Here is a 57,671-nt window from a genome sequence, read left to right on the forward strand (position 1 = left end):
GTCGAATCGGCGATCAGATCTCTGGACACCAGAGAGTACTTCATGCCGATGTGGCCCATAGCCAGGCCGTCACAGACGGCAATCGCCGGAAAGACCACAGGGGTGCCGCCGGCCTCCGCGACTCCCAGCTTGACGGCGTCGGAAATCTTGTCCAGATCAATATGACCGGGAACGATTTCATTATAGCCGCTGACAATTCCGATCAGCGGTTTTCTGATCTCCTCCGGAGTGAAACCGAGGGCATTTAAAAGAGAGCGAGCCGGAGCCTGCTGCTTGCCTGCTTTCATATTATCGCTGATCATAACAATCTCCTTTTGTTCACACCAGTCTCTGGCAGATCAAATCTCCCATCTCACAAGTAGAAACCTGCCGGATTCCCCGGGTCTCTCTCTGAGGCATAATATCAGCTGTGCGGTATCCCTCTTCCAGAGTTCCTGCCACAGCCGCTCCAATGGCGTCCGCGGCCCGATCCTGGTCCAAAGAGAATCGAAGCATCATCGCCGCGGATAAAATCGTGGCAATCGGATTGGCAATCCCCTGGCCGGCAATATCGGGGGCAGACCCGCCGGAGGGCTCATAGAGACCGAACTTGGTCTCATTCAGACTGGCGGACGCCAACATCCCAATTGATCCCGTCAGCATAGAGGCCTCATCGGAGAGGATATCGCCGAACATATTCTCCGTCAGAATTACATCGAACTGCCCCGGATCCTTCACCAGCTGCATAGCCGCGTTATCCACCAGCATATGCTCATAAGCTACCTGAGGGTAATCCCCGGCCACTTCCTCTACAATCTTCCTCCAGAGTCTGGAGGAATCGAGCACATTGGCCTTGTCGACAGATGTGAGCTTCTTCCTGCGCCGGGAAGCCACGTCAAAAGCCTTTCTGGCGATGCGGCGGATCTCATCCTCATTGTAGGTCAGGGTGTCTGTCGCCGTGATCCGTCCGTCAATTTCCTCTGTCTTTCTCGCTCCGAAATAGAGACCCCCGGTCAGCTCACGGACAATGATCATATCAAAGCCGTCTCCGACAATCTCGTCGCGCAGGGGACAGGCCTCCTTTAACTGCGGATAGAGCAGGGCCGGGCGAAGGTTGGCAAAGAGCTTCAAAGCCTTTCGCAGAGCCAGCAAACCTGCCTCGGGGCGAAGACTGGGCGGGAGCTGATACCAGGGACTGGTCGCTGTGTTTCCGCCGATGGATCCCATGAGGACAGCATCTGAGGCTTTCGCGTCCGCAATGGCTTCCTCTGTCAGAGGCTTCCCCGTCTTGTCAATGGAAATGCCGCCCATCAGGATCTCTGTGTAATTGAAGGAAATCCCATAGATCTTCCCGACGGCATCTAAGACCTTCTTTGCCTCAGCGACGATCTCAGGACCGATTCCGTCTCCGGAAATAACGCCGATCTTATAATCCATAGATCGCTCTCCTCTCTCTGCCCACTGCCTGTTTGGCTATTGCTTCATATCTTAGTGTTTTTGCCTCTTTAATGCAATGAATCAGCCTGTCCCCGTCTATAGCAATCCCTTATCGAATCTATAACCAAAAGGGCTTGCGTCTGCAATCCGCGGTCCATTGATCTGAGTCATCTTTAAAGGACTTTTCCCCGGCAGGGATCTTCAGCGGGTATTTCCCCGGGCACAGATCTTCGGCGGGCAATTCTAATATGCGCTCAGGCCAGTCCCAGCTTCTCCACGGCCTTTGCAATCCCGTCCCGGTCAATATGATCCGTCACATAGTCAGCCGCCTCTTTCACCTCGTCTCTGGCATTGCCCATAGCCACGCCAATTCCGGCATATTCCATCATCTCCAGGTCATTGAAGGCGTCCCCGAAGCCGACGGAATTCTCCCGGTCAATTCCATAGTAGTCCAGCGCCCGTTCCATTCCCCTGGCCTTGGTAATTCCCCGGATGGTGATCTCCCCGGAGTACTGGTCCATGACATCCGCGAAAGAGGCCGGCAAAACCGAGAAATAGTCGCTGGTCTGATCGGCTAGCTCGTCGACTGTGACATCCGCCCAGTTGTAGAAGAGCTTCTCCACTCCCTTCACCCGATCAAAATTATCCACAACATGGACGCCTCCCAGGACAGAGTCCATATTTCCCCTGGAAATGCCCAGCTTCTCAAAACCCTCTCTGATCTGCTTAAGACCGCGCGGCGTAACGTAAGATCCGTCCTCCACCTGCAGCCCCACCATGATGTCATGGGCCAGAAAGAAATCCGTCAGGGGCTTGAGCTCCTCCTCCTTCATCGTCTCGTGATAAATCAGATTCCCGTCGCATTTGACATAGGCCCCCGCGGCGCAAACATAGCCGTCAAAGCCAAAGTCAATCAGCTGCGGGCAGATCTGGGCGAAATTGCGGCCTGTAGACAAAAGAAGCTTATGTCCCTTCGCCCTGGCCCGCTTCAGGGCTCTTTTTGCCGAGTCCAAAAAAACGCCCTTCTGATTGACCAGGGTCCCGTCGATATCAAAAAATAAAGCCTTCGTCTCCATGCTTCTCTCCTCAATAATCCACTCCCAAATCTCCCTCATCCCTCAAATCAACCGGAATACAGGCAGCGCATGTGGTCTCTTGTCATAACGAAAGGGGCCAAGAATCTCTTCTCGCCCCTTAGAATATACAATATTCAGCTTATCCGCACTGTCGGACAGGAAAGGAATTCCGTTGGATAAAGAACCCCTCCAGGAAAAGAATTTCGCCATCCAGGGAATCTGCCGGACAAAAACACCTCCAGGCAAAAATCCCTCCAGGCAGGCCCCCTTAGATTACATTCAACTGTAATCTTCTCCGATAGATCGGATCTATCCGCTCCAGACTCCTTCTCGCCTGGTGGTAAAGATTTCGGTTGATAGAAATCACACACACTGTTGACGCCCCATGATACTCCTTGCGCCGATAGAAGGGTACCTTCTTTACATTCAACGAGTAAGAAATGGAATCCTCGTTCAAGGCCTCAATCGTAGAACTGGAAGCTCTGTGATTCGTGGACACACAGAGCACGACATCCTTATTAATGTGCTTGTCAAAGCGCAATTCTCTCATACCTAACATAGCTATCACCCCTGTTAGGTCTATTTTATACAAGATCTAGCGAATCTTCCACTGTGTATTCCACTAAATCTATGATTTCTGTAACTTTCGGCAACTTAGTCAAAAGTCTGCGGGATTACCAGATCTTGTATGTTCAATCTGCCAAATCCACTAGAAAGCCCACCCTTTACAGAAGACATCCGGCCTTGTGAAAGAGAGAAAAATCTCTTTCAAATCCAGCCATTTTGGCAAGATGTCCGGGCGAAAACCCAGGCGCAATATGAAATGGTATTGCGACCCCTGTCAGACTTTCACAAGTGGTCCGGGCACAAGTCAAGACGGATTTCGTGATGATTGATGCATCCAAGTCACTCGGTCAAGCAGTACAGCGCGGCAACAGCATTCCTGTCCAAAATCAAGTCGGCATGCTCCCGGAAGGTCAGAAAGCCCTCCTCTTCCGCATACATAAAATCAGCGTACTCTGAGATAGACAGGGCGCATTTGGCCACTACATCCACCTGATCCGCAAAGAAGAGGCGAAGATAGTAGATTTGATCTCTTCGGTAGAGTTCAGAGGGGATCTCCCTGGGCAATTCCGTATGAGTCAGCATTCCCAGCAAATGCTCAAAGCTCGAAAACTCCGCCCAGAGAGGCTTGTCCAACTGCGCCAGAAGATTCTTTCGTCCGACGGACTGCCGGGCGATCTCCTCTCCCATTCTGGCCATAACCATGTCCGACGCCGTAGGAGGCCGCTGACTGATATCAATCTCCGCGGAGGCAACCGCAGGCGCCCTGGCTGCATCCTTGCCGTGGCTGACGCCCTCGCTCTTCTGCTCAGGTCTGTTTTCAAGTTCCTGTGCCGACTGAGTCAGCGATATTCCCTCTCCGGACTCGGTTTCCTTCTGACCATCCCCGGCATCCGGGTTCAGCCCGAGTTCGCTCAGGGTATCCTTGAGCTGGTCGATCACGTCGTGGAGGCTTTCTTCCTGTCCGCCGGAGATCATCATGGATACATCCCCTCCGGGCATAACAGACAGCTGTACCGAGAGTGCCTCTTCACTGGCTGTGAAATTGACCTCTTCCCTGGCCTCCTCCAAAACATAGCGGAGGAAGGTCTCCGCCTTCTTGCGATCCTCTAAGAGGTCGTCCAGTTGAATGTCGTAGCTGGACATCTCGTCCGCTGTAATCGTACAACGAATGGCATTATCACTGATTTTCTTGAACTTCAAATGGACTCACCTCCTCCGTATGAATTTTCCCGTCCTTATTGTCCTTCAGGAGAGACCTGATGTCAAACGCGCAGTCCCATAGGTCGACAGGTTACTCACAGCTCCGTGGGCAGGCAGGTCACTTCCAGCCCCATGCAACGACAGATCGACAACCATACCAGACCATGAGAAAAAGAATTAGGGCTGTCTGAAAATGCGGCCGGGTTAACAAGGGTCCATATCAGCCTGTGAAAAAACATAGGAATTCTATGACAAGAAAGGCTGACCACCTCTTCGCACCGCATCCAAAGTACATGTGCGATCTCTCGTGATCAGCCTTCTGTTCTCTCAGCCCCTTTGGCTATGCAGGAGATGGGACTTGAACCCACACGATATTGCTACCGGCAGATTTTGAGTCTGCTGCGTCTGCCATTCCGCCACTCCTGCGAATGATCCTGCCCTCTGCAGAACCGCTGAAAAGTATACTATCATAGACTCGAAAGAGAATGCAAGGCAAATTCTGACACAGGCTCCTGTCGTCTGCTGAGTCTTACTTTCGTCTTACCTGCCGGCCTCCCAGTTCATCCCATCCAGGATATCAAAACAATCAAAGGTCGCAAAATAGTCCCTGGGGGTCTGGGCCCGGCGAATCAGTTCAAAGCTTCCATCCTCCTTGAGCAGGATTTCGGAACTCCACAGGCGGGCATTGTAGTTGTATCCCATTGAAAAGCCATGGGCTCCGGTATCGTGGATGAAGAGCAGATCTCCATTCTCAATGGCGGGCAGCTTGCGGTCGATGGCAAATTTGTCATTGTTCTCGCAGAGAGCACCTGTCACATCGTAGACCTCGGTCAGCGGGGCATCCTCCTTTCCCAAAACCGTAATGTGATGGTATGCCCCATACATGGCCGGCCGCATCAGATTAGCCGCGCAGGCATCCACGCCAATATAGTTCTTGTAGGTGTGTTTGGCGTGAATCGCCCGCGTGACCAGGCCTCCGTGGGGACCCATCATAAAGCGCCCCATCTCCGTATAGATCGCGATCTGATCCATGCCCGCAGGAACCAGCACCTCATCATAGACCCTGTGAACGCCCTGGCCGATGGCCATAATATCATTGGGCGTCTGGTCCGGCGAATAGGGAATACCGACACCGCCCGACAGGTTGATGAAGTCGAACCTGATCCCAAGCTCCTTTGAGATCTCCGCGACAAGGGTAAAGAGGGTTCTGGCCAGGGTCGGATAATAATCGTTTGTCACCGTATTGGAGCAAAGGAAGGCATGAATGCCAAAGTGCTTCACCCTTTTTTCCTTGAGAATTCGATAGGCCTCTATAATCTGAGCGTGGGTCATACCATACTTGGAGTCACCGGGATTGTCCATGATGCCATTGGCAAGCTCATAGATGCCGCCCGGGTTATAGCGGCAGCATACGGTATCCGGCAGGGGGCCGACCTCCCTCTCATAGAAATCAATGTGACTGATATCATCAAAATTAATGATAGCCCCAATCTGAGCGGCATAGCGGAACTCTTCCGCCGGAGTGTCATTGGAAGTGAACATAATCTCATGCCCCTTCAGACCAATGGCGTCCGAGAGCATGAGCTCACTCAGCGAAGAGCAGTCCGTCCCGCAGCCATATTCCTGCAGAATTTTGATCAGGAAGGGGTTGGGGGTTGCCTTGACAGCAAAGTACTCGCGGAAGCCCGGGTTCCAGGCAAAGGCCTCCCGCACGTCACGCGCCTTCTGGCGGATTCCCTTTTCATCATATACATGGAAGGGCGTGGGATACCTGGCCGCAATCTCTTCTGCCTTTTCCCTGGTCAAAAAAGGGATCTTATCCATCAGTCTACCTCCTCGGTTCATTTGCAAAAGGCTCGCTCAGCTCTTAATTCGATGTCTTCATCTTCAAGAAGTTCCCTACAAAGAAGATTCTCAAAGTCTGACCCAAAAACTCATCTGTAATAGAGGTGAGAAAAAAGGAACCGCCCGCAGTTTCCCGCGGAACAGCCCCTTTTCTTCTCTCGTCCATAACGAGTTACAAAGCTAGCGACGAGAATCGAACTCGTGACCTCCTCACTACCAATGAGGTGCGCTACCATCTGTGCCACGCCAGCCTGTTGGCTCTATCGCCGACTTGGATAATATACTATAAGCCTATCTGGAGTGTCAAGCGGCATTTCCAGTTAAAGAAAGCACCCGGATGATCTCCGAGTGCCCTCCCAATCTCATAACAAACCTGTGATACAGGGCTCTTGCTCTCTCAGACGCGCTTCAGATACTCGCCGGTTCTGGTGTCAATCTGAATGACATCGCCTGTAGAGACAAAGAGGGGAACCTGGACCTGGGCTCCGGTTTCAACTGTCGCCGGCTTGGTCGCGCCCTGCGCGGTATTGCCGGCAAAACCGGGCTCTGTCTCGGTAACAGCCAGCTCAACAAAGAGAGGAGGCTCAACGGCAAATACCTCTCCCTGATAGGAGATCACCTTGCACATCTCATTCTCCTTGACGAATTTGAGCGCGTCTCCAATTGCGTCCTTGGCAAGGGCGATCTGATCGTAGGTCTCAACATCCATGAAGTAATAGAGATCTCCATCGTTGTAGAGATACTGCATATCCTTGCGGTCAATATGCGCAGCGGGGAACTTCTCCGTCGGACGGAAGGAGGTCTCAACAACACCGCCGTTTTTGATATCCTTGAGCTTGGTGCGGACGAAAGCGGCTCCCTTCCCGGGTTTTACGTGCTGGAACTCGATAACCTGACACACCTTGCCGTCGTATTCGATTGTAACACCATTTCTGAAATCGCCTGCTGTTACCATTGTGATGATCCTCCTTATATTCGATGCAAATGAACCCTTGATTCACACGTGCTCAAAAATCCACAGATTGCACTTTATTATAGCGAAAAGCCAAAAGACGCGCAAGCAAGCCCATCCAAAGCCCATCCGCTGTGCGCATCGGCCTATTTCTCTGTCTACGGCAGCCTATCCTCTGCGCGCTGCGCCGGCGTCTTCTCTGTGCGACATCGGTGCATTTTCTGTACGACACCGGTGTATCTCTGCTCGACACCGATGCACTCCCTGCGCGCAAATCCGACTTCTCCCCTGCGCTCACAGCTCCCGGCCCTCGATCGTGCGTTTCTCAATCTCGTGAATCAGGCGAACCCGGTCTGCATGCCTGCCCCCAAGAAATTCCGCCCCAAGATAGGCGTCCAGGATGGCCCTGGCCATTTCAGGGCCGACAATACGGGCCCCGAAGCAGATGATATTGGCATCGTTGTGTTCTCTGGCCAGACGGGCAGAGACAGGGTCGGAAACGCTGGCCGCACGAATTCCCTCTACTTTATTCGCTGCAAGGGAAATGCCGATACCGGTACCGCAGATCAGGACCCCGCAATCCACCTCTTTTCTTGCGACCGCCCTGGCAACTGCCTCTCCATAATCCGGATAATTGACACTGGCGTCCTCGTCTGTGCCAAAGTTCACCAGTTCATGCCCCAGATTTCCCAGATAATCCATCATCTCAAATTTCAGGGCCGTTGCCGCGTGGTCATTGCCGATTGCGATTTTCATCTTCCGCTCCTCGCCTTGCGCTCAAATTTTGCCAACTTTACTTCTTCTCATCCTTGAGCATTTTCGCCAGCTCATTCATGAAGGTGTCCACATCCTTAAATTCACGATAGACGGAGGCAAAGCGCACATAGGCGACCGGATCCAGCTCAGACAGCTTGTCCATGACCAGCTGGCCAATCATTGTCGACTCGACTTCCTTGCCCTCTCCCGTAAAGATTGCGGCCTCAACCTCATCCGCCAGCTTGTTGATCTGATCTATAGAGACCGGGCGCTTATGGCAGGCGCGGATGATGCCGCCGACCACCTTGTTGCGGTCATACTGCTCCCGGGTGTTATCCTTCTTGATGACAATCAGGGGGATCGTCTCCACCTTCTCATAGGTGGTAAAGCGCTTATTGCAGTCGTCACAGACCCTTCTTCTGCGGATAGAGGTATTGTCATCCGCCGGCCTGGAATCAATTACTCTGGTGTTATCGCTGCCGCAAAATGGACATTTCATAGCTTGATCCTCCCCTATACATTGAAGCGGAAATTAATGATATCTCCGTCCTGAACCACATATTCCTTGCCCTGGAGGCCGACAAGTCCTGCCTCCTTCGCCGCGTGCATGCTTCCCTGCTCCATCAGATCCTTATACTTGACCACCTCAGCGGCGATAAATCCCCGCTCAAAATCCGTGTGAATCTTGCCCGCGGCCTGAGGAGCCTTCGTCCCTCTTGTGATGGTCCAAGCCCGGGTCTCGTCCTCACCGGTCGTCAGGTAAGAGATCAGCCCCAAAAGCTCATAGGAAGCCTTAATCAGCTTATCCAGTCCGGACTCCTTCAGGCCAAGATCCTCCAGAAAGGCCTGCCGTTCGTCGTCTTCCAGCTCGGAGATTTCCGCCTCCATCTGGGCGCAGACCACGAAGACCTGTGCCCCGTGCTCGCCTGCGTAATCGCGCACCTGCTTGACGTAAGCATTGTTCGCGCCATCATCTGCCATGTCGTCCTCGGAGACATTGGCCGCGTAAATCACCGGCTTGGCGGTCAAAAGGTCATACTGCCTGAAGTATTTCTCCTCATCCTCATCCGCGGGCTCAAAGGCGGAGGCCATATTTCCCTCTTCTAAAAACTGATAGAGACGGTTGAGCAATTCCGCCTCCTTGCGGGCGGTCTTATCATTTCTGGCCTGTTTGCCCACCTTGGCCCTGCGCCTCTCAACAATCTCCATGTCCGAAAAGAGAAGCTCCAGATTGATGGTCTCAATATCCCGGATGGGGTCTACCGAACCGTCGACATGGATGACATTGCCGTCGTCGAAACAGCGAACCACATGTACGATCGCGTCGCACTCACGAATATTGCCAAGGAACTGATTTCCAAGGCCCTCTCCCTTGGAGGCTCCCTTGACCAGTCCCGCAATATCGACGAACTCAATAACAGCTGGAATGGTCTTCCTGGAGTGATTCATCTCTGTCAGAACACGCAGACGCTCATCGGGAACCGACACCACCCCAACATTGGGATCAATGGTGCAGAAAGGGTAGTTGGCCATCTCCGCTCCCGCCTTGGTCAATGAATTAAAGAGGGTGCTTTTCCCCACATTCGGGAGTCCTACGATACCTAATTTCATACCTTTTTCCGCTCTCCTTTGACTGTTTGATTCACCGCGGCTTTCTTCCCTTATTTTCGCTCATATGGCCGGCATAAAAAGGAAGAGTCCAACAAACTACCATAGTATAGCAGTTGAACTCCTCTTTCTCAAATGTGAGGCGGGCGGATGGACAAGCCACAGAGGCGGGTGGATGGACAAGCCCACCCGACAGTGTCAAAGAGCAGGATGATTTCAACTGCGCCTGACGCTTCCGTTCCGGTTCTTTTGTATGAATCAAGGCGCTTAGGGTAAGTGCCGTTTTATTCAAGTATCAGGTTATGGTCGATCGCCTATGATCTCGGCGCAGTCAGATAGCTTACGCTGTTCCCAAGAAATCATCGTTTAAAGCCTGTCCCTGACCATCATCAACGCATATCCAAGCAGATTTTGTCCTTTCCATTTGCTTCTATCAAAGCGATCCGGGTCTGTCATGGATAAGCCTATGCCCCATATTCTATCCCTGACTGCACATTCAGCCAGGATCGCGCCACCAGTATCCATTAGCTGCTCCTTTAGTTCCTGATTCTGAGAGAATTTAGCCATCAAGCCCTCATAGACAACAATCTGCCTAATGCCATTCCAAACGTGATCATCATATCCATTGACAGCACGGCCAAGCTGCTTGATTTCGGCCACATCATCAGTTTTCATTATCTGAGAAGCGATATCCTCATCATAGAAGCATGCAGCCTTCTGATACATCATGTACTGTTCCACGGAAGAAAACTCTGTTCCATGAACAGTAAAATGTGATAGATACCAGTTGCTTAAAAAGCCGTATTTTTCATCTGGATTGTGAAATCCTATCACTGTCATTCGGTCTCACCCACTTTTTTTACTGCCAGATCAAGGTCAAGATCATGAAGCCCATAATAAGCTTTCATAAGGAAGTCAATCGGCACCTTCTTTACGACCTCTGCGCTCGGCATATTGAAGTACCACTGATAATAGGCATAAAACTCGCCTAACCAATCTGGCATGAATCCCTTCATTGCCTTGCCGGATTTCAATACGTAATTCTCTGTTTCTATAAAGTAATCCCACAACGCTCTTGCATCCATGGTATTCACATATGCTTTTGCCTCATCAATACTTTTTCTGGTCTTGCTCAGCATATATGTCTGAATAAAGTCTTTCGTGTCCTTATCAGGATAAGTCTGCGCGACAAAATCAAATAGTTTTCCCTGATTCTCTACAACATCTTTCAGATCCCCAAGACCGTATGTAGGCGTAACAACCTTATTGGGAGTGCCATGGTATAAAGTGATTTTTCCCATTTTCTTCTGTCCTCCCTCTATACGAGCATCTTTTCAAGCATAGATTTCTTGATATTTTTCAGCTTTTCCAACTTACACTGATGAAGAGGGGCAGTAAATCCTTGGAAGCGAATGGCCGGTTTTTGTTCATTTCTGTCCATTTCACATACCTCCAAGCATTTTCTTGAGTTCAGCCAGCCCCTGCATATCAATTTCTGCTCTATCCTTCAAATCACTCGCCCAACACAAGAATATCAATCAACCTATGCCAAAAAACAGACTCTTATTGTCTATTTCTCTTCGCTAAGTCCCGTACCGTCCCTGCATTGTCAACCGGCACGGTATCCGAATCAAAATCCATAATATCGTATCATAGCTCTTAAAACGGGCCAATAATCTTTTGAGTAAATCAACGTTTATGGTCTTCTCGATTTATTTGAATTTTGCGGATCTTATTGACGCTGTTTTTACCCTCATTTCCCTTCTGTGCAAAGAAAAAACAGCAAATCTTTTTGATTTACTGTTTCTCAAGTGTGATATTGTTTAGACAAAGCACTCATAAGAACCATTTCGACATAACCCTTTTGAGCAATGCAGATCGGTACCTCGTCTGAGGATAAAGCTCAGAAATATATGCCGTGTCCTTCCGGTCGCGAATGAATTCTCTCAGAGTCCCCGTCAAGCTCCTGTCTCCTGGCAGAATTTATGACTGCACCGCCAGCTGTTCCAGGGTCATCCCCCTCTCATACTCTCGCCGATAGCAGAGTGAGCACTGCCTGTATCTCTGAAATGTCTCCTCCGCCCGATTCCGGTTCTCATACACCTTCCAATAACCGACGCACTGGACGCCCCGGCTGGGACTCTGAATGAATCCCCGGACATCCGCCGGCGGATATCCCAAAAAGAGGCCGATTTCATGGGGAAAGTCCTCGTCATTTGCCAGATGCTGCAGAAGCTGTGTCAGACAGGATTGCGTATTCCCCGGGCAATATCCCCGCTTTCGCAGGATTTCCGCGGCTTCCGGATCCAGGAGATCACGCTTTAGAAATGCCGGCCGGTACAGGTAAATCAGCGCCCGATTCCCCCTCCGCTTGACCGGGATGGCCCGAAGCCCCCGTCTCCTCAGGATCCGGTTGATTTCCCTTGCCTCCTGATAAGCCTCCTCCCTCGAATGAACCGAAATGGAAAAGAGATTCCCTGTCTTGATTGCGGCCAATGTGGGCGCGCAATGTTCAATGAGATATCGCTCCGGCATTTTCCTCTCCTATCTACAGGTATAAGCAGATATTAGGTCCCTGACGATTTTGCAGACCACATGGCAAAATCTGAGGTTCACAGACACAGGTTTTAATGTCTTTTATCGCGTCATAGTTAGTTATAGCTAACATATATCTTATCCGCTTTTCCCCGTCTGTCAAGAGCTATCTCCTGTCCAGATTCCCGTGTACCAGTCTCATAGGATAATTCGAACTTGCCTGCCCTAAAACTCGTGTTACAATAGGAGCGTTACAATCAACTTTGAGCAAAAAAGCTCATTTTCCATGTAAGGAGGATTTCCTATGTCACATTGGGGAAAAATCGGATTATTCGTAGGCGGCGTGATCTTTGGCACAGCCGGTATCAGCATCTTAAAGAGCGATGATTTAAAGAAGGCATATACCCACTGCACAGCTGCCGCTCTCAGGGGTAAGGAGGGTGTGATGAAGACCGCCACAAGCCTCAAGGAGAACTGCGACGATATTTACGCCGACGCGCAGGACATCAATGAAAAGCGGGCTCACGAGGCTGAGAAGAAAGCCATCGTTGACGCCAAGGCCAAGATCGAGGAGGCCAAAGCACACCTTGAGGAGCTCGAGGCCGCCCGCAAGGACGCCGCAGCCGACGCTGAGGAATAAGGTATGAATTGTAAGATCCTGCATGAATCCTCCGGCCGCATGCGTGTGCACATCGATCGCTTTCGCATGACGCTCGATCAGGCAGATCTTGTCGAATACAGTCTGCGCAGTCAGAGTTTCGTCAAATCAGTCAAGGTCTATGACCGCACCGGGGATGCCATCATCTCCTATCAGAGAGGCAGCCGCCGCAAGGTCATCGACTTCCTCTCTGCTCTCAACTATGAAGACGAGGCATTTTTATCTCTTGTCCCCGAGCACACCAGCCGGGCCATGCAGCGCAAGTACGAGGAGAAACTGGTCTGGAGCGTACTGGCCAAGGGCTTTCGCAGCCTTTTCTTCCCGGTGGGCCTGAACACAGCTATCACAGTGATTCATGCTCTCCCTTATTTCATCAAGGGCCTTAAGTCTCTCCTGTCCTGGAAAATCGAAGTCTCCGTTTTAGACGCGGCCGCCATCGGCACTTCTCTGGTACGCGGAGACATCGGAACAGCAGGAAGTATCATTTTTCTGCAGCATATCGGTGACATCTTAGAGGACTGGACCCACGAGAAATCTGTCGACGATCTGGCCGAGATGATGAGCCTGCACGTAGACCATGTCTGGGTGCAGACAGAGGACGGCGATGAAGTCCTGATGTCTGTCAAGGACATCAAGCCGGGTGATCGAATCATCCTTCGGACCTCCAACGTCATTCCTCTTGATTCCACGGTCATCTCCGGACAGGCCAGTGTCAACCAGGCGTCCATGACCGGAGAACCGGCTGCCGTCTTCAAGAGGGCCGGCTCCACTGTATTCGCCGGCACAGTTGTAGAAGAGGGTGAGCTAGTCTGCTCTGTGACCAAGGGAATGGGCAGCGGAAAATATGACCAGATCATCAAGATGATTGAGGACTCTGAAAAGCTCAAGAGCAATACGGTCAACAACGCTTTTCATCTGGCGGACGGACTGGTTCCCTGGGCTTTTGCCGGCGTAGGACTGACCTACGCCCTGACCCGCAACGTCACGAGAGCCCTGGCATTTCTTATGGTGGACTTCTCCTGTGCTCTCAAGCTCTCCATGCCTCTTGCAGTCATGAGCGCTATGCGGGATGCAAGCCGACACGACATCTCTGTCAAGGGAGGAAAATACCTGGAGGCGGTTGCTCATGCACAGACCATCGTCTTTGACAAGACAGGCACTCTGACCCATGCCAGTCCCCGTCTGGCCGACATTGTCACTTTTGGGGACTGGAATGAGACAGAGGCCCTGCGTCTGGCGGCCTGTATGGAGGAGCACTTCCCCCACTCCATTGCCAACGCTGTGGTCAAGGAGGCCAAACGCCGTCATATCACCCATGCCGAGGCGCACACCAAAGTGGAATACATCGTGGCGCACGGCATCGCGACCACCATTGACGGAAAGCGGGCCGTGATCGGCAGTCACCATTTCATCATGGAGGATGAGAAAATCCAGATCTCTGACCTCGACCGAAAGCGCTATGAGCATATCCCCCGGGAATATTCTCCTCTTTATCTGGCCGTGGACGGACAACTGGCAGCTGTTCTCTGCATAGATGACCCCATTCGCGAAGAGGCCGCTGATGTGATCGACCGCCTGCACGCTTTAGGCATCAGCAAGGTCTGCATGATGACCGGCGATAATAAGAATACGGCCGCTGCTGTCGCCAGTCGGCTCAACATCGACGAGTACTACGCGGAGGTTTTGCCTGAGGATAAGGCCGCCTTCATTCGCAGGGAACACAATCTGGGGCGACAGGTTATTATGGTCGGCGACGGAATCAATGACACCCCTGCCCTGTCGGAGGCGGACGTCGGTTTTGCTGTCTCCAACGGAGCCGCAATTGCCAGAGAGGTCGCGGATATCGTCATCTCTGACGGGTCCCTGGAGAATCTGGTTACCATCCGCCGGATCGCCAGCAGGCTCTTTGACCGGATCCACGCGAATTACCGGACCATTATGGGCTTTAACGGCAGTTTGATTGCCCTGGGCGCTCTCGGCCTTCTATCTCCGGCCACAGCTTCTCTGTTTCACAATATGTCTACCATCGCAATCGGACTTTACAGTATGACTCCGGTCATCAGTGAAGACGGAAGGGAGTAATAAGTATGAACTATTTCAAGTGCCATAAATACACTGCGATCATCATGCTGATTGCCGCGATTCTCTGTATCTGGAGCGGTCATAAGATGACTGCGGGGCATAAGGCATAATTAATTTAACCGACCCGACAACCGATGATCGGAACAATTTCATTAATCCGCTAATCGGCGATCAGAAAGATTGCATTGATCCGCCAGCCGACGGCCAGGAAGATTTTATTAATCCGCTAATCAACGGCCAGGAAGATTTTATTAATCCGCCAATTGACGATTAAAGGGCGCGCCGTAGGGCGCGCAAAAAAGAGGAGTTCCCTCCCAGGGCAGCTGCAGGCCAGCTGGTCCAAAGGGACCTCCTCTTTTTTAGTGACAGAAAATAATCGACCATTACCGCCTCTCCCCGGGTCTCCTTCATCACACAGAAGGCATAGGTCAGGACCTGATCTTCACAGTCGACACAGGCATAGGCCAGAACCTGATCTTCACGGTCGACACAGGCAAAGACCGGACGTCTCTCATCCGCGAAGATTTCCGCCAGCTCCCCTCAGGAACTCTTCCGCCACCTTCCCCTTGGCATACCCCTCCTGATACAGGGCGTCCAATTTCTCCAGATCTCGGGTCAGGGTTTTCAGCCCGCTGATATCATCCGGCCCAAGCACCAGAGCTCTTCCCGCTTGCTCCTCTTTCTGCAGCTGTCTGAGCTGACGATTATAGAGATAACCCCGATCGGCCAGCTTCCTGGCCACCTTAGGATGCGTATACTTGAGAAATCTTGCGTAGCCTCGATCTGATTTTCCAGTGCGCATCAATGTCTTAGGTCGGGTCAGGATGACCAGGATGCGGTCACAGCCCTGCGCAAAGGCCCTCTTAAAGGGGATGGGATCGGAAATACCGCCGTCATAGTAACGGTAATTGCCGATCCGGTATGGTCTGCAGACCACGGGAACACAGGATGAGGCCTTGAGAACATCGTAGTCGTCCTGGCAGATATGATTCCGGTTGAAGTAGACCGGTTTCCCCGTGTCTGCATCCGTTGCCACCACCTCAAAGAGGGTGGGGTCTTTGGCAAATGCCGGATAGTCAACGGGATATTCCCCTCCCCGGTTCGAGAGCTTGCCGTAGCCATAGTCAAGATTAATGATAGATCCCCTCCGAAGGAGCTGTCCCATCCCCATGTACTCTTTGCGAAATACATAGTCCGCGTAAAATTTGTAATTGCGTCCCTTCTGACCTGCCAGATAGGAAATTCCGTTGGCGCTGCCTGCCGAAACTCCGATAAAGTAATCGACGCGCAGGCCGATTTCCATAAAATAATCCAGAAGCCCCGCGCCAAAGATATCTCTTGTTCCTCCGCCGACATCAACAATTCCAAGCACTTATCTCACCTCATTTTCAAAAAACGCAGAAGCAAATCTGCCTGATTTCTGCCCTCAAGCACAGGAAGAGGACCGGGGCAAAGCCCATCCCTTTTTATTCGCCAAATCTTAGTCCTGGCTCTCAAGCACGAGAAGACACCCCTGCTCAAGAGAAATCTCCGCCCGATCGACAATCTCATTGCTCACGCCCATGGAAGAAAAGAGGTCCATCCGCGCGTCCTGCAGGGGATAGGATACTCCTCGTAATGTCACCCCCAGACAGGGACCTCCAAAGGGAATCACAGACAGATATTGTCCCCACTCTTCCTCTTTGGTCACAGACAGGGGATGCCCGGAGTCCACCATGCGGATCCGGTTGTCCGGGTCTAAGATACAGGCGGGAATTCCCCGGCCTGCCCGCGCTTTCAGAGCCTGGCCCAGAATGGCCACCGCGCCGAAGACGTGATCCAGCCGACTTCCTGTCGCTCCCAGAATGCCAATAAAATCAATCTGATATTCCCCTGCTCCCTTCGGCAGCTCCTTAAGGTCCATAATCCTGCGCTCCGCCGGATCAAGTCTCTGATAGTGCTCCCGATCTAAGAGCAGAGCCAGATTCAGGGCCGCCTCCGTATCCGTATCATCCTTGTGTGTCGGCAGAACCGAAAGCGGAAGCTGCCATCTGACCAGAGCCTGCCGCTCATCATCGTCAATCGAATCAAAGTCTCCGATCAGATAGTCAGGCCGGAGCCCCAGCCGGTATAAAAACCAGGCTCCGCGATCCGCCCCGATCAGCAGATCATCTCTATTCTCTTTTCCGAGGATTTTCCTCACAAATCCCTCATCCAGGCTTCCGCCGCTGACAATCCACACTCGCATGAAACTATCTACCCCATAATCTCCAGGAATCTCTGCACATTATCGGCGGCGTCGCCGCGATAGACCGCGGAGCCTGCCACAATGATATTGGCCCCGGCGTTCAGGACATCTGTGACATTTTCCAGGTTGATCCCGCCGTCTACCTCAATATCAATATCCAGCCCCTGCCTGTCCATCATCTGGCGCAGTTGCTGGAGCTTGTCAATCGTATACGGGATAAATTCCTGCCCTCCAAAGCCAGGGTTGACGCTCATGAGCAAAACCATATCCAGCTGAGGCAGGACATATTCAAGGACGTCGAGGGAGGTGGCAGGATTTAGAGCCAGACCGACCATGACCTTCTGCTCTTTGACCGCCGCGATCGTTCGATCCAGGTGCCTTGTCGCCTCGGCATGCACGGTAATAATATCAGCGCCCGCTTCCGCCATATCAGGAACAAAACGGGCGGGCTCCTCCACCATCATATGAACATCCAGAATCTTATCCGTGTAATTGCGGATCGACCGGACGACAGGAGCCCCGATTGTGATGTTGGGCACAAATGTGCCGTCCATAACGTCAACATGAATGTACTGGGCCCCGGCCTCATCGACCAGAGCGATGTCGTCAGCCAGATGACCGTAATCCGCGGATAAAATGGATGGGGATAAACAATTCAACAGGAACTCCTCTCCGGGGCAGATCCTTGCCCTGTACTCTGAACTATATTTTCAGTCTGGTCTAATATCTTCTTCGCTCGGATAACTCCTCATACATCTGCAGGTAGGAGTCATAGCGGCTTTGGGAAATTTTCCCTCTGTCAAGGGCTTTTCGCACAGCGCACTGGGGTTCATGGGTATGCGTGCAGGGCTGAAACCTGCACGCATTCATATAGGGTAGAAATTCCGGAAAGTAAAAAGCCAGATCCTCTTTCTCAAAGTCCGGCACATAAAGGCTGGAAAATCCGGGAGTATCCACGATGAATCCTCTGGCGCCCTGGTACCTGCCCCGAATCTCCTCACAGATCATCTCCGGGGAATCCTCCTCCAGGACCCTGGCCTCATCCTCGATGAAATGCCTGTTCACCCGGAATCGACCGGCAGGATCCCCTGTCCCTCCAGAGGGCTCTGCCTCTCCTTTTCCCCCTGTGTTCAAGCAACCCTCCACTGCGGAGGGCTCCCCCTCCAGAGGAATCAACTCACTGTGACGGGTCGTGTGCCGGCCCCTTCCCAGCTTGACGGAAATGCCGGCCGTTTGCATGCGGGTGGCAGACTGCAGGCGGTTGATCAGGGAGGACTTGCCGACGCCGGAGGGACCCGCCACGGTTGTCGTCCTGTTAGACAGCTGACGCCGGATCTCATCCAGGCCCAGATTCTCCTTGGCGGACATGAAGTGGATGGGGTAAGCGCTGGCCGCGTAAATACGTCTGATTCGCTCAATCTCCTCCCTGTCGACCAGATCCACCTTGTTAAAGAGAATCGTCGTCGGTATTTCCGCCTGTTCCATCATGACTAAGAAGCGGTCCAGAAGATTGAAATTGGGCATCGGCTTCCTTGCCGCGAAGATCACCAGGGCCTGATCCACATTGGCTACCGCCGGCCGAATCAGAAGACTTCTGCGCTCGGCAATCGACACGATATTCCCCTCGGCGTCCACAGGATCTGTGATCTCTATCTCTACCGCGTCCCCTGCCACCGGTTTGATCTTCTTCTTGCGAAAAGCTCCCCGGGCCTTGCATTCGTAGATTCCTCTTCCTCTGACATAGACATAGTAGAAGCCGGCGATTCCCTTGATGATCTTCCCTTGCATCTCCTTCCTCCGCTGATATGGCAAAGACGCCCGGTTCCCCGGGCGTCTGAAATCTTACTGCTTGGCGAAAGAAACCGCCGTAGAACCGCTCGCTCCTCCGGACCAGGAGAGAGTTCCGCTCGACGTCTGAATATTCTCCACAGAGAGGGTCTCTGTCTTGCCGGCGCCGACCTTCCAGGTCCTAAGCGTCTTGCCGGCCGTGTCTTTTAAGACGTAGGTGACATCACTTGTCGTGCTGTTCGTGACGGACTGAGAGAACCGGTATGCCGCCGTCTCCTTCCCCTTGGAAATCACGATATTCACCGCTGTTCCGGGATCGATATACTGGCCGGTGCTGGGACTCTGCGAAATTACCTTGCCCGATTCCACACTGTCGCTGTAGCTGGACGTCACATTCCCCAGCGTTAACTTGGCCGCGGACAGGGCGCTGCTCGCCTCGTCCTTGGTCATGCCGGTCAGACTGGGCACCTGGACCGCCTTGGTCCCCTGGCTGACAAGCAGGGTCACCTGACTGTTCTTGGCCAGCTTGCTGCCGGCAGTCGGATCTGTGCTGATCACGACCCCTTTGGCCGCCGAAGAGGAGTACTGATACTGAACATTGACGGTCAGACCGGCCCCCTTGAGCGTCTTGGTCGCGGCATCCTCCGTCTGTCCTGTCACATCAGGCACCTTGATCTTGTCAGACCCTGTGGAAATGGTCAGTGTCACCGTTGAATCCTTGTCCACCTTCTTACCGGCCGTCGGATCCTGCTCAGCTACCATCCCCTGATCATAGTCATCAGACGTCGCGCTTACCGTGACGACCTTCAAGCCCATGTTGGTCAGGGTGGATTTGGCTTCCTCCTCACTCTTTCCTGTCACATCGGGAAGACGAATCTGACTGGTCTGCTCCGTGTTCGTGCCGAAGCCCTTGAACCATCCGAAAAGAGAGCCGAAGACATAGATCATAATGATCATAATGATAATGGCAGCGATCACACCGCCGATCGTAATGATCTTCTCAATATTCCTGCCCTTTTTCTTGTCCCCGGAAGCGGTCAGCGCCCCAGTCTCAGCCGCGGCAGGCAGAGCCCCGGCCTTCTGTTCGTTAAGGTCCGCTTCCTTATCCTCGTCCTCCTCGTATGCGCCGGCCTCCTTCTTGATCTCGTTTAACTCATCCTCAGTAATGACCTTGGTCTTATCATCGTCAACCAGCGGAACGATATTGATAAAATCCTCATTGGGCGTCACCAGAGCCTTGCGCAGATCCAGGAGCAGCTCTTCCATATTCTGATAGCGGCGATCAGGGCTCTTCATGGTCGCCTTCTCGATGATGTGCTCGACACTGATCGGCAGATCCTCCGCAATCGCTGACGCCTTTGGCATCTCGGACTGCAGATGCTGCAGGGCCACCGCGACTGTGGAATCTCCATCAAAGGGCACCTGTCCGGTGGCCATTTCATACATCACAATTCCCAGAGAATAGATGTCGGACCGATAGGTCACATAGCCGTTTCTGGCCTGCTCCGGCGAGGTATAGTGGACTGATCCCATCATATCCGCGTGCACGGTATTGGAGGAAACCGCCTTGGCAATGCCAAAATCCGTCACCTTAACCTTGCCGTCCTTGGAGATCATGATGTTCTGAGGCTTAATGTCCCTGTGAATGATTCCCTTCTTGTGGGCGGCTTCAATCCCCCGCGCCACCTGGATGGCGATGGAGATCACCTCCTTGTAGTTAAGACGCCCCTTCTTCTCAATGTAGGTCTTCAGCGTCACACCCTCGACGACCTCCATCACAATATAGTAAAGGCCGTTCTCAGAGCCGACGTCATAGATGTTTACGATATTCGGATGCTCTAAACCCGCCGCGGACTGCGCCTCCTGACGGAATTTGGTGACAAAGGTCATATCGTGGGAGAAATCCTCCTTTAGGACCTTGACTCCGACATCTCTGCCGAGAAGATGATCCTTGGCCCTGTAGACATCCGACATGCCCCCTGTCCCAATGTTGGCTGTGATCTCATACCGATTCGCAAGAAATGTTCCATTTTCTAACATAGACTACATCCTCTCCGCATCAACCAGGGGATCGATGACAATCACAGAGATATTGTCCTTCCCCCCATTGAAATTCGCCAACTCAAGCAGGCGCTCCGCCCTCATCTCAGGTTCGGGCTCCGTATTCATAATTCGAAGGATTTCCTCGTCAGGCACCATATTGGTCAGTCCATCGGTACACATGAGTATCTGCTCCCGGGGCTGTAAAAAAAGGTCAAAATAATCGGGATGAACCTCGGCTTCCACTCCGACAGCCCTGGTAATAATGTTCTTGTTGGGATTGTGCATGGCCTCATCCCTTGTCATCTCGCCACTGCGCCGCATCTCCTCCACCAGGGAGTGATCGCGGGTCACCTGGCACAGGCCGCTGTGGTCGACCAGATAGAGGCGGGAATCCCCCACATTCGCCACATAGAGATGCTGCCCGCAAATGGTGGCTGCCACGAAGGTAGTTCCCATTCCCCGCTTGCTGTCGTCAGAAGCAGCCATCTCATAGATGACGCTGTTAGCGCTGCTGATCGCCTGGTCTAAGACGGCGACCGGCTCTTTGAGCGCGGATGTCTCTATGGTGCTGACCGCGTGCTGGACTGCCTTGGAAGAGGCGTATTCCCCAGCCTTGTGTCCTCCCATTCCATCCGCAATCACAAAGAGATTGGACAGGGGGCCGATCGATTCCGAAGCCGCGAAGACATAGTCCTGGTTGCTACTTCTGACCTGACCGACGTCGGTTTTTGAAGCAAATAACATATCGCATCCTTACTGCGTCATCAGACAGGAACCTCACTCTGCAAGGATCTCCTGCCATAATCATCAAACAACCGAACATATACCCTGAGCAGATTCCATTGTGCAAACTTTCAAATGAGCGCTCAGGGATATTCGATTGTCCACTGTCATGAGAAAAAACGGATATTGGGCGACTGGTCGCCTTCGTGCATTTTGCGGCGACGAAGCTGGCCACAGGCGCCATCAATATCCCTTCCCATTTCTCTCCTAATAGTAACATTTACGCCATATTTTTCAAGCTGTGTCCGAAAGGCCAGAAGAGCCCTTCTGTCAGACTGATGGAAATTGCGCTCCTTGATCGGATTGACCGGGATCAGGTTGACATGGCAGTTGAGATCTCCCAGAAGTCCGGCCAGACGGGCCGCGTCCTCCCTGGAATCATTGACTCCGGCCACCAGAGCGTACTCGAAGGTCAGGCGCCGTCCCGTCCTGCTGAAGTAATAGCGGCAGGCGTCCAGGATCTCTTTTAGATCGTAGCGCTCAGCAATGGGCATGAGCTTTCTTCTGGTCTCCTGCGAGGAGGCGTGCAGGGAAATAGCAAGCGTAATCGACAGGTTCAGATCTGCCAGCTCCCTGATCCGGGGAACAATCCCACAGGTAGAGACCGTGATATTTCTCTGGCTGATATTCAGACCATTTTCGTCTGAAACCAGCCCGATGAGCTTGACGACATTGTCAAAGTTATCCAGCGGCTCCCCGGTTCCCATGAGCACCAGATTGGAAACCCTCTCTTTGCTGTCCCGCTGAATCCGGTAGATCTGATCCAGCATTTCCGCGGGAGTCAGATTCCTGAGCCAGCCGTCAATGGTGGAGGCACAGAATCTGCAGCCCATCCTGCATCCCACCTGTGAGGAAATGCACACGGAGTTGCCGTGATGATAGGGCATCAGAACACTCTCGACCATATTGCCATCAGACAGGGCAAAGAGGTACTTGCGGGTTCCGTCGAGCCTGGAAATCTGACAGTCCGCCTCTTGCAGAACAGTCAAATCAGCCTCTCTCATCAGGCGCCCCCGCAGATCCCTGGAGAGGTTGCTCATCTCATCCCAGTCTGCCGCCTGTCTTCTGTGAATCCATTCGTAGAGCTGCCTTGCCCGGAATTTTTTCTCCCCCATCGCCTCGACATATGCGGTTAATTCCTCCAAATTCATGGACTTGATATCAATCCTTCGCATTGCCCTACTCTCTTTCCTGCCTGCCGCGGATTCGCCTTTATTTTTTCTGACCCTCGTTGACCCGATACGCTCTTCCCTGCATGTCTCGGATTCGCCCGGTTCTCCCTTCATATTCTAATTGTCTGAGGGATATTGTCCCAAACAGGGTGCCTGTCGCGAACCTGCCGGCAGATGATTGCTCCGGGCAAAGTGCCTGTCCTAAACCAGCTGGCAAATGATTGTTCCGGACAGGACGCCTGTCACAAACCTGCCGGCAGGTCAGCCGCGGCTGAAAACGGAAATGAAAAAACCGTCCCTGCCCGAAGCGTCCGGCAGGATCTGCTCCTGAGAGATCAGATGAAAGTCGGGATTCTCCGCTAAAAAGCGCTCTGTATTCTCCTCATTCTCCTGCCCGGATATGGTGCAGGTGGAGTAGACCAGGCTTCCCTGCGCCTTCACATAATTTTTGACCACAGAGAGGATCTGCGTCTGCAGACCGGCCAGAGCGCTCAGATCCTTTGGCTGCAGACGATAGCGGATCTCCGGCTTTCTGCCGATGACGCCCAGACCGGAGCATGGCAGGTCGGCCAGCACGATGTCATAGGCCTCGTGACTGGCTGCGTCATCCACTCTCGCGTCAAAGACCTGGGCGGAAATATTGTCCATCTGAGAGCGGGCAATGTTCTCGCGAATCCTCGCCACCTTGTCTTCCGTCAGGTCCCGCGCCAGAACTCTTCCCTCAGACCGATCCATACAGGCCAGCTTTTCGGCTATATGCAGACTCTTGCCGCCCGGAGCGGCGCAGACATCTAAAACCCTGCTTCCCCCGCGAACAGGCGCCCGCTCCGCCACCAGCATAGATGAGAGATCCTGCACATAGAAGAGGCCCTCCCGATAAGAAAGCAATTTCTTTATGGAGTCATAGCCGCTGATATAGAGGGCATAGTCAAGGTCTTCGGACCGGAGCACAGACACTCCTTCCCCCTCGAGCTTCTCAATCAGGTCTTCAACGGAGATCCGGGCCAGGTTGACTCGAATACAGGTTTTCCTGGGCGCAAGGAAGCTCTTGCATATGCTCTCGCATCCCTCCCGGCCGAATCGCTTACTCCACTCTTTCATCAGCCAGTCGGGCATGGAATAGCGGATGCCGGGCGACGCGTCTTTCAGAAGAGACAGGGCCTCCTGCCGATGTCTGGCGATATTGCGCAAAAGACCATTGACAAATCCCTTAAGAGGCCGATAGCGCCTGGCAATCAGTTTGACTGACTCATTACAGGCCGCGGAATCAGGCACTGCGTCCATATAGAGAATCTGATAGAGGCCCATGCGCAGGCTGTTGCGGATCATGGGCTTCATCTTTTTCACCGGTGTCCTGGAATAGTGGTTCAAAATATAATCCAGGCTGATTTTGCGCTCGATAACCCCCACGGTAAGACGGCTGATGAAGGCCCTCTGCCGCTTATCCAAATAGGCGTATTTATCAAGAACTGCCTGCAGCAGGAGGTGGGAGTAGGCTCCCTCCTCTAAGACCGCAGACAGTATCTGAAGTACAATCTCTCTCTCATTCATAATCGGAAATGCTCTCTCTCACTGTCCCAGGCTCTGGCCGACTTCCATCCTGTGTCCGCGGAGGAAATCAGCCGCAGGCATCATCTTTTTGCCGGCCTTCTGAAGCTCTTCAATCCGCAGGAGCCCCCTGCCGCACTTGACATAAATCGCATCATCCGTCAGGGCAAAAATTTTCCCGGGGCAGACGGCCGAAGACCCGATGGTACTGATCGCCTGCGGCACACGCGCGGCGTCCGGTCCCCTCCTGTCCTCTTCGTCGCGCGGATCCTCCGCCGACGGGCACTCGTCCTCCAGGACTCCGGCTCTCCAGATCTTAAGGGTCTCTCCCTGATAGGAGGTAAAAGCTGAAGGCCAGGAGTTTAGCCCCCGGATCATGCGCTCCAGCTCCTCGGCGGGGCGGGAGAAGTCCAGTCGGCCCATGTCCTTTCGGATCATGCCGACATGACTGACCAGACCGGGATCCTGGGACCTGGGTTGAATCCTCCCCGCGTCCAGATCCTCCAGAGTCCTGACGATCAACCCCCTGCTGACCGCGGCCAGGCGGGCAAAGAGAGAGGCACCCGTCTCATGGGGATCCAGGGGAATTTCCTCCTGCTCTAAAATATCTCCGTCATCCAGCCCCACCCCCATCTGCATGGTGGTCACTCCGCTCGTCGCGTCCCCGTTTAAGACGGCCCACTGGATGGGCGCCGCACCCCGATACCTGGGAAGCAGGGACGCGTGAACATTGACGCAGCCCAGACGTGGCATCTTGAGTATCTCCTCGGGAAGGATCTGACCAAAGGCAGCCACAACCGCGACATCTGCGGGATATTGCGCCAGCCTTGCGACGGCCTCCGCCCGGCGGATTTTTGCGGGCTGAAAAACTTCAATCCCATGCTCTGTCGCGTATTGCTTGACCTCCGGCGGAGTCAGGAGCTTCTTCCTCCCCCTGGGCTTATCCGGCTGGGTCACGACCAGAGAGATCTCATGTCCGGCCTCAAGCAGCGCATCCAGAATCTCTACCGCGAAATCCGGTGTTCCCATAAAGACGATCTTCATTCGATCTCCTCTTCCTCGTCGTATTTCACATCCATCAGAGGGCTCTCGGCGATCTCCGTGTACATGTGCCCGTCCAAATGATCCAGCTCATGGCAGATGGCTCTGGCTAAAAGACCGGTTCCCTCGACAGAAAATTCCTTCATATTCCGATCGAGCGCCCGCGCGATCACGTGCTCCGGACGGGTGACGATCGCGGCCTTGCCGGGGACAGACAGACAACCCTCCTCACCGATCTGCTCTCCGTCCTTCTCTGTAATCTCGGGATTAACCATCACCAGAGGACCCTCGCCCACATCGATGACGACGATGCGGCGCAGCACGCCCACCTGGGGCGCGGCCAGCCCCACGCCATTGGCCTCATACATGGTCTCCAGCATGTCGTCGATCAGCTCCTGCTGCCGGTCAGACAGTTTGCTGACGGGCCTGCAGACCTTCTTTAATATAGGGTCTCCGTCTATGCGAATTTCTCGAATAGCCATACTTTTCTCTCCCGGATTATCTCTTTTGAATGGAGAATCCCTTCTCCAATTTCATATCTCTTATCATTTCTCTTATCATTACGTATCATTGCCTGTCATCAAAAGGCATTCATAGGGTCAAAGTCGAACCAGACATTGACTGCCCGCAGGGATCTGTCAGCCAGGAGGCGATCCTCAATCCGGTTCTTGTCCGCGATCAGCAGGTCATAGTCCTCATCGCGGATATAAATAGCCTGCCTGTAGACGTCCGCAAGCTTTGCAATCCTTGCCTTGACCGGACCGTCAATCCTGCCCCCGGGTCGGGCCCTGCGAAGAAGCTCCGCAAAAAGAGCCGCCGCCGATTCCGCCGCCTGCTCTGAATCCGACATGATCTGAACGACCAGCATATGGGCGGCAGGGGGATAAGACATCAGCGACCGATATGCCATTTCCTGATCATAGAAGCTCTCGTAATCCTGCCTTGCGGCATCCACGATCGCAAAATGCCCGGGCTGGTAGGTCTGAATGACCATCTTCCCTGGCCTGTCCCCCCGTCCGGCTCTCCCGGCAGCCTGGCAGAGGAGCTGAAAAGTCCGCTCTGCCCCGCGGAAGTCGCTGGAATTCAAGGACAGGTCCGCCGCCAGAGCAGCGACTAAGGTGACATTGGGAAAGTCGTGCCCCTTGACTATCATCTGAGTCCCGATCAGAATATCGGCCTCCTGATTGGCGAAGGCCCCAAGAATTCTCTGATATCCCCCCTTAGACCTGGTGGTGTCCGCATCCATGCGAAGAACTCTTGCCCCGGGGAAGGTCCGCCGGATGACCTCCTCAAACTTCTCTGTTCCGGCCCGCATCCCGCCAATGAATCTGGACCCGCATCTGGGGCAGGTCCTGGGGGCCGGCATGGAATAGCCGCAGTAGTGACAGCTCATACGCCCGTTCTTATGGAGTGTCAGGGCGACCTCACAGTGGGGACATTTTATCACAGAGCCGCAGGAGCGACAAGAAACGAAGCCGGCCATCCCCCTGCGGTTGATAAAGAGCATGATCTGTTCCTTCTTTTTAAGCCGGTCCTCGATCAGCTGTCCCAGACGGCGACTGATCACAGACCGGTTTCCCTCCCTTAATTCCTCTCTTAAGTCCACAACCTGACAGTCAGGCAGGGCCCTGTTCTCGACGCGGGAGGGCAGGGACAGGAGGCTGTACTCTCCTCTCTTGGCCCTGGAAAATGCCTCCAGGGAAGGGGTTGCAGAACCCAGGACCACAGAGGCAGAAGACAGACGGGCCCTTTCTACGGCTGTCTCTCTGGCGTGATACTTGGGTACTGTCTCCGACTTATAAGAGTTCTCGTGCTCCTCGTCAATGACAATCAGCCCCAGATTGGGAAAAGGGGTAAAGAGGGCCGATCGGGGACCGACCATGATCCGGACCTTTTCCTCCTTGGCCCGTTCAAACTGATCGGACCGCTCACCCGCCGACATGCGGGAATTCAGGATGGAAACCTGGTCTCCAAAACGGGAGTAGAAGCGCATGACCGTCTGATAGGTCAGGGAGATCTCTGGGATCAAAACGATCGCCTCTTTCCCCTGGGAGAGGACCTTGGCGATCATCTCCATGTAGACCTGGGTCTTGCCGCTCCCCGTGACGCCATAGAGCAGATAGGTCCCCCGCCTGCCCAGGTCCCAGTCAGCAGCAAAAGCCTGAAAGGCCTGCTCCTGCTGCTCATTGAGCCAAATTCTCTTCTCACTCTTTTGCAGGGCCGCGAGGGGATTTCGCATACTGCGGAAGGACTCGACCGCAAGCCATCCCCTCTTCTCTAAGTCGCGGATGCTGGCGGACGGGATATTCAACTCCCCTGTGACCAGCTCCCAGGGCAGGCTCTGATCCTGAATCAGAGCCTCAAGAAGCCGCTCCTTTGCCACTGAGTGCCGCTTTCTCGCCCGCATACAGGCAAGCTCACCTCTGGCCTCCTCCGGGGGAAGAAGCAGTCGCAGGTTCTTCTTCTCTCTGGCGGCCGCCTTGACCTTGATGGGCAGGACCGTCTTCAAGGCCTGGTTTAAGGTGGATCCGTAGTGGTCCTTCATCCAGACCGCGAGGGAGATCAGCTGGGACTCGATGTCGATTGCATCCCTCACTGTCCCGTCAATGGGGCGAATCTTAGCTTCCTCCAGCTTCGCTTTTTCGGAGATGCCGATGACATAGCCCCTGATCTTGCGCCGGTCGGAACCGAAGGAGACCCTCACCCGGCTCCCGATGCGAATGCGATCCTCCAGCTCCGCGGGGATCCGGTACTGAAAGCTCTTATCCAGTTGTCCCCTGGAGATGTCGATGATGACATCCGCATACTTTGCCATAGAAGACCTCTTGCATGTGAAAGGGATTCGCCCGATTCCAATTGTCCCGACTCAGGACAATCGAATCCCTGCGGAACATATGCCTCACCGCCGCATCACATATGCCTCACTGTCGCATCCTGAACAATTTCCGAACTTATCTCTTGTGATCGCCCCGCTTGTACTGCTCCTCACAGTACTTGCAGCGGTAGACCTCATTCTCCTCATCCGTCAACAGAAAGATCTGATCCAATTCCTGCTCAATGGAGGAGATGCAGCGGGGATTCTTACAGCGAATGACATTCTTAATCCGCTTCGGCAGACGCAGCTTTCGCTTCTCGCAGATCTGATTGTCTTTGATGACATTGACCGTGATGTTGTGGTCGATGAAGCCCAGGACATCCAGATCAATGGCGTCGATAGGGCACTCCACCTTGAGCATATCCTTGCGGCCCATCTTATTGGATCTGGCATTCATGATCATGGCCACGGTGCAGTCCCTGTCCGCAAGTCCCAGGTCGTTGTAGATGCGCATGCTCATACCGGCCTTGATGTGGTCTAAGACAAAGCCCTCCTGAATTCCGCTGATGTTAAGCATTGGTCGCCTCCTTTTCGCTCCTTGTGTCATCGGCTCGCTCAGATCCCGGGCAAGTCTCCCCGGCACATCCCCGGCCCGGCTGGCCCTCGAAAGGCCTGTCCGCGGCAGTGCTGCCGGCCGAATCAGAAGTGACCGGCTCCATCTCTCCGAGGACGTCTGACTTTCCCAGGCGCTCTGTCTGTCCAAGGACATCGGACTTCCCCAACAGAGAGAGAATCAGTGCCTGGCGAATATAGCGTCCGCACTCGACCTGGCGGAAGTAGGCAGCTCTCGGGTCCTGATCCACCTCAACGGAGATCTCATTGACACGGGGCAGGGGATGAAGAACGAACATATCCTTTCTGGCCCTTTTCATCTTCTCCGGGGTCAGGATGTAGAAGTCCTTCATGCGCAGGTAGTCCTCCTCATTGAAGAAGCGCTCCTTCTGCACCCTGGTCATGTAGAGAATATCCAGTTCCGGCATCAGTTCATCCAGGCTGACCACCTCCCGATAGGGAATGTGATTGGCCTCCAGGACATCCTCCCGGATGTAGCCGGGCACGCGCAGCTCCGGCGGTGAGATGAGCACGAAGGAAATGCCCTCGTAGCGGGACATGGCCGTGATCAGAGAGTGGACCGTGCGGCCGAACTTGAGGTCCCCGCAGAGGCCGACCACAATATGATCGATACTGCCCCTGAGCGTATGGATGGTAAAGAGATCTGTCAAAGTCTGGGTGGGGTGCTGGTGTCCCCCGTCACCGGCATTAATCACCGGAATCTCTGAGTGGAGACTGGCCACCAGAGGAGCTCCTTCCTTGGGATGGCGCATGGCGCAGATATCCGCGAAGGAAGAGATGACCCGGATGGTATCGGCTACGGACTCTCCCTTGGCCGCGGAGGAGGAGTTGGCAGAAGCGAAGCCCAGGGTCTTGCCCCCCAGGTGCAGCATGGCCGATTCAAAGGAGAGACGGGTTCTGGTGGACGGCTCATAGAAGCAGGTCGCCAGGATTTTCCCCTCCAGGCTGTGGGCGTATCGGTCTGGATCCGCCTTCATGTCCGCCGCCAGATCCATCAGCCGATTGATCTCCTCTACTGACAGATCCATGGGGCTCATCAGATGTCGCATGGCTACCTCCTTTGGTGCTGTGTCCCTGTCCGGGGCCTCTTGCGTCTGATAAAGAAGGGGGAGAGACTCGTCCGGTCCCGCCCCCATCTTCGACACATTCCTGTCAGTTATTCTACTTCAAAGTCAGCCTGCGTTCAATCCAAGCTGTAAGATCTCTATCTTGCGCCCGCCTCTGTATCGAAACAGAGCGGATTCCCGCAGGAACCCGCCCTGTTCATCAACTTAGCAATCAGATCAAAATGGAAGTCACTTCTCATTTGCCTTTCTTCTCTTTAACAGAGCAAGCACAATCAGTGCCTGTAAAGAGGCAAAAGCCGTGAACATGTACCAATCCACGTTGCCAAGATCACCTGTCTTTGGCGCCTTAGGTGTTGATCCGGGCTTCTTGGGCCTGTCCTTCTTCGTTACATTCGCCTTATTTGTAACAACATACCCATGCTCCGTATCGCCCTCGATTGTCGTCGTGTATCCGGCAACCGGCGTCTCCCGGACCGTATAGACGATTTCGCTTCCATCCGCCTTGTACTTGGGCAGGTTCTCGAACTTGCCCTCCCAGTTGCCCGCCGCATTCAAGGTCAGTGACTTGTTCGCGTCCCGGCCGTCGGCAAAGAGCTTAATCTCCACGCTGGCCGCGGGCGTTCCGACCCACTGCTTCTTGACCGGAACATCAATCTTCTCTGTGTTGCTGTTGGTGACGACGAATCCCTGGCTGGCGTCTCCCGTCGTCTGTGAGTCGTAGTTGGCGATCGGATCCTCTACGATCGTATACTGGATCTCATTGCCATGGTCATACTTCTCCAGATCGGCGAAGGTATACTGCCAGTGATTGGTCTCATCGAGCGTGATACTCTTGCCCGTATCTGCCCCGTCGGCATACAGATGCATGGTTGCGGACGCACCCTTGGGGCCGACCCACTTCTTCTCGACCGGTACGGACACCTTGCCCGCGATCGTGTTGGTGATGGTAAAGCCGTTCGCGGCATCACCTGTCATCGCCGTCGTGTACCCGGCAACCGGCGTCTCCCGGACCGTATAGATGATTTCGCTTCCATCCACCTTGTACTTGGGCAGGTTCTCGAACTTGCCCTCCCAGTTGCCCGCCGCATTCAAGGTCAGTGACTTGTTCGCGTCCCGGCCGTCGGCAAAGAGCTTAATCTCCACGCTGGCCGCGGGCGTTCCGACCCACTGCTTCTTGACCGGAACATCAATCTTCTCCGTGTTGCTGTTGGTGACGACGAATCCCTGGCTGGCGTCTCCCGTCGTCTGTGAGTCGTAGTTAGCGATCGGATCCTCTACGATCGTATACTGGATCTCATTGCCATGGTCATATTTCTCCAGATCGGCGAAGGTATACTGCCAGTGATTGGTCTCATCGAGCGTGATGCTCTTGCCCGTATCTGCCCCGTTGGCATACAGATGCATGGTTGCGGACGCACCCTTGGGGCCGACCCACTTCTTCTCAACCGGTACGGACACCTTGCCCGCAATCGTGTTGGTGATGGTAAAGCCGTTCGCGGCATCGCCTGTCATCGCCGTCGTGTATCCGGCAACCGGCGTCTCCCGGACCGTATAGACGATTTCGCTTCCATCCGCCTTGTACTTGGGCAGGTTCTCAAACTTGCCCTCCCAGTTGCCCGCCGCATTCAGGGTCAGTGACTTGTTCGCGTCCTGGCCGTCGGCAAAGAGCTTGATCTCCACGCTAGCCGCGGGCGTTCCGACCCACTGCTTCTTGACCGGGACATCGATCTTCTCCGTGTTGCTGTTGGTGACGACGAATCCCTGGCTGGCGTCTCCCGTCGTCTGTGAGTCGTAGTTGGCGATCGGATCCTCTACGATCGTATACTGGATCTCATTGCCATGGTCATATTTCTCCAGATCGGCGAAGGTATACTGCCAGTGATTGGTCTCATCGAGCGTGATGCTCTTGCCCGTATCTGCCCCGTTGGCATACAGATGCATGGTTGCGGACGCCCCCTTGGGGCCGACCCACTTCTTCTCGACCGGTACGGACACCTTGCCCGCGATCGTGTTGGTGATGGTAAAGCCGTTCGCGGCATCGCCTGTCATCGCCGTCGTGTATCCGGCAACCGGCGTCTCCCGGACCGTATAGATGATTTCGCTTCCATCCGCCTTGTACTTGGGCAGGTTCTCGAACTTGCCCTCCCAGTTGCCCGCCGCATTCAGGGTCAGTGACTTGTTCGCGTCCTGGCCGTCGGCAAAGAGCTTGATCTCCACGCTGGCCGCGGGCGTTCCGACCCACTGCTTCTTGACCGGGACATCGATCTTCTCCGTGTTGCTGTTGGTGACGACGAATCCCTGGCTGGCGTCTCCCGTCGTCTGTGAGTCGTAGTTAGCGATCGGATCCTCTACGATCGTATACTGGATCTCATTGCCATGGTCATATTTCTCCAGATCGGCGAAGGTATACTGCCAGTGATTGGTCTCATCGAGCGTGATGCTCTTGCCCGTATCTGCCCCGTTGGCATACAGATGCATGGTTGCGGACGCACCCTTGGGGCCGACCCACTTCTTCTCGACCGGTACGGACACCTTGCCCGCAATCGTGTTGGTGATGGTAAAGCCGTTCGCGGCATCGCCTGTCATCGCCGTCGTGTACCCGGCGACCGGCGTCTCCCGGACCGTATAGACGATTTCGCTTCCATCCGCCTTGTACTTGGGCAGGTTCTCGAACTTGCCCTCCCAGTTGCCCGCCGCATTCAGGGTCAGTGACTTGTTCGCGTCCTGGCCGTCGGCAAAGAGCTTGATCTCCACGCTGGCCGCGGGCGTTCCGACCCACTGCTTCTTGACCGGGACATCGATCTTCTCCGTGTTGCTGTTGGTGACGACGAATCCCTGGCTGGCGTCTCCCGTCGTCTGTGAGTCGTAGTTAGCGATCGGATCCTCTACGATCGTATACTGGATCTCATTGCCATGGTCATATTTCTCCAGATCGGCGAAGGTATACTGCCAGTGATTGGTCTCATCGAGCGTGATGCTCTTGCCCGTATCTGCCCCGTTGGCATACAGATGCATGGTTGCGGACGCACCCTTGGGGCCGACCCACTTCTTCTCGACCGGTACGGACACCTTGCCCGCAATCGTGTTGGTGATGGTAAAGCCGTTCGCGGCATCGCCTGTCATCGCCGTCGTGTACCCGGCGACCGGCGTCTCCCGGACCGTATAGACGATTTCGCTTCCATCCGCCTTGTACTTGGGCAGGTTCTCGAACTTGCCCTCCCAGTTGCCCGCCGCATTCAGGGTCAGTGACTTGTTCGCGTCCTGGCCGTCGGCAAAGAGCTTGATCTCCACGCTAGCCGCGGGCGTTCCGACCCACTGCTTCTTGACCGGGACATCGATCTTCTCCGTGTTGCTGTTGGTGACGACGAATCCCTGGCTGGCGTCTCCCGTCGTCTGTGAGTCGTAGTTAGCGATCGGATCCTCTACGATCGTATACTGGATCTCATTGCCATGGTCATATTTCTCCAGATCGGCGAAGGTATACTGCCAGTGATTGGTCTCATCGAGCGTGATGCTCTTGCCCGTATCTGCCCCGTTGGCATACAGATGCATGGTTGCGGACGCCCCCTTGGGGCCGACCCACTTCTTCTCGACCGGTACGGACACCTTGCCCGCGATCGTGTTGGTGATGGTAAAGCCGTTCGCGGCATCGCCTGTCATCGCCGTCGTGTATCCGGCAACCGGCGTCTCCCGGACCGTATAGATGATTTCGCTTCCATCCGCCTTGTACTTGGGCAGGTTCTCGAACTTGCCCTCCCAGTTGCCCGCCGCATTCAAGGTCAGTGACTTGTTCGCGTCCTGGCCGTCGGCAAAGAGCTTGATCTCCACGCTGGCCGCGGGCGTCCCGACCCACTGCTTGGTCACCTTCACTGACGTTGCGTTTAATTTATCTTTTACTGTCAGGATCGTTCCTACGTCGCTCGCTATATCAACGGTATATTCGGTAGAATCCAGTAAATAGCCCTGCGGGGCTTTCGTCTCCCGGACTTTATACTTACCCGGTATCAAAAGGCCGGAAGTGACCGTACCATCTGCCCCTGTCGTCAAAGTGAACTTACTTCCATCGGGCTTGGTCACTTCAAATTCGGCATTGGCAAGGGCCTTCGTGTTATCTTCCGCATCAACCTTGCGAAGTTTCAACTTCTTGGCGAGGTCACCGGCCATACTTCCGCCGCCGGATCTCTTTTTCCAGGTACTCTTCTGATCTACGGGCGTAATGATGTCCGCCGTCATATTGGCCTGATTTGTCTGAACCGGGTCTCCGTAATCTACCGTTGTCTTATAGGAAAGGAAATAAGACTGCGTTCCGATATCTCCCAGATCAATTTCAAATGAAGTCTTATCGGCATTGAATTTTACCTTTCCGGTCAGGTCTACGATCTCTCCATCCCAGCTGGTTGGATTTCCGCTCGCGTCATACTCACACTTCATGAGCTTGAACTGCTCATTCGCACCGTTCGGCAGGGGATCCAGGTAGTGACCGTTCCCTGACGTGATGGAATCTCTGATCACGACATGCTTTAAATCCTTCTTGGCCTGATTGATTCGCAAAGCCCAGCCGGCCACCCCGGGATGACTGGCATCGGAAGCCTTGGCAAATTTACCGAACACCTGATCGGAGGTATTGGCTCCCGGCTTGACACCGATTTTCGTCGGCGGAGGTGTCAAATCGGTTCTGCCGTTCACTTTCATTTCAATGGGGTTTACCTTATTGATCGTAACCCCTTTCTTATTCAAGATCATATAGACATACATCTGCCCGGTAATATTATGCAGTCCCTCGGCATTGTGGTTAAATTTAACGCGGATTTTCCCGCCGCCTGTCGTCGCAGTAGCCGTTGGTCTGCTGATAACCTCAGCCGTTGCAACCTTCGTTCCGTTCTGATCCGTAAGATCAAAGGTCAAAGGATTCGTAGCGGACGTTGTCATGTCCAATTCTTTGGGGATATCAATATCAAAATAATCCCCGTCATGAACAATCTGGTCAACATGCCAGTCCATAACTAATTTCAGAATCTGATCGACCGGCACCTCTGTTACGGGGTTGCCGTCGCTGTCCTGTATACTCACATTTGTCAGTTTTGCATCGACTTGTGAACCTGTCTCTGCAAAGGCCGTCTTGCCTGGATATAACAAAAAAACTGTCATCAAAAAAGCAAGAAAGAAGCTCAAAAATCTTTTAATCATCCCTATTGTCCTCTCTTTTGCACAACAAAATATTCCTCACTTAACTGGTAAAATCGGGTTAATTTATCAGTCTTATTTTCGTAATCTCATAAATTATCCTTCACCAATCACCCCCCCGAAAATTATCAGTTATCTATCGCCAAAAAAATTTCTCTTTAGCATTTTCCCTGACAAATTAACGGAATAAACTCTTGCCAATAAATCACATAAGGACCGTGAGTGCCAGAGCACACACACCGCAAACCATAGATCGGTTTTGTCTGAGATCTATCCTTATGACTGCAGATCCGTAAAACATATGATTGCATAACACCCGCAACTTCTAGCGAGATTATAACACATAGTTTTTACATTTCCTTGACAAAACAGACTGACTTTTGTGTCTTTAACTCAAATTAATTCATTAATATCATGTGTTTTTGTAACCTATAAATCTCAGTATAGAATTGAAGATGTCAAAGAGAAATCAAACCATTTGATCTCATATAAGACTGTTGTTATGTCAAAAAAGGGCGAATCCATTGCGATAGACATGGTATTTCCTTGTAAAAGCAGAATATTCCCAGTTAAATAGCAGGAAATTTGACGACAAAAAGAGGAGAGGATGTTCACTTGTAGAGAACATCCTCTCCCAGCCCGCGGGCCGTCTCTTCTCCCCTGACATAGGCCACAATGGCCAGTCCAAAGGCAAAGGCGGTTCCCATGGCCCGGCTGGTGATGATGTTTCCGTCACGCACCACCTTGTCAGTCAAATAGTCGCAGTCGCCCATCTTGTCCGCGAAGCCGGGGTTGGAGGTCGCCTTTTTGCCGGACAGAATCCCAGCCTTAGCCAGGACGGAAGGGGCGGCACAGATGGCTGCGACCAGCTTACCCGCCGAGGCGAAGTCCTGCACCAGCTTGATCACCCGTTCATCCGCTCCCAGATTGGTTGTGCCGGGCAGACCTCCGGGCAGGATGACCCCATCGTAGTCTTCCCAGGCAGCCCGGCTCATGCAGGTGTCCGCCTGAAAGATAATCCCATGGGAGCCCCTGATTTCGGTCTCCTCCTTGATGGAAATGCCGTCGATCTCAATGTCGGCCCTGCGGGCCAGATCGACTACGGTCAAGCCCTCGATTTCTTCACAGCCATCTGCAAATAAAATTGCTAACTTCATACACTTATCTCCACACAGAATAATTAAAAGGAACCAATGACAACGTATTTCTGCCACTCCAGCTACAGACACACTATTGAAAATCTCTAATATTCAAAATAGCACCCGGATAAAGCGACTCAAGCAAGAAAGCGCCTGCGGCGAAACCTATTACAAGCAACACAATGAAGCCTTTCCGTGAAATAATATGTTTCACAAATTTCTTGTTGTAAAAAATATCTAATCCAATCAATCCCCCGAAATATATCAGGAGCAAAATAATTCCTATGGCCACATTTACAGGATGTTCATCTTCTGGAACGCTATATCCATATCCCTTCGGTCGATTCAATATGAATAAGAATGCCATTGAAACCCACCAGGATTTATACCCGAAAAAGAAATTCGTCAACATAATCAAAATTGATGCCAGCAAGCTTTTTATCCTTTTCACCATCAGCCCCGCTTTCATCGTTCTAATGCATTATATTTTTCGAAGATCTGGTACAGGCCATAATTTCGCTCGCCATATTCTCTTGCCTTCTCATTTGTGCCATTATACCTGGCTAAAACCGCTTTGGTTTCAGCAGCCCCGTAATTGTAATAATCCGCACTCAACCCTACCAGGTAAGCGCTGTGCATCAAAACCAATGCACATTTACTGAGATTATACTCCCCGTCATTATGCAGTTTTTTCCATACCTCATATAGGTCATGCCAATTGTTCTGATCATAGCTTCGTTCATGAATAAGGCCTATGCTTATTGCGTAATTACATGCCTTGATCGCAGTTGCCGCAAAGATCTGACACAGACCTGTGGAAGAATCCGTGCGAACGAATGCCGGCGCCACTGGCCTTGGTATTAGAGCCTTCTGTTCTGCTGACAAATTCTCCCATATTAGGCTCCTAAACTATATATGCATGTTTCTGAATGCTCTTATTATATCACCGTTCATTCCCTGCAGAGCGATTCTAATTCCTTTAAGAAACAATTTTACCCCTCCAGCGATACAAACCCGTAGTCCCTGCTCTCGACAGGGGCCTTGATAACCGCCTCATCGACCGGCCTGGACTCCCCCAAGATCGCTGTCCATTCCGGTTTTCTCGTACAGCTGATATCTCTTTACGCATTCCTGTCCTTCGATTATTTCCTCCCGACAAGAAGCGCCGATCCGGAAAGCCCCATCCAGACGGATTCCGATTTCTCCATAAACATTCCCTTTGACGTGGGGATGAGTTCAACTTTTTCATAGCCCATGTCTCTTAACTTCCGGACAAAGGACTGCATGTCTCCATATCTCGCCTTGGTGAAAATATCGTGAATCGCAAAGCTTCCGCCCTTTTTCAGTACGCGCAGCGTTTCCATGAGAATGGACTGACGATCTTTGCTCGGTATATTGTGGTACACATAGTTGCTGGTGACGGCGTCAAAGGTCTCGTCCTCGAAATCCAGCTTCAGCGCGTCTCCCTGGGTAAACGAGGCGTTTTTCACGCCCTCTGCCCTCGCATTGCGTTCACAGAGCGCCTTGCTGAAGGAAGCGTACTCTTTGCCCCATCGGTCCAGGCCCATCATCTTCCCCTGCGGATTTTTCTTTGCGCAGGCAATCGTCAGCGCGCCGCTGCCACAGCCGACATCCAGGCCGATGCCGCCCTTGGGAAGGGTGACATATTCCGCGATCCCTTCCACGATGTCTTTCGAGAGCTTTCTTTTGCCTCTGTAGGAAAACTGCCTGTACGCCGCGATGCACCAGATCGTCATGCCTCCGAGTGCCGCTGTGCCCACTCCGGTAAGGGCTGTCGCCACTTTTAAGACCGGACATTTGACCCTTTTCCCCGCTTTTAAGAGACCGCAGGCTGCCGCGCCGAGAGCCCCTGTTCCGGCAGCACATCCGTAAATCAGGCCCCTGGGCACCCAGTTCCTGTAGTCCGCCCTGCCGGGAGCGATTCCGGGATTTGCCGCACCCGCCTTATCATAGGCCTGATGAACTTCTTCCCAGGAAGGCATACTCATGCGAAGCGCCTCCCACGCGGGCATCCGAAAGGATGGATTTTCGGAGCGAAATGCCTCAAACTCCTGATCCAGCCACTCCATCTCCGCCACAGCATTGGCGCAATGATCCGTCGCCAGAAGGTCTCCCAGCTTTGTTTTCGCGACAAGCCGCAGCGCGGCCTTGATCACTGCCACATATGCTTTGCCAAAAAGCAGTTTTTGATCTCCCACAGGCCTGATTTTTACGCCGGCAAAATCAAGAAGCTGATAGGCCTCGATGATTGCCGCCATCATCCGATCGCTGAGCGCCTTGTCCGCTTTTCTAAGGTCACAGCCGCAGGCATAGCTGGCATACACGATCGGAAGCACGAATGCGGCATGGCACCAGAGCCAGCCCTGCATGTCGTCGACCCAGCGAAGCTGATATCCGCTGCCCGAGAAGGCTCTTGTCAGAAGCTTCTTTTCACGCCTGTCTGGCTTGCGATGCAGTCCGCCGACCGACATGGATCCATGGCCCAGGTGAACACACTCCACCTGTCCGTCCTCCCAGACGCCGGCCGTCCCCTGAAAGGCAAAGAGAAGAGATACTCCCTTCGAGTCCGTCCCCGGAAAACATTCCTTCCGCAGCTCATAAAAGAGCTCCTTTGTCTCTTCTGCCTTCAGATTGTTGCCGACCAGGACAAAGAGCTCTGCATCGATTCCCGCAAGTGTGGGAAGCAGGGCGATCTGCTGCTGCCCCTGCATCGCAGAAATAACCAGATCAAAATGATCTTTTGGCGCAGCTGTAACTGTATTCAAATGGTCTGTGCTGGTCTTCTTCTGAAAAACGTGATGAATAATAAGACCATTCTGATCCAGAATCTCCTTTTTTTCGTCGCGCGCAACAAGCGTGATATCATTCCCGCTTTTTTTAAGCGAATGAATCAGAAATGATCCGATCACGCCAACCCCATATACAAGGATCTTCATAGCCTTCTCCTTTCGCAAAATCCCGGCCTGCCTTTCATCTGAAACCATCCCTGAAAAATGCTTTTATCCTTCCAGTGACACGAACTCATAGTCCCTGTCCTCGATAGCTGCCTTGATGGCCGCCTCGTCAACTGGCTTGGACTCCTCCAGAATTGCCGTCCCCGCCTCGTGGCTGACCTCGGCGCTCTCAACTCCGTCAAGGGCCTCCAGGGCCTTCTTGACTGTGGCCTCGCAGTGCCCGCACATCATTCCCTTGATTCTTACTGTCTGCTTCATCATATCTTCCTTTCTTTCGGCAGCGCCTGCTGCCCGGCTCTCTTCTCTTCCCGCCGAAGCATCTGTCTTCTGATCCTCGGCAGATTTCTCCGCCTGCACACCTGCGTTCTGACCTCCGGCAATTTTCTTTGCCTGCTCCTTCGTCTTCTTCTGTCCCGCAGGCGTCAGCATATCCGCAATCACCCCGTGCAGGGCCCGGCAGCTGACCTCGTGCCTGCCGGCTCTGTCTCCCTTCGTATTATAAACCTGAAAGAGATTGAGGCGAAGGGCGTTTCCCACGACGAAGACACTGGAAAAAGCCATGGCGGCCGCGCCGAACATGGGATTTAAGGTCAGTCCGAAGGCCGCCACATAGCAGCCCGCCGCCAGGGGGATCCCGATTACATTGTAGAAGAAAGCCCAGAAGAGGTTCTCATGAATGTTGCGAAGAGTCGCTCTGGACAGGCGAATAGCCGCGGGCACATCGGTCAGCCTGGAGTTCATCAAAACCAGGTCGGCCGCGTCGATAGCCACGTCCGTACCGGCGCCGATGGCAATGCCGGAGTCGGCCTTGGTTAAGGCGGGCGCGTCGTTGATCCCGTCGCCGACCATGGCCACCTTTCCCAAAGTCTGCAGGGACCGGATGGCCTGCTCCTTGCCCTCGGGCAAAACGCCTGCCACGACGTCATCCAGGCCCGCCTGCCCGGCAATGGCCGCCGCCGTTTTCGCATTGTCCCCGGTCAGCATGACGACGCGGATTCCCATCCGCTTGAGCTGGGCGATTGCCTCCGGAGATTCCTCCTTGATCACATCCGCCACGCCGATCAGACCCAGAAGTTTTCCCTTTTTGGCAAATGCCAGCGGGGTTTTCCCCATGGATGCCAGGGCGTCTGCCTCCGCGGAAATTCTGTCGCTGATCTCTGTCTGACCGGACATATAGCTGATCGATCCGCCAGAGACAAGCTCTCCGGCGATTCTGGCAGACAGGCCATTTCCTGGTAAAATCTCAAAATCCTCCGCCGCCTGCGCTGTCAGATGTCGCTTGTTGCCGTAGTCGACGACAGCCTTGGCCAGGGGATGTTCCGACTTGGCCTCCAGGGAGAGGGCAGCTGTCAGAAGCTCTTCCTCACCGGCCCCCTCCGCGGGGATCAGATCCGTCACCTGGGGGCTGCCCTGGGTGATGGTCCCGGTCTTATCCAATGCCACGATCTGAGTTCTTCCGGCCTCCTCTAAGGATGTCGCGTTCTTAAAGAGGATGCCCGACCTGGCTCCCTTGCCGTTGCCGACCATGATAGCGACGGGAGTTGCCAGACCCAGGGCGCAGGGGCAGGAAATAACGAGCACCGCGATCGCTCTGGAAAGAGCGTATCCCAAATCGGCACCGACCAAAAACCATACGATCAGGGTGACCAGGGCGATGGCGATAACAAGGGGGACAAAGACGCCTGAGATCCTGTCCGCGATCCTGGCGATCGGGGCCTTGGAGGCGGAGGCGTCGGAGACCATCTGGATGATCTGGCTCAGGCTGGTATCAGCGCCCACGCGGGTGGCCTTCGCCCTGAGGAAGCCGGACTTGTTGATGGTGGCCGCAGAGATGCTGTCTCCGACATTTTTGTCCACAGGGATGGACTCCCCGGTCAGAGCGGACTCATCCACAGCAGAGGTCCCCTCGAGAACGAGGCCGTCCACAGGAACATTTTCTCCCGGGCGAACAAGGAAAATATCGCCGACAGCCACCTGCTCGACAGGGACTAGGGTCTCTTTTTCTCTGCCGTTCGCATCGGTTCTGACGACAGTAGCCTCCTTGGGGGCCAGCTTCATCAGGCTCTTGAGCGCATCGGTCGTGCGCCCCTTGGAATAGGACTCCAGAGTCTTCCCGACCGTAATCAGGGCCAGGATCATAGCCGCGCCCTCGAAATAGAGATTGTCCATCCAGTACATGACGGCGGCGCTGTCATTTTTCACGACAGCGTCCGTCATCATAAAGGTGGCGAAGAGGGACCAGCCGAACGAAGCCGCGGATCCCATGGCCACCAGAGTATCCATATTACTGCCCCCGTGCAGAACAGCCCGAAACCCGTTGACAAAGAATTTGCGGTTGATGATCATGACACAGATGGCCAGAAGCATCTGCACCAGAGCCATGGCCACATGGTTGCCGACGAAAAAGGGGGGAAGGGGCCAGCCGAACATCATGTGCCCCATGGAAAAGTACATGAGGACTAAGAGGAATCCGACAGAGCTGACCAGGCGGCGGATCATCCTGGGGGTCTCAAGGTCCTTAAGGAGAGCCTCCTCCTGACTCATGGCGCTTTCCAAAGCCGTCCGTCCCTTCTGATCCGCTGCTGCCCCGGCCGAACCTGCGCCGGTATCTCCTCCGCTCAGCCGCCTGGCCCCATAACCCGCTCTCTCAACAGCTGCGACTATTTCCGCCTCAGAGGCCTCTCCCTCGACCGTCATGGAATTGGTCAGGAGATTGACGACCGCGTGGTCGACATGGTCCAGCTGATTCACCGCCTTCTCGACGCGGGCCTGACAGGCGGCGCAGGACATGCCTGTAACCGCGTATCTTTCCTTACTCATGCTTCGCTCCTCTCTGCAGAATACTGTCGCGGGACAGGGTTTTTACGCTGACACAGCTCTTCAAAGCATCCCGTCCCGGAGGATCCGCCCTGACTCATCTGCCCTAGCGCATCAATCTCCGTAGAAGATTCGTCAAATCCTCCACGGTCCCTTCCTTGTCTGCCTTGATATCATCCACAACACAGGTCTTGAGATGGTTCTCCAGAAGGACCCGCTGAAAGGCATTCAGCGCGCTGGAGGCCGCCTGGGCCTGGGTCAGAATATCGGGACAATAGGCCTTCTCCTCGACCATGCGCTTAAGCCCTCTGATCTGTCCCTCAATCCGGTTCAAGCGGCAGATCAGGTCTCTGTCCTCTTCCGGATCCCGCTCCTTGGTGCGGCAGCAATCAGGCTGTCTTTCCTCTGCAAGTCGCTTTTCTTTCATAATAGTCGCTCCTGTTTCCTTTAATCCCATAAGACCCTCTGTCGCATATCTCTCTTACATCTCTTCTGTCGCATATCTCTCTTACATCTCTTCTGTCACGATACCCCTCTCGGGTATTATCAATATATACCCCATATAGGTATGCTGCAAGTTGTCAGCGCAACATTTCCCCTATTTTTAAAAATTTTCTGCTCTCCTCCTTTCTGCGGGTTAACATCAGTCCTACCTTTCTCCATTCCCTTTTACCTGTGCTAAAATGACGAAGATCGGTATTTATTTATGAAGGAGTTGTTATGTCAAGACTTCTGCGGTTCTTCCGCCACTATAAAAAAGAGACCCTGCTCGCCCCCCTCTTCAAGTTATTTGAGGCCCTTATGAATCTCCTGGTCCCCCTGGTGGTCGCCCGTATCATTGACCAGGGAATTGCCGCCTCCAACAGGCCCCTGATCATCCGCTGTTTTATCTTTCTGATCGTCTTAGCTGTGGCCGGCATGCTCTTCGCCTTCGTGGCCCAGTGGTTCGCCGCCAAGTCCAGTGTGGGCTTTACCACAGAGATGCGCCAGGAGCTCTTCGATCACATCCAGTCCCTCTCCTACACAGAACTGGATACCCTGGGCACGGATACCCTCATCACACGGATGACCTCTGACGCCAACCAGGTCCAGGCCGGTATCAATATGGCCCTTCGTCTCTTGCTGCGAAGCCCCCTCATCGTCCTTGGATCCATCCTCATGGCTTTCACCATCGACGCCAAGTCCGCTTTGATCTTCCTTGTGGCGACTCTTGTTCTCTTCGCTGTAGTCTTCGCCATCATGCTGGTCTCGATTCCCCTCTTTCGCAAATCGCAAAGAGCTCTGGACCGGCTGCTCGGCATCACCCGCGAAAACCTGTCCGGTGTCCGGGTCATCCGCGCTTTCTGCAAGGAAGAGGCCGAGATTCAGGAATTCGATGAGAGAAATGCCTATCTGACCAGGACCAACGAGTTTGTAGGCCGTCTGTCTGCCCTCATGAACCCCGCCAGCTTCCTGATCGTCAACATCTCCATCATCCTCCTCATCCAGCTGGGCGCCGTTCGCGTCAATGCCGGGAGCATGGAACAGGGACAGGTAGTCGCCCTCTACAACTATTTGGCTGCCATCATCATTGAGCTGATCAAGTTCGCTTCTCTGCTTGTCTCCATCAACAAGTCCTTAGCCTGCGCGGATCGGATTGCAGACGTCTTCGATATCCAATCCTCCATGACATATCCCCCGGCGATTGCTGCCGCAGCCCAGGTCAACAGTGCGTCCGCTTCCACAGACATGACGTCTGGTAATCCAGACGCGTCCGGCCCTGCGGACAGACCCGCTGCAGTCCCGGACGGATCCGGTGCGGACGCTGTTCGCTTTACGGACGTCAGCCTGACCTACGCCGGCAGTGACGAGACCGCGCTCGAGGACATTTCCTTCTCCGTCAGGCGCGGACAGACCATCGGCATCATCGGGTCAACCGGCAGCGGTAAATCCTCCCTGGTCAACCTGATCCCCCGCTTCTATGACGCGACCAGGGGTCGGGTGGATGTCTTGGGCAGAGATGTCCGGGATTACCCAAAGGGAGACCTGATCGCCAAAATCGGCGTCGTCCCCCAGAAAGCTCTTCTCTTCGAGGGAAGCATCCGTGACAATCTCCTCTGGGGCCAGGCTGACGCCACAGACGAGGAACTCTGGGAGGCCATCGCCAGAGCCCAGGCCACGGAAGTAGTAAAGGGCAAGGAGGGCGGCCTGGATGCTCTCATTGAACAGGGCGGCCGCAACCTCTCCGGCGGCCAGAAGCAGCGTCTGACCATCGCCAGAGCCCTGGTTAAAAAGCCGGAGCTTCTCATCATGGATGACTCCGCCTCCGCCCTGGATTTCGCCACTGACGCAGCCCTGCGGCAGGCGATCCGAAAAATGGCCGGCAGCCTGACCATTTTCATCGTCTCCCAGCGGGCCTCCTCCATTCGCAGCGCGGACAGGATCCTGCTCTTAGACGATGGCAGGCTGGTCGGCAGCGGAAATCATGAAGAACTCCTGGCAAAAAATCAGATCTATCAGGAAATCTACTACTCTCAGTTCCCGGAGGAAAAACCGAACCGCCCGCCCTCCGATGAGACAGCTTCCATCTCTTCTACTCAAGGAAAGGAGGCCCCGGATGAAGACAAATAAGAGCGATCAAAGCGTCTCCTTTACAGCCAGCTTCGGCAAGGTCATGCGGGTCATCGGCCACCAAAGACGGCTCCTTGCCGCGAGCGTATTCTTCGCGGCAGTCAGCGTCATCCTTCAGCTCTATATTCCCATGCTCTTCGGCGACGCCATCGATTATATCGCGGCTAAAAACCGGGTGGATTTTGCCATGGTCGCCGCCTTTATGGGGCGAATCCTCCTTTTGACCGCGATTGCCGCCACCGCCACCTGGTTGATGAACATCATCAACAACCGGCTCGCTTATCGGACAGTTCAGGAGATCCGCAGCCGCGCCATCCGCAAGATTCAGAGACTTCCTCTCTCCTTTTTAGACGCCAACTCCGAGGGCGACCTGGTCCAGCGGGTCATCGCGGACGTCGACCAGATCTCAGACGGACTGATCCTGGGCTTTACCCAATTCTTCTCCGGCCTGATCATGATCGTCATCACCATCGCCTTTATGTTCTCCAGGAGCCGGGTCATTTCCCTGATGGTCCTTCTTTTAACCCCTCTCTCCTTCTTCCTGGCCCGCTTTATTTCCACCCATACCTATGCCATGTTCAACGAGATGACCAGGGTGCGGGGACAGCAGACGGCCCTTGTGGGAGAGATGATCGGCGGGGAGAAGCTGGTATCGGCCTTCGCCTACCAGAGTCGGGCCTCCAGGCGCTTTGATGCCATCAACCGCGACTTGCAGCAGTCGACGGTCAGAGCGATCTTCTACTCCTCCTTGGCCAATCCCGGCACAAGGGCTGTCAATGCCATCAACTATGCCCTTGTCGCCCTCGTGGGAGCCTTTACCATCCTGCAGGGAGGGCTGACGGTCGGCGGGCTGACCATCCTTCTGACTTACACCAACCAGTACACCAAGCCCTTTAATGACCTCTCCATGGTCTACACGGAGCTGCAGAATGCCATGGCCTGCGCCGCCCGCGTCTTTTATCTGATTGAGGCCGAGCCGGAATCGGAGGGCGTCAGAGAAGAACTGCCTCCTGCAACCGGGCGCGTGGACATAGAGCATGTGAACTTCTCTTATTCGCCCGACAGACCCCTGATTGAGGATTTTGACCTGCATGTCAGCCCGGGACAGACCATCGCCATCGTCGGCCCCACCGGCTGCGGCAAAACCACCCTGATCAACCTGCTCATGCGCTTCTATGATGTCAACTCCGGCTCCATCATGGTGGATGGCAAAGACATCCGGTCCGTCAGCCGTCACTCCCTGCGCAGGTCCTACGGCATGGTCCTGCAGGAATCCTGGTTGAGAAACGCCAGTCTCCGTGACAATATTGCCCTTGGGAAGGCCGATGCCAGCGACGAAGAGATCATTGCCGCCTGTAAAAAGGCCCATTCCTGGGACTTCATCCGGCGTCTCCCCCGAAAGCTGGATACCATCGTCCACGAAGATGATCTGAGCCAGGGGCAGAGACAGCTGCTCTGCATCAGCCGGGTCATGCTCTGCATGCCCCCCATGCTGATCTTAGATGAGGCGACCTCTTCCATCGACACCCGCACAGAGATCCTGATCCAGGTCGCTTTCGACCAGCTCATGGCCGGTCGAACCTCTTTCATTGTGGCCCACCGCTTATCCACCGTCCGCAATGCCGATCTGATCCTGGTAATGAAGGACGGCCACATTGTCGAGCAGGGAAGACATGAGGACCTGATTGCCGCCAATGGCTTTTATACCAGGCTCTACCAGGCCCAGTTCGCCGGTATTTCCATCTAGGCATGTGAAAACAATTGCGAGAACAATAAGGAGAATATATGATACATCGCAGGGAACTTCTCGATCTGAGTTTCTATGAGAGCTCTGCCTTCACTGGCAGCTGCGGCAGCATGTGCTACCGGATTGCCATGGTCAATGAGAATGGCGACAGGCTCCTGGATGCCTGCAGCTGGCTCGGTCCCTATGCCTACCCTCAGACCGACCCCTCCAGGATGACCCATCACCGGGCGGATTTCTCTGAGGAAGGCATGGAAGAGCTGACCTGCTGGCTCAACGGGCAGGTCAATAAATATCCGGATCAGATGCCCGGTATTCTTGATGTCGATCCCTATCAGCCCCCTGCCCCAGAAGTGGATGAGGACTGACCGAATCATTGATTTTCTCTACAAAATCCCGAACCAGCCGAATTGTCTCTTCTGCAGACCTTTCAAGCTGACCCGGGATTTTTGTCCTATCTATTCTATTATATGAAGAATTGTACAAAATTTAAAGACTGCACATCTCCCAAAAAAAGTGCTATTGATTAATATAGATTTACAGGTTGAAAGGAGCATCAAAACATTTCCTGCGATATTTCAAAAAGGGGGACGAAAGACAATGGATCTCTGGAGGGAAGTATTCACAACATACAACTATCAGGAATTCAGCCGAATGGAGGATGCGCTCACGGAACACGGAATTCCCTACCGCTGTAAATATGAGGACTGTTCCGCCGTCAGCCACAAGAGCTTCTTTGGCTCCAGGACCTCATTCATCATGCGCAACCTTCCTGATAAGATCCTCTATAAGATCTCAGTCAAAGAATCCGATATGGACTTTGTCGCGTCCCTTGCCCCTTCACTTCGTTTTATCAGCTAGGCTGTGATCGGGCGCGGACCGGAAAGGAGCTTCCCATGACATATCTGAAAAATCATTACCAAATCATCTCCTTTCTCTTCTTGTCGGTCGTCCTCTTCGCCGCCTTTGCCCTTGGCCTGGTGCCGGAAGAACACCGGCTTCTGGCCACAGCTCTTGGCATTGCGGTTGTCCTATTGATCGACCAGCTGATCAAAGACCTCTCCCACCGCATCTCTGATTAAGCCAGACGCAACGATGTGAAAAGAAGGACCTCCGATCTCCTAATTGCGGGATCGGAAGTCCTTCTTTTTCATTTGTTCATGACAATGGAATATTCGTAAGGCGTATATTCCATTGTTTATACGCTCAGCTTCTTCTCCATCAGATAACTGCCCGCCAGATAGAATAAGACGGCACAGATCAGACTGTATATCGACTGAATCAAGGCAAAATCCGCGACCGGCGACAATTGTTTGATCAGACAGTTGCCAATCCCGACAAAGAGAATCAAAATTCCCATGAAAATCAGAAGGCTGACAAGCATGGACCCCCTGCGCCCGTTCAAAAGGGTGGCCTGCACAATAATCGCCAGATAAGCGGCAGTAATGACAGAGAACCAGGCGATCAGGTAGATGGTCATCATTTTTGCCATCATTGTGACATCGGCAAAACCGAATCGAAACTGCATCATAGTTTCTATATCAAAGCGCACGCCTTTTCTAACCAGGGCGAGGAAGAGATCCAGAGCTCCCAAAACCATATAAAAGGCCCAAACCATCAAGAGAGACAGGCCATTCTCCAGAACCTTGGCCCCCAGAATCTGATAACTGCTGCGCGGAGTCATAAAGAGCATATAGCTCTGCTTAGAATTTAATTCCCTGTACAAGAGATCTATGCTCCTGAGCCCGCAGATCAGGCAGGCAAAAATCGCGGTCATAGACAAGCCTACCCCGGCAGTCAAAAACAGGGGTTCCGATCGAAAATTATCGATCAGCGACAGCAAATAGACGATCTCAAAGAGACCGGTAAAAAGCAGAAAGAAAACTTTCACAAAAGAGGTCTTACGCAATTCATATTTCAATAACTTACTCATTCTATCCTCCTATGCCATCAGCCTGCGGTAATAATCTGCCAGAGATGTTCCCTTCCTGCTTCTCAGATCCTCTACATCAGCCAGTTCCAGCAGATGCCCGTTCTGAATGAAGATGGCCTTGCTGACCACTGCCTCCATTTCCTCTACCAGGTGGCTGGACAATACCAGGGTGACATCCGGCGAAACCGACTCTAAGATGATCCCCATAATCTTATCCCTCGCAATCAGATCAATCCCATTCAAGGGCTCATCAAGCAGATAGAGTCTGGCCTCCCTGGACATGGTAACCGCGATCTTAAGTTTTGCCATCATCCCAGAAGACAGGGCCCTCACCTTTGTCGTGTGTTCCAGCTCCATTTTCCCAAGCAATTGCAGGTAGCGATCCATCCGAAAATCATCAAAGAAGTCCTGATAATAATTTCCCACATCTTCCGCAGTCATCCAGCTGTAAAAATAGGGCTCTGTGGACATGTAGGCGATCTTACTCCTGCTCATCCAGTTGATCGGGCCATCCTCAAAGAGAATCTCTCCTCCGCTCGGCTTGGTCAGTCCTGCGACAATCTTCATCCATGTGGTCTTGCCGCTTCCGTTCTCTCCAAGAAGAGCATAGACCTGCCCCTGTTCCAGATCGAAGCTCACATCGCAAAGCGCCTGCTTTCCTCCGAACTTCTTGCTGATATTTTGCGTCTTAAGAATCATAATGCCTCCTGAACCATCACCAGAATCTCTTCCTTACCAAATCCCATCTCCCGCATGCTGCTGACAAAACGGTCGATGTTCTCCTCTGCCATCTCCCTGCGAATCCGCTCGGCTAAGTCCCCGTCTTCTCTGACAAATGTTCCAAGGCCCCGCCTGCTGATACAGACACCTTCACTCTCCAGAACCTGATAGACTCTGGCTGCGGTATTGGGATTGATTCGGTAGAGCAGAGCCAGCTCCCGGCCAGAGGGAAGCTTGTCTCCTGAAAGCCTCCGCCCCGCTACAATGTCCTGTTTGATAGCCTCAGACACTTGCAGATAGATCGGAATCGAAGAATCAAACTGCATCGTTCCTCCTTTCTAGTTCACTAGTATAATAGTACACTATTTCAATGGTGTCAAGACTCATTTTTCCGGATTCCGCATTCTTGCGTATCCGCACTGGGATTACGCTTTTGTTTGGAAAGGCTTTGAAGGAATTTTTTATCTTCCGAAAAACAGAGGGCTGAAGGGGATTCGATCGGGAATAGAGGGTTTTTGATCGAGAGATAAATAAAAGCGGTCTGCCGGCGGTGCTGCATACACTCGCCAGAGCCGCTTTCGTCATCTGAGATATGAAATATTGTGCCCACAGATAAGAGCATTGCCGCCATATAGCAGGTTCTGTCCTATCACCCTCTTATCTGGGGTATTGGATCGGATTCCAATTCCTTCTGAAATTGAAACAGAAGGGATCCTATGTATTTTAGAGACCTGCCTTAAAGAATTTGCGGAAAGCGGATACTTCCTCTGAGGACTGGGTCACAGCGACAGAGTACTTTGCCCCGCGATTAATACCCGGCTCATAGGTTACGGGTACAAACTGATAGGAGGCCTGGCTGTTTTTTACGACACAATAGCCTGTCCATGAGGCCTCTGTCTTAGATCCGTTCTCTCTGTTGAAAAACTCCGGCTTTTCATATTTCGTCAAATCCGCTTCCACTGCAATTACCACTACTTCTCCCGGCTTATATCCGACAATATAATTGCTGTGCACGTTGACCTCCACAACAACGGCATTGTGATAGTCTTCCATATGGCAGTAGATTAACTTGTAGTCGTCTCCGTTCGGGACAAGAGAATTGAAGATTTCCCGCATTCTCGCCTTGTTTTTCCGATTGTCCTCATCAGAGGCTCCGGTTGCCATTTTCTTGACAAAATCAAATACACCCATTTTTTCACTTCTCCTTTTTCATGTTTGTGAATGATTCCTGTATAAATTGTTACCATTATATCGGAACACTGACAAATCCGAAACAGCATCCCTCGATCATCCGGCGGAAATTCCCCCTCTTCCGATCCATTGATGCAGCGGAATCATTATCCCTGCAGTCCTCTGGTCTGCCGATCCATATCCTCTACAACGATATCATAGATCTCTCCCTGACTTCTGCAGTACTCCAGTACCTTCCAGGGTTCATTGGTGTGAAAGTGCAGCTTGACCGGGTCACCGTCACCGCCCACGCAGAGAAGCTCATCCCCCGTAAAGTGGTCCGCGATATAATCTCTCACATCATCCGCATCCAGATCTTCATCATAACCGTCTAAGAGAAGCTGGGTGTCATAGCGAAATTCAATTGATTGTTCTGGCAACATAAGAAAATTCCTCCTTAGCAAGTAAATCTGTCGTAACTAAGTAACTTTCATTATAACTAAGTATAATCCGTCATAGTCAGCCGAATCCGGCCTGCCGGAAGCAGTCTGCTTCCATGCAATAGATCAGATGATTCTTCACGCAAGACCTTTACATGAAATCAGGCCTCCTTGACAAGGATAACAATAACCTGCTCGTAAAACACACATCCCTTGTATCCTGGTCCTTTTTAAACCTTCTCTCTTTCTGCTTTCCCTGCCGTATGCTCAATGGGCTCGACCCCCGTGATCTGCTCAATGACCCGCAGGGTAATCAACATAAGGATCACAGCAATGGGAAGACAGAGAAAGACATTCTTCACAAAACCGCTGATCACATAGGAGACAAAGGACACTGCCGCTACCGTAATGGCATAGGGCAGCTGGGTAGAGACATGATTGACATGGTGGCACTGGGCTCCGGCAGAGGACATAATCGTCGTATCGGAAATGGGAGAACAGTGATCACCGGCAACCGCGCCCGCCAGACAGGATGCAATGGATATCACCATCATCTGGCCGCTTGGGAAAACACCGACCACAATCGGAATCAAAATAGAGAAGGTCCCCCAAGAGGTTCCGGTCGCGAAGGCTAAAGCCGCGGCCACCAGGAAAATAACCGCCGGAAGCAGAGACTGCAGGGCCGCCGCATTTCCGGCCACCATGGTAGATACGAACTGGTCAGCCCCCAACAGATTGGTCATGCCGGACAGAGTCCAGGCGAAGGTCAGAATCAGAATGGGGGAGATCATTGCCTTGAATCCCTCGACAAAGCAATTCATAAATTCAGTAAAGCTGATAACATCCCGATACATATAGAAAAAGAAGGTAAAGACTAGGGCAGCGAAGCCTCCCATGACAAGGCCCTTGGAAGCGGACGCATTGGCAAAAGCATCTATAAAGTTGACACCTGAAAAGAAGCCGCCAGTGTAAATCATCCCCACGATACAGGTCGCAATCAAAACGACAACCGGAAGAACCAGGTCAATCACCCGTCCTCTGGGGCTGACAAAATTCCCATTGTCATCTTTGTAGTCCCGCTCCGGTGTCGTATAGAGGTCTCCACGCAAAAGCGCATTCATTTCATGCTCCCGCATAGGGCCAAAATCGACGCGGCGAATAGACAGATAGAGCATGGTAATGATGGTTAAGAGGGCATAAAAATTGAAGGGAATTGTGTTGAGGAAGGTCACAAATCCGTTAATTCCGCTGCCATCCGGCACAGAAGATGTCACGGCCGCCGCCCAGGAAGAAATAGGGGCGATGATGCAGATTGGCGCCGCCGTGGCGTCAATCAGGTAAGCCAGCTTGGCTCTTGAAACCCTATGGGAATCCGTGACGGGCCGCATCACAGAACCGACAGTCAAGCAGTTGAAGTAATCATCGACAAAGATCAGAACACCCAATGCCGTAGTGGCCAGCTGGGCGCCAACCCGGGTCTTAATACGACCGGCGGCCCATTTGCCGAAGGCGGCAGATCCGCCGGCCCGGTTCATCATCGCCACCAAAGATCCCAGCATCACCAGAAAAACCAGGATTCCCATATTTCCCGTGTCAGACAGCTTACTGATCATTCCTCCCTTCTCATTGAAGAAGAGGGTGTTGAGCATAAGTTCCATATTGAAGTTGGAGTAGAGGAGGGCGCCTGTGAAAATCCCCAGCATCAGAGAGGAGTAGACCTCCTTTGTGATCAGAGCCAGGGCAATGGCGATCACAGGCGGCAGCAGGGCCAGGGGACTGGCATATACAGGGCTGACATAGCCCTCCAGCGCTGTCATATCCACCGGATGCATAAAGCTCGCTACAATGAGCACCACAAGGATCACCAGAAAAATGGTTACTGGTATTTTCTTATTCATACGACTCCTTTTCTTCTCTGCGTTTTACTGCTCACCCTGTTCAGAAATATCATGCGCCGCTCCTAAAGGGGCGAAAGCTCTCCCCTGGTATAGGCGGCGATGGCTGCGTCTGTCCCCCCGCTGAATCCGTAGAATTCAATTCCCGCTTTCCGCAAAAGCGCCATAGATTTGGGCGCGAAGTCCCTGGCAATCACCCGCTTGATCCGCATGGCAGTCAGCTGATCCACCAGCTGGTCCGCGGGGATATCAAGTGTTGAGAGCATCTGACCGTGTGAGTACTTGCCCGCCTTCACATAGTAGATATTGAAGTAGGACGCCTTCTCAAAACGGGGAATCGGCTTCCCTGCGTCATAAGTGACCGCAACATAGTTCAGTCCCATAGGGATCCTCCTATCCGGCATGCCTGATAAACTCAAAGAGCATTTTATCATATTTATCAGTCCCGGACATGCAAAGAGAAAGGAATAAATCAATGATGAAGCCCGGTTTGCCTTCATTCAAATAAGAGTTGTATCTGATATATAATTCGAGTAAGATGCTGTCAGCGCAGAACAAATCCCTGTCAAGCCTCATTTCCAAAGGCGGATACGTCTTTTCCGCAAGACATCGGGGAGCTTAAAAAGATGATGCTTATTTCCAAAAGCGGATGCGTCTTTCCTTTTCACAGATATGGGGATGAGAATACATCAAAAAGGAGCGAACATGAAAATTATATTTGTCCGCCATGCAGAACCCTTCTATGACACGGACACCCTGACAGATAAGGGCAAGCGGGAGGCCGCCCTGCTGGCTGAGCGGGCCAGAGACTGGCAGATCACCCAGGCCTATGTCTCTCCCCTTGGAAGAGCCCAGGATACGGCGCTTCCAACCTTAAAAGCAGACGGCATCCGCCTGGAATGCCACTACCCCACACCCGCGGCCGACGTCATCAAAGATCCCGACCCCAAGGTCTGTCTTGTCTATCCCTGGCTCAGAGAATTTTCCATTCCCATCAACCCCGATATGCATCCCATGAATGCCAGAGTTCCCTGGGATTATCCTCCCTATTATCTGAGTGAGCATCCGGAGCTCTATGATCCCAAGGCCTGGTTCTCCTCATCGATCTACCGCAGCTTCAGCGTTCATGCCTCTACCTTGGACGGAGTCGAGGCGGAACTGACCCCGGAGGTCAGAACGATTTACGGGCAGTACTTCAAGCGCGATCCCAGGAAGACATACATCCAGCAGGAGTATGAATGGGTCTGCGGTCGTTTCGACCAGGTGTTAACCCAGTGGGGTTACCATAGGGACGGCCTTCACTACCGCACCCGGGGGAATGCCCTACCCACGGACTTAAATATCAAGTCCGATGCCCATACGGTATCCCGCATTGAAAAGCAGGAGGCTGCCATGGAAGCAAGGGGTGTGGAGGAACCGATTCTTGTCTTCTTCTGTCATCTGGGCATCGCCAGTATCCTGATCTCACACCTGATCAATACCACGCCCGCCGTTATGCAGCAGGGCTTCTTCCTCCCCACCTCCTCCGTGACCATCTTCTCCTCCGAGGAACGTATCCCCGGACAGGCGCTCTTCCGCTGCCAGGTGGCCGGTGATACCTCACACTTAAGAGACGGGGACGAACTCACTTCCTTCTATGGAAGTTACAGCATGCCCTTTCAGGGCTGATCTCTTTGACAGGGCTTTCCCGGGCTCCCTCAGGATCGCCCCCTTCTGCAAGAGTTTTCCTCTGCGTCAGGAGTTTTTCTCTGCCTCTTCTGGATCGATCCTCTCCACAGACTTCCCCTCGTGCAGAATTGCCCGGTATACATGCTGTTCTGCCTTTCGGTCCGCGGGATCTGTGTGCCGCATATGCTCCAAAATGATTCTTGCCGCGGCATTTCCCATCTCCTCCATGGGCTGTTCCAGAACCGTCAGACGAGGGTTGAGAATGCTGGGAATAAGCAAATCGTCAAATCCAATGATCGAGAGGTCGGTCGGATAGCGGAATCCGGCGTCATTCATTGCCATGACCGCGCCGATATTCATGTCGTGATTGCAGGTGAAGACCGCTGTCGGCCGGCGGTCAAGGGACAGAAGCTGGTTCATGGCCTCATAGGCCCCGTCTACTGTTCCATCCGTTGCAATTTCCAGGACTTCTTCCCTTTGAATTCCTCTCTTTGCAAGGGCCTTGCAGTATCCCTTCAGGCGCTGCCTGCCCGTGCACTGTTTTCCAATATAGATAATTCCGATTCTGCGATGACCCCGCTCCGTCAGATAAGAAGTCGCCTCATAACCGGCTCTGACATTGTCAATCGTGACGCCGGATATACCCGACCACTTGACGTCCAGTGTGATAATCGGAACCCTTCCGGGAACCAGATCAAGAATATCCTGAATTTTTCTGCCTGTGGGGATCAGTACCAGCCCGTCGACATTTTTGCGGCTCAAAAACTCAATATTGTCCCTCTCCTGCTCCGCGTCATCCATCGAGTCACAGACCATCAGAGAGTAGCCAGCCTGCTTGAGCTCAGATTCGATATAGCGGATCAGGCTTCCATGGAAGGGGCTGACCATACTGGGGACAACCATACCGACTGACCGGGTTTGCGATGTGACAAGGCTCCTGGCCATGTCATTGACATGATAGTGAAGTTCCTTGATGGCTCCGCCGATTTTCTCCCGATTCTCGGGGAGGACATTGCCCCCGTTGAGATATTTGGAAATCGTAGCCAAAGAAAGACCTGTTTTCTTTCGGATATCCTTAATGGTCGCTGACATAAGTCAATCACTTTCTACTGCTGAAATGAGAATGCGCTCATTCTAACACAGGCCCCCCGGGTCGGCTTTTCGACTAATTCTGACAATCCTAAGACATTGTCTCTCAACTCTTTCGCTTGAGATCCTTGTCCTTTCGCGAAGCGGCGTAGTCCTCAAGGCGCTCAGCAGCTGCCGCGTCATAGCAGGAATACTCATCTCTCACCGCGTCAGAAAACAGGGCCATCTCTTCATCCAAAGCCAGCCGCCGCGCCAGTCCGATCGACATCTCATAGGCATCCGCGCAGCTGCGCTTTTTGCGGTCTTCCTCATTGGCCGCGATAATGCCAAAAACCTTTCTGCCGTATCCTTTACTGGCCGTTGTCGCGAAGTAGCGTCTGGCCGCATTTCGATACTCCCAGTAGAGAGCAGCCGTCCCCACTTCCCCATAGGTCTCTCTTGTCTGACCCTCCATAGAGGCCAGTGCCTCCAGGGTCTCCCTGCGGCTCCGTCGGGCGAAAACGCGGGCGCTCTTGGCCACAATCACAAGGTTGATCATATTCCAGAGGAAGGTATCTACCCTCTGCCCCTTCCTCTTAGGATCCGTATGTCTTCTGTCAAACAGTTCTCTCGCGGCCCTGGCAAATGTCTCTTCCCGGTCTGTCTGCTCCTTTAGCCCAGAGAATATCTTCTCTCTTTGATCCGGGTCAGTCTCCTGATAATAGCTGTCAAAGACCTGCGGATATTCGTAATTCATAGCTCTTTCCCCTCACATTGATACGGGTGCTTCCTGCTTCTGCTCTGATATAAGCGCCATCTTCTGACGCCTATATCAGAGCAGGAGACTCCGAGGAGTCTCCCGCTATCATGGTAACAGATGAAAACATCAGTCGTAAAGGTTGGGAGCGATGCTCTCATCGGTCATGTTGCTGGAATCATACCAGTAACCTGCCGTTGCGACATCCTTGAGATCGGTCTTGCCATTCGCAGCTGCGGTCAGAGCATATACGGCATAATAACCCATCATCAGAGGAGACTGGGTAACTGCGCCGAGCATAACGCCGTCCTTGACTGCTGCCTTGATGGTAGAGCCGGCGTCGAAACCGATACCGATGACATCACCCTTGTCAGCGTTGGAACCCAGTACATTCAGGTTGGTATTGGCTGCCAGAAGTCCCTCTGCGGAAACCTGGTTGGAGCCGAAGACACCGATGGTATCCTTCTTGGAGAGGATAGCCTGAGCCTCGTTGGAGCAGAGCTCAACAGTGGTCTGCGCGGGAACGCGAACTTCAATAACCACATTGGTATCGCCCTTGTCTGCGCCCTTGGCATGGTTTACATAGAACTCGTTACCGGTAACGGATACGGTCTTGCCGTCCTTGTGGATCAGCTCAATCATGCGGTCAACGAAACCAAGGCCGCGCTCCTCGATATTGGCAGCGGTGGCATCCTGGTTGATCTCACCGATGCGAACAGGCTTGTCAGCCTTTTTGATCTTATCCTTCAGCACCTCATACATATGGTCTGCGGCAACGGATCCGGCCTGTCTGTTATCCGTTGCGATCGTGCAGGCAACAGATCCCTTGGGCGCATCAGCAACCCCTGTGTCAAAGCAGACCAGAGGAATCTTGGCCTCAGCTGCCTTCTTAAAGGAATCCAGTACAGAGCTGGAGTCGCAGGCTGCGATTCCGATTCCTGCCGGTTTAGCCGCAATGGCTGACTCAAGCATGTTGATCTGATCGGCGATGTCTGACTCGGTGTTCGGTCCCTGAGGCTTAACCTCAACGCCGAGCTCCTTGGCAGCCTTCTGCATTCCCTTCTGAGCAGCGCCCCAGTAAGTAGACTGGAAAGACTTTACCAGCATGGGGAAGCTGTAAGCCTTGTCTGCCTTAAGGCCCTTGAACTGCTCTGGCAGATCATTGCTTCCTCCCGCGTTATTGTTGGCTGAGGATTCCGTCTTCTTATCCGAACCCTTGCTCTCCTCCTTCTTACCTCCCGAACCGCAGCCGTAGAGAGAAGTCACGCAGAGTGCCATCGCTAACATTGTTGCAACTAGTTTCTTTTTCATTCTTTTAACCCTCCTTTGTATTTTGAAAGAATGAATATTATTTGCCCGGGACCGGGTTCATCCGACCCCAAGCGCGTAACCTGAATTTACTCGTCCTTTTTCCCTTTATTTCTCTTGATGTCAATGAGGACAGCCACAATCAGAACTGCTCCCGTGATGATCTGCTGCCAGTTGGACTGAAGTCCGACATAGGGAAGTCCTGTCTTCAGAAGCATAATGACCATAACACCGATGAAGGTACCAATAATGGATCCATAGCCGCCGGTTGCGCAGACGCCGCCGACGAAGACGCCGCCGATGGCATCCATCTCCAGTCCGGCTCCTGTCCCCGGCTGTACGGTCGGTGTTACCGCCGCGTAGGCGATTGCGGCAAGGCCTGTGAAGAGACCGCAGATGACATAGGACATCACATGATAGAATCTGACGTT

51 protein-coding genes, 2 tRNA genes and 1 pseudogene (2 of these 54 cut by a window edge) are annotated in these 57,671 nt (G+C 53.2%); 8 read left to right on the forward strand and 46 right to left on the reverse strand.

The genetic code is table 11. From position 1 onward, the window contains the following. From ilvD to GCWU000342_RS02385, 15 genes are all read right to left on the reverse strand, one after another. Window positions 1-302 carry the 5' portion of a dihydroxy-acid dehydratase gene (gene ilvD / locus GCWU000342_RS02310; RefSeq protein ID WP_006905599.1) on the reverse strand. It extends 1,372 nt beyond the left edge of the window, so 302 of the gene's 1,674 nt are visible here — the first part of the coding sequence; the start codon lies at window positions 300-302; the stop codon falls past the left edge of the window. A 16-nt stretch (window positions 303-318) separates the two neighbouring features. Beyond that, entirely contained in the window at window positions 319-1,416 is a 1,098-nt protein-coding gene (leuB, locus tag GCWU000342_RS02315; RefSeq protein WP_006905600.1) for a 3-isopropylmalate dehydrogenase, read from the reverse strand. 254 nt (window positions 1,417-1,670) lie between these two features. Next, a complete protein-coding gene (locus GCWU000342_RS02320; protein WP_045000164.1) occupies window positions 1,671-2,492 on the reverse strand; it encodes an HAD family hydrolase in 822 nt (273 codons plus the stop codon). A gap of 268 nt (window positions 2,493-2,760) precedes the next feature. After that, complete coding sequence (locus GCWU000342_RS02330) at window positions 2,761-3,051, reverse strand: hypothetical protein (RefSeq protein ID WP_006905602.1); 291 nt, start codon at window positions 3,049-3,051, stop codon at window positions 2,761-2,763. 347 nt (window positions 3,052-3,398) lie between these two features. Further along, on the reverse strand, window positions 3,399-4,259 hold the full coding sequence (locus tag GCWU000342_RS02335; protein WP_006905604.1) for an adaptor protein MecA: 861 nt from the start codon (window positions 4,257-4,259) through the stop codon (window positions 3,399-3,401). A 343-nt stretch (window positions 4,260-4,602) separates the two neighbouring features. Continuing rightward, a tRNA-Leu gene (locus GCWU000342_RS02340) sits at window positions 4,603-4,685 on the reverse strand. A gap of 114 nt (window positions 4,686-4,799) precedes the next feature. Continuing rightward, window positions 4,800-6,083 (reverse strand): diaminopimelate decarboxylase, encoded by a 1,284-nt coding sequence (locus GCWU000342_RS02345; protein ID WP_006905606.1) that lies wholly within the window; start codon window positions 6,081-6,083, stop codon window positions 4,800-4,802. Between the two features lie 199 nt (window positions 6,084-6,282). Beyond that, window positions 6,283-6,355: transfer RNA gene (locus GCWU000342_RS02350), tRNA-Thr, on the reverse strand. Window positions 6,356-6,501: 146 nt separating this feature from the next. Further along, complete coding sequence (efp, locus tag GCWU000342_RS02355; protein WP_006905608.1) at window positions 6,502-7,059, reverse strand: elongation factor P; 558 nt, start codon at window positions 7,057-7,059, stop codon at window positions 6,502-6,504. A gap of 291 nt (window positions 7,060-7,350) precedes the next feature. Further along, complete coding sequence (gene rpiB / locus GCWU000342_RS02360) at window positions 7,351-7,812, reverse strand: ribose 5-phosphate isomerase B (RefSeq protein ID WP_006905609.1); 462 nt, start codon at window positions 7,810-7,812, stop codon at window positions 7,351-7,353. A gap of 37 nt (window positions 7,813-7,849) precedes the next feature. Continuing rightward, window positions 7,850-8,311, reverse strand: a complete 462-nt coding sequence (nrdR, locus tag GCWU000342_RS02365) for a transcriptional regulator NrdR (protein WP_006905610.1) — start codon at window positions 8,309-8,311, stop codon at window positions 7,850-7,852. A 14-nt stretch (window positions 8,312-8,325) separates the two neighbouring features. Continuing rightward, on the reverse strand, window positions 8,326-9,423 hold the full coding sequence (gene ychF, locus GCWU000342_RS02370) for a redox-regulated ATPase YchF (protein ID WP_006905611.1): 1,098 nt from the start codon (window positions 9,421-9,423) through the stop codon (window positions 8,326-8,328). A gap of 363 nt (window positions 9,424-9,786) precedes the next feature. Next, window positions 9,787-10,260, reverse strand: coding sequence for an NADAR family protein (locus GCWU000342_RS02375; protein ID WP_006905612.1), 474 nt, complete (start codon window positions 10,258-10,260; stop codon window positions 9,787-9,789). Further along, on the reverse strand, window positions 10,257-10,721 hold the full coding sequence (locus tag GCWU000342_RS02380) for a hypothetical protein (protein WP_006905613.1): 465 nt from the start codon (window positions 10,719-10,721) through the stop codon (window positions 10,257-10,259). The genes GCWU000342_RS02375 and GCWU000342_RS02380 overlap by 4 nt, the downstream gene beginning before the upstream one ends. Before the next feature lie 682 nt (window positions 10,722-11,403). Beyond that, window positions 11,404-11,955, reverse strand: a complete 552-nt coding sequence (locus GCWU000342_RS02385; RefSeq protein WP_006905617.1) for a DUF3793 family protein — start codon at window positions 11,953-11,955, stop codon at window positions 11,404-11,406. 304 nt (window positions 11,956-12,259) lie between these two features. On the opposite strand from GCWU000342_RS02385, the gene GCWU000342_RS02390 reads away from it, so the two are divergent. Both GCWU000342_RS02390 and GCWU000342_RS02395 read left to right on the forward strand, forming a co-directional pair. Next, a complete protein-coding gene (locus GCWU000342_RS02390) occupies window positions 12,260-12,595 on the forward strand; it encodes a DUF6110 family protein (RefSeq protein WP_006905618.1) in 336 nt (111 codons plus the stop codon). A 3-nt stretch (window positions 12,596-12,598) separates the two neighbouring features. Beyond that, a complete protein-coding gene (locus GCWU000342_RS02395; RefSeq protein WP_006905619.1) occupies window positions 12,599-14,695 on the forward strand; it encodes a heavy metal translocating P-type ATPase in 2,097 nt (698 codons plus the stop codon). A 511-nt stretch (window positions 14,696-15,206) separates the two neighbouring features. On the opposite strand, the gene GCWU000342_RS02400 is transcribed toward GCWU000342_RS02395, so the two are convergent. The 20 genes and pseudogenes from GCWU000342_RS02400 to GCWU000342_RS02495 all read right to left on the reverse strand — a co-directional run bounded on the left by GCWU000342_RS02400 (window position 15,207) and on the right by GCWU000342_RS02495 (window position 42,354). After that, window positions 15,207-16,067: a patatin-like phospholipase family protein gene (locus tag GCWU000342_RS02400; RefSeq protein WP_006905620.1), complete on the reverse strand. Its 861-nt coding sequence runs from the start codon at window positions 16,065-16,067 to the stop codon at window positions 15,207-15,209. A gap of 108 nt (window positions 16,068-16,175) precedes the next feature. Beyond that, window positions 16,176-16,922, reverse strand: a complete 747-nt coding sequence (locus GCWU000342_RS02405; protein ID WP_006905622.1) for a thiamine diphosphokinase — start codon at window positions 16,920-16,922, stop codon at window positions 16,176-16,178. A gap of 8 nt (window positions 16,923-16,930) precedes the next feature. Next, on the reverse strand, window positions 16,931-17,581 hold the full coding sequence (gene rpe / locus GCWU000342_RS02410) for a ribulose-phosphate 3-epimerase (protein ID WP_006905623.1): 651 nt from the start codon (window positions 17,579-17,581) through the stop codon (window positions 16,931-16,933). A gap of 61 nt (window positions 17,582-17,642) precedes the next feature. Then, window positions 17,643-18,710 (reverse strand): ribosome small subunit-dependent GTPase A, encoded by a 1,068-nt coding sequence (rsgA, locus tag GCWU000342_RS10740; protein ID WP_006905624.1) that lies wholly within the window; start codon window positions 18,708-18,710, stop codon window positions 17,643-17,645. 54 nt (window positions 18,711-18,764) lie between these two features. Beyond that, window positions 18,765-20,750 carry a Stk1 family PASTA domain-containing Ser/Thr kinase gene (gene pknB, locus GCWU000342_RS02420; protein WP_006905625.1) on the reverse strand — a complete coding sequence of 662 codons (1,986 nt, stop codon included), beginning with the start codon at window positions 20,748-20,750 and terminating at the stop codon, window positions 18,765-18,767. Between the two features lie 3 nt (window positions 20,751-20,753). After that, complete coding sequence (locus tag GCWU000342_RS02425; RefSeq protein ID WP_006905626.1) at window positions 20,754-21,497, reverse strand: Stp1/IreP family PP2C-type Ser/Thr phosphatase; 744 nt, start codon at window positions 21,495-21,497, stop codon at window positions 20,754-20,756. Between the two features lie 146 nt (window positions 21,498-21,643). Continuing rightward, a complete protein-coding gene (rlmN, locus tag GCWU000342_RS02430) occupies window positions 21,644-22,711 on the reverse strand; it encodes a 23S rRNA (adenine(2503)-C(2))-methyltransferase RlmN (protein WP_045000168.1) in 1,068 nt (355 codons plus the stop codon). Between the two features lie 258 nt (window positions 22,712-22,969). Further along, window positions 22,970-24,259 carry a 16S rRNA (cytosine(967)-C(5))-methyltransferase RsmB gene (gene rsmB, locus GCWU000342_RS02435; RefSeq protein ID WP_006905628.1) on the reverse strand — a complete coding sequence of 430 codons (1,290 nt, stop codon included), beginning with the start codon at window positions 24,257-24,259 and terminating at the stop codon, window positions 22,970-22,972. Between the two features lie 18 nt (window positions 24,260-24,277). After that, window positions 24,278-25,300, reverse strand: a complete 1,023-nt coding sequence (gene fmt / locus GCWU000342_RS02440) for a methionyl-tRNA formyltransferase (RefSeq protein WP_006905629.1) — start codon at window positions 25,298-25,300, stop codon at window positions 24,278-24,280. Beyond that, complete coding sequence (gene def, locus GCWU000342_RS02445; protein ID WP_006905630.1) at window positions 25,297-25,779, reverse strand: peptide deformylase; 483 nt, start codon at window positions 25,777-25,779, stop codon at window positions 25,297-25,299. The genes fmt and def overlap by 4 nt, the downstream gene beginning before the upstream one ends. Before the next feature lie 98 nt (window positions 25,780-25,877). Further along, entirely contained in the window at window positions 25,878-28,112 is a 2,235-nt protein-coding gene (gene priA, locus GCWU000342_RS02450; protein ID WP_006905632.1) for a replication restart helicase PriA, read from the reverse strand. Between the two features lie 136 nt (window positions 28,113-28,248). Next, window positions 28,249-28,689 carry an aspartate carbamoyltransferase regulatory subunit gene (locus GCWU000342_RS02455; protein ID WP_006905633.1) on the reverse strand — a complete coding sequence of 147 codons (441 nt, stop codon included), beginning with the start codon at window positions 28,687-28,689 and terminating at the stop codon, window positions 28,249-28,251. Window positions 28,690-28,891: 202 nt separating this feature from the next. Next, window positions 28,892-29,794, reverse strand: a pseudogene (gene pyrB, locus GCWU000342_RS02460) (aspartate carbamoyltransferase); the annotation flags it as partial. Between the two features lie 246 nt (window positions 29,795-30,040). Next, window positions 30,041-34,882, reverse strand: a complete 4,842-nt coding sequence (locus GCWU000342_RS09880; protein WP_169304660.1) for a Cna B-type domain-containing protein — start codon at window positions 34,880-34,882, stop codon at window positions 30,041-30,043. Window positions 34,883-35,607: 725 nt separating this feature from the next. Continuing rightward, window positions 35,608-36,153, reverse strand: coding sequence for a DJ-1 family glyoxalase III (locus tag GCWU000342_RS02470; RefSeq protein WP_006905638.1), 546 nt, complete (start codon window positions 36,151-36,153; stop codon window positions 35,608-35,610). A 73-nt stretch (window positions 36,154-36,226) separates the two neighbouring features. Further along, complete coding sequence (locus tag GCWU000342_RS02475) at window positions 36,227-36,604, reverse strand: hypothetical protein (RefSeq protein WP_006905639.1); 378 nt, start codon at window positions 36,602-36,604, stop codon at window positions 36,227-36,229. Continuing rightward, window positions 36,601-37,020, reverse strand: coding sequence for a hypothetical protein (locus GCWU000342_RS02480; protein WP_045000173.1), 420 nt, complete (start codon window positions 37,018-37,020; stop codon window positions 36,601-36,603). The genes GCWU000342_RS02475 and GCWU000342_RS02480 overlap by 4 nt, the downstream gene beginning before the upstream one ends. Window positions 37,021-37,277: 257 nt before the next feature. Then, complete coding sequence (locus GCWU000342_RS10875; protein ID WP_169304661.1) at window positions 37,278-39,092, reverse strand: methyltransferase domain-containing protein; 1,815 nt, start codon at window positions 39,090-39,092, stop codon at window positions 37,278-37,280. 63 nt (window positions 39,093-39,155) lie between these two features. After that, the gene (locus GCWU000342_RS02490) at window positions 39,156-41,930 is read right to left on the reverse strand and encodes a heavy metal translocating P-type ATPase (RefSeq protein WP_006905642.1); all 2,775 of its coding nucleotides are present in this window, start codon (window positions 41,928-41,930) and stop codon (window positions 39,156-39,158) included. A gap of 103 nt (window positions 41,931-42,033) precedes the next feature. Further along, entirely contained in the window at window positions 42,034-42,354 is a 321-nt protein-coding gene (locus GCWU000342_RS02495) for a metal-sensing transcriptional repressor (protein ID WP_045000175.1), read from the reverse strand. A gap of 293 nt (window positions 42,355-42,647) precedes the next feature. Between GCWU000342_RS02495 and GCWU000342_RS02500 the strand changes: the two genes are divergently transcribed. The 5 genes from GCWU000342_RS02500 to GCWU000342_RS02520 all read left to right on the forward strand — a co-directional run bounded on the left by GCWU000342_RS02500 (window position 42,648) and on the right by GCWU000342_RS02520 (window position 47,363). Beyond that, window positions 42,648-44,537 (forward strand): ABC transporter ATP-binding protein, encoded by a 1,890-nt coding sequence (locus GCWU000342_RS02500; protein WP_006905645.1) that lies wholly within the window; start codon window positions 42,648-42,650, stop codon window positions 44,535-44,537. Then, window positions 44,524-46,284 carry an ABC transporter ATP-binding protein gene (locus GCWU000342_RS02505; RefSeq protein WP_006905646.1) on the forward strand — a complete coding sequence of 587 codons (1,761 nt, stop codon included), beginning with the start codon at window positions 44,524-44,526 and terminating at the stop codon, window positions 46,282-46,284. The genes GCWU000342_RS02500 and GCWU000342_RS02505 overlap by 14 nt, the downstream gene beginning before the upstream one ends. 38 nt (window positions 46,285-46,322) lie before the next feature. Beyond that, window positions 46,323-46,649 (forward strand): hypothetical protein, encoded by a 327-nt coding sequence (locus tag GCWU000342_RS02510; protein WP_045000177.1) that lies wholly within the window; start codon window positions 46,323-46,325, stop codon window positions 46,647-46,649. A 232-nt stretch (window positions 46,650-46,881) separates the two neighbouring features. Beyond that, complete coding sequence (locus tag GCWU000342_RS02515; RefSeq protein ID WP_044961169.1) at window positions 46,882-47,142, forward strand: hypothetical protein; 261 nt, start codon at window positions 46,882-46,884, stop codon at window positions 47,140-47,142. A gap of 35 nt (window positions 47,143-47,177) precedes the next feature. Continuing rightward, window positions 47,178-47,363 carry a hypothetical protein gene (locus GCWU000342_RS02520; protein ID WP_006905650.1) on the forward strand — a complete coding sequence of 62 codons (186 nt, stop codon included), beginning with the start codon at window positions 47,178-47,180 and terminating at the stop codon, window positions 47,361-47,363. A gap of 116 nt (window positions 47,364-47,479) precedes the next feature. On the opposite strand, the gene GCWU000342_RS02525 is transcribed toward GCWU000342_RS02520, so the two are convergent. The 7 genes from GCWU000342_RS02525 to GCWU000342_RS02560 form a co-directional block, all read right to left on the reverse strand. Continuing rightward, window positions 47,480-48,214, reverse strand: a complete 735-nt coding sequence (locus GCWU000342_RS02525; protein ID WP_006905651.1) for a hypothetical protein — start codon at window positions 48,212-48,214, stop codon at window positions 47,480-47,482. 9 nt (window positions 48,215-48,223) lie between these two features. Next, on the reverse strand, window positions 48,224-48,913 hold the full coding sequence (locus GCWU000342_RS02530; RefSeq protein WP_006905652.1) for an ABC transporter ATP-binding protein: 690 nt from the start codon (window positions 48,911-48,913) through the stop codon (window positions 48,224-48,226). Continuing rightward, window positions 48,910-49,260: a GntR family transcriptional regulator gene (locus GCWU000342_RS02535; protein ID WP_006905653.1), complete on the reverse strand. Its 351-nt coding sequence runs from the start codon at window positions 49,258-49,260 to the stop codon at window positions 48,910-48,912. The genes GCWU000342_RS02530 and GCWU000342_RS02535 overlap by 4 nt, the downstream gene beginning before the upstream one ends. A 397-nt stretch (window positions 49,261-49,657) precedes the next feature. Continuing rightward, window positions 49,658-50,125, reverse strand: a complete 468-nt coding sequence (locus GCWU000342_RS02545) for a hypothetical protein (protein WP_006905655.1) — start codon at window positions 50,123-50,125, stop codon at window positions 49,658-49,660. A gap of 146 nt (window positions 50,126-50,271) precedes the next feature. Beyond that, window positions 50,272-50,547, reverse strand: a complete 276-nt coding sequence (locus GCWU000342_RS02550; RefSeq protein ID WP_006905656.1) for a hypothetical protein — start codon at window positions 50,545-50,547, stop codon at window positions 50,272-50,274. Between the two features lie 227 nt (window positions 50,548-50,774). Continuing rightward, window positions 50,775-52,442: a Na+/H+ antiporter NhaC family protein gene (locus tag GCWU000342_RS02555; RefSeq protein WP_006905657.1), complete on the reverse strand. Its 1,668-nt coding sequence runs from the start codon at window positions 52,440-52,442 to the stop codon at window positions 50,775-50,777. Window positions 52,443-52,504: 62 nt separating this feature from the next. After that, window positions 52,505-52,822 carry a NifB/NifX family molybdenum-iron cluster-binding protein gene (locus GCWU000342_RS02560; protein WP_044961179.1) on the reverse strand — a complete coding sequence of 106 codons (318 nt, stop codon included), beginning with the start codon at window positions 52,820-52,822 and terminating at the stop codon, window positions 52,505-52,507. Window positions 52,823-53,144: 322 nt separating this feature from the next. On the opposite strand from GCWU000342_RS02560, the gene GCWU000342_RS02570 reads away from it, so the two are divergent. Beyond that, window positions 53,145-54,107 carry a histidine phosphatase family protein gene (locus GCWU000342_RS02570; protein ID WP_045000180.1) on the forward strand — a complete coding sequence of 321 codons (963 nt, stop codon included), beginning with the start codon at window positions 53,145-53,147 and terminating at the stop codon, window positions 54,105-54,107. A gap of 66 nt (window positions 54,108-54,173) precedes the next feature. Here the strand turns inward: GCWU000342_RS02570 and GCWU000342_RS02575 are convergent, their stop codons facing one another. From GCWU000342_RS02575 to GCWU000342_RS02590, 4 genes are all read right to left on the reverse strand, one after another. Next, window positions 54,174-55,199 carry a LacI family DNA-binding transcriptional regulator gene (locus tag GCWU000342_RS02575; RefSeq protein ID WP_006905661.1) on the reverse strand — a complete coding sequence of 342 codons (1,026 nt, stop codon included), beginning with the start codon at window positions 55,197-55,199 and terminating at the stop codon, window positions 54,174-54,176. 103 nt (window positions 55,200-55,302) lie between these two features. Then, window positions 55,303-55,932, reverse strand: a complete 630-nt coding sequence (locus GCWU000342_RS02580) for a DUF6553 family protein (RefSeq protein ID WP_006905662.1) — start codon at window positions 55,930-55,932, stop codon at window positions 55,303-55,305. A gap of 129 nt (window positions 55,933-56,061) precedes the next feature. Further along, window positions 56,062-57,243, reverse strand: a complete 1,182-nt coding sequence (locus GCWU000342_RS02585) for a substrate-binding domain-containing protein (RefSeq protein WP_006905663.1) — start codon at window positions 57,241-57,243, stop codon at window positions 56,062-56,064. 86 nt (window positions 57,244-57,329) lie between these two features. Continuing rightward, window positions 57,330-57,671, reverse strand: partial view of an ABC transporter permease gene (locus tag GCWU000342_RS02590; protein WP_006905664.1) — the final stretch only. It continues 642 nt past the right edge of the window; only the last 342 of its 984 coding nucleotides appear in the window; its start codon lies off the right edge, out of view; its stop codon occupies window positions 57,330-57,332.

It is taken from the genome of Shuttleworthella satelles DSM 14600 (assembly GCF_000160115.1).
Lineage (GTDB): Bacteria > Bacillota > Clostridia > Lachnospirales > Lachnospiraceae > Shuttleworthia > Shuttleworthia satelles.

Bases quoted from the DNA above. Each gene is read 5' to 3' on its own strand.
- leuB (WP_006905600.1), bottom strand. From the start codon at position 1,416: ATGGATTATAAGATCGGCGTTATTTCCGGAGACGGAATCGGTCCTGAG.
- GCWU000342_RS02320 (WP_045000164.1), bottom strand. From the start codon at position 2,492: ATGGAGACGAAGGCTTTATTTTTTGATATCGACGGGACCCTGGTCAAT.
- GCWU000342_RS02330 (WP_006905602.1), bottom strand. From the start codon at position 3,051: ATGTTAGGTATGAGAGAATTGCGCTTTGACAAGCACATTAATAAGGAT.
- GCWU000342_RS02345 (WP_006905606.1), bottom strand. From the start codon at position 6,083: ATGGATAAGATCCCTTTTTTGACCAGGGAAAAGGCAGAAGAGATTGCG.
- efp (WP_006905608.1), bottom strand. From the start codon at position 7,059: ATGGTAACAGCAGGCGATTTCAGAAATGGTGTTACAATCGAATACGAC.
- rpiB (WP_006905609.1), bottom strand. From the start codon at position 7,812: ATGAAAATCGCAATCGGCAATGACCACGCGGCAACGGCCCTGAAATTT.
- nrdR (WP_006905610.1), bottom strand. From the start codon at position 8,311: ATGAAATGTCCATTTTGCGGCAGCGATAACACCAGAGTAATTGATTCC.
- ychF (WP_006905611.1), bottom strand. From the start codon at position 9,423: ATGAAATTAGGTATCGTAGGACTCCCGAATGTGGGGAAAAGCACCCTC.
- GCWU000342_RS02375 (WP_006905612.1), bottom strand. From the start codon at position 10,260: ATGACAGTGATAGGATTTCACAATCCAGATGAAAAATACGGCTTTTTA.
- GCWU000342_RS02380 (WP_006905613.1), bottom strand. From the start codon at position 10,721: ATGGGAAAAATCACTTTATACCATGGCACTCCCAATAAGGTTGTTACG.
- GCWU000342_RS02385 (WP_006905617.1), bottom strand. From the start codon at position 11,955: ATGCCGGAGCGATATCTCATTGAACATTGCGCGCCCACATTGGCCGCA.
- GCWU000342_RS02390 (WP_006905618.1), top strand. From the start codon at position 12,260: ATGTCACATTGGGGAAAAATCGGATTATTCGTAGGCGGCGTGATCTTT.
- GCWU000342_RS02395 (WP_006905619.1), top strand. From the start codon at position 12,599: ATGAATTGTAAGATCCTGCATGAATCCTCCGGCCGCATGCGTGTGCAC.
- GCWU000342_RS02405 (WP_006905622.1), bottom strand. From the start codon at position 16,922: ATGCGAGTGTGGATTGTCAGCGGCGGAAGCCTGGATGAGGGATTTGTG.
- rsgA (WP_006905624.1), bottom strand. From the start codon at position 18,710: ATGCAAGGGAAGATCATCAAGGGAATCGCCGGCTTCTACTATGTCTAT.
- pknB (WP_006905625.1), bottom strand. From the start codon at position 20,750: ATGTTAGAAAATGGAACATTTCTTGCGAATCGGTATGAGATCACAGCC.
- GCWU000342_RS02425 (WP_006905626.1), bottom strand. From the start codon at position 21,497: ATGTTATTTGCTTCAAAAACCGACGTCGGTCAGGTCAGAAGTAGCAAC.
- rlmN (WP_045000168.1), bottom strand. From the start codon at position 22,711: ATGCGAAGGATTGATATCAAGTCCATGAATTTGGAGGAATTAACCGCA.
- rsmB (WP_006905628.1), bottom strand. From the start codon at position 24,259: ATGAATGAGAGAGAGATTGTACTTCAGATACTGTCTGCGGTCTTAGAG.
- fmt (WP_006905629.1), bottom strand. From the start codon at position 25,300: ATGAAGATCGTCTTTATGGGAACACCGGATTTCGCGGTAGAGATTCTG.
- def (WP_006905630.1), bottom strand. From the start codon at position 25,779: ATGGCTATTCGAGAAATTCGCATAGACGGAGACCCTATATTAAAGAAG.
- priA (WP_006905632.1), bottom strand. From the start codon at position 28,112: ATGGCAAAGTATGCGGATGTCATCATCGACATCTCCAGGGGACAACTG.
- GCWU000342_RS02455 (WP_006905633.1), bottom strand. From the start codon at position 28,689: ATGCTTAACATCAGCGGAATTCAGGAGGGCTTTGTCTTAGACCACATC.
- GCWU000342_RS02470 (WP_006905638.1), bottom strand. From the start codon at position 36,153: ATGAAGTTAGCAATTTTATTTGCAGATGGCTGTGAAGAAATCGAGGGC.
- GCWU000342_RS02475 (WP_006905639.1), bottom strand. From the start codon at position 36,604: ATGAAAGCGGGGCTGATGGTGAAAAGGATAAAAAGCTTGCTGGCATCA.
- GCWU000342_RS10875 (WP_169304661.1), bottom strand. From the start codon at position 39,092: ATGAAGATCCTTGTATATGGGGTTGGCGTGATCGGATCATTTCTGATT.
- GCWU000342_RS02490 (WP_006905642.1), bottom strand. From the start codon at position 41,930: ATGAGTAAGGAAAGATACGCGGTTACAGGCATGTCCTGCGCCGCCTGT.
- GCWU000342_RS02495 (WP_045000175.1), bottom strand. From the start codon at position 42,354: ATGAAAGAAAAGCGACTTGCAGAGGAAAGACAGCCTGATTGCTGCCGC.
- GCWU000342_RS02500 (WP_006905645.1), top strand. From the start codon at position 42,648: ATGTCAAGACTTCTGCGGTTCTTCCGCCACTATAAAAAAGAGACCCTG.
- GCWU000342_RS02505 (WP_006905646.1), top strand. From the start codon at position 44,524: ATGAAGACAAATAAGAGCGATCAAAGCGTCTCCTTTACAGCCAGCTTC.
- GCWU000342_RS02510 (WP_045000177.1), top strand. From the start codon at position 46,323: ATGATACATCGCAGGGAACTTCTCGATCTGAGTTTCTATGAGAGCTCT.
- GCWU000342_RS02515 (WP_044961169.1), top strand. From the start codon at position 46,882: ATGGATCTCTGGAGGGAAGTATTCACAACATACAACTATCAGGAATTC.
- GCWU000342_RS02520 (WP_006905650.1), top strand. From the start codon at position 47,178: ATGACATATCTGAAAAATCATTACCAAATCATCTCCTTTCTCTTCTTG.
- GCWU000342_RS02525 (WP_006905651.1), bottom strand. From the start codon at position 48,214: ATGAGTAAGTTATTGAAATATGAATTGCGTAAGACCTCTTTTGTGAAA.
- GCWU000342_RS02530 (WP_006905652.1), bottom strand. From the start codon at position 48,913: ATGATTCTTAAGACGCAAAATATCAGCAAGAAGTTCGGAGGAAAGCAG.
- GCWU000342_RS02535 (WP_006905653.1), bottom strand. From the start codon at position 49,260: ATGCAGTTTGATTCTTCGATTCCGATCTATCTGCAAGTGTCTGAGGCT.
- GCWU000342_RS02545 (WP_006905655.1), bottom strand. From the start codon at position 50,125: ATGGGTGTATTTGATTTTGTCAAGAAAATGGCAACCGGAGCCTCTGAT.
- GCWU000342_RS02550 (WP_006905656.1), bottom strand. From the start codon at position 50,547: ATGTTGCCAGAACAATCAATTGAATTTCGCTATGACACCCAGCTTCTC.
- GCWU000342_RS02555 (WP_006905657.1), bottom strand. From the start codon at position 52,442: ATGAATAAGAAAATACCAGTAACCATTTTTCTGGTGATCCTTGTGGTG.
- GCWU000342_RS02560 (WP_044961179.1), bottom strand. From the start codon at position 52,822: ATGGGACTGAACTATGTTGCGGTCACTTATGACGCAGGGAAGCCGATT.
- GCWU000342_RS02570 (WP_045000180.1), top strand. From the start codon at position 53,145: ATGAAAATTATATTTGTCCGCCATGCAGAACCCTTCTATGACACGGAC.
- GCWU000342_RS02575 (WP_006905661.1), bottom strand. From the start codon at position 55,199: ATGTCAGCGACCATTAAGGATATCCGAAAGAAAACAGGTCTTTCTTTG.
- GCWU000342_RS02580 (WP_006905662.1), bottom strand. From the start codon at position 55,932: ATGAATTACGAATATCCGCAGGTCTTTGACAGCTATTATCAGGAGACT.
- GCWU000342_RS02585 (WP_006905663.1), bottom strand. From the start codon at position 57,243: ATGAAAAAGAAACTAGTTGCAACAATGTTAGCGATGGCACTCTGCGTG.